This window comes from Arthrobacter sp. UYEF36 (assembly GCF_040547025.1).
GTDB lineage: Bacteria > Actinomycetota > Actinomycetes > Actinomycetales > Micrococcaceae > Arthrobacter.
The window spans coordinates 115,343-173,013 of record NZ_JBEPOX010000009.1; the positions used below are offsets into that span (position 1 = coordinate 115,343).

General features: G+C 68.3%; 45 protein-coding genes (2 of these 45 running past the window's edge). 31 read left to right on the forward strand and 14 right to left on the reverse strand.

The features are described from left to right. The 3 genes from sucB to ABIB29_RS14190 all read right to left on the reverse strand — a co-directional run. On the reverse strand, positions 1-113 hold the 5' portion of the coding sequence (gene sucB, locus ABIB29_RS14180) for a 2-oxoglutarate dehydrogenase, E2 component, dihydrolipoamide succinyltransferase (RefSeq protein WP_354173446.1). It extends 1,672 nt beyond the left edge of the window; the window shows 113 of its 1,785 coding nt (coding positions 1-113); it begins with the start codon at positions 111-113; its stop codon lies beyond the left edge, outside the window. 126 nt (positions 114-239) lie between these two features. After that, a complete protein-coding gene (lpdA, locus tag ABIB29_RS14185; protein ID WP_354173447.1) occupies positions 240-1,625 on the reverse strand; it encodes a dihydrolipoyl dehydrogenase in 1,386 nt (461 codons plus the stop codon). Positions 1,626-1,878: 253 nt separating this feature from the next. Further along, positions 1,879-3,405: a leucyl aminopeptidase gene (locus ABIB29_RS14190; protein WP_354173448.1), complete on the reverse strand. Its 1,527-nt coding sequence runs from the start codon at positions 3,403-3,405 to the stop codon at positions 1,879-1,881. A gap of 291 nt (positions 3,406-3,696) precedes the next feature. On the opposite strand from ABIB29_RS14190, the gene ABIB29_RS14195 reads away from it, so the two are divergent. The 4 genes from ABIB29_RS14195 (at position 3,697) to ABIB29_RS14210 (ending at position 9,063) form a co-directional block, all read left to right on the forward strand. Then, positions 3,697-4,635 carry a proteasome assembly chaperone family protein gene (locus ABIB29_RS14195; protein ID WP_354173449.1) on the forward strand — a complete coding sequence of 313 codons (939 nt, stop codon included), beginning with the start codon at positions 3,697-3,699 and terminating at the stop codon, positions 4,633-4,635. A gap of 35 nt (positions 4,636-4,670) precedes the next feature. Then, a complete protein-coding gene (locus tag ABIB29_RS14200) occupies positions 4,671-6,002 on the forward strand; it encodes an MFS transporter (RefSeq protein ID WP_354173450.1) in 1,332 nt (443 codons plus the stop codon). A 103-nt stretch (positions 6,003-6,105) separates the two neighbouring features. Then, the gene (locus ABIB29_RS14205; RefSeq protein WP_354173451.1) at positions 6,106-7,404 is read left to right on the forward strand and encodes a DUF4192 family protein; all 1,299 of its coding nucleotides are present in this window, start codon (positions 6,106-6,108) and stop codon (positions 7,402-7,404) included. 321 nt (positions 7,405-7,725) lie between these two features. Then, complete coding sequence (locus tag ABIB29_RS14210) at positions 7,726-9,063, forward strand: RNA polymerase sigma factor (protein ID WP_354173452.1); 1,338 nt, start codon at positions 7,726-7,728, stop codon at positions 9,061-9,063. Positions 9,064-9,253: 190 nt separating this feature from the next. On the opposite strand, the gene ABIB29_RS14215 is transcribed toward ABIB29_RS14210, so the two are convergent. Next, complete coding sequence (locus tag ABIB29_RS14215; RefSeq protein WP_354173453.1) at positions 9,254-9,475, reverse strand: DUF7455 domain-containing protein; 222 nt, start codon at positions 9,473-9,475, stop codon at positions 9,254-9,256. A gap of 238 nt (positions 9,476-9,713) precedes the next feature. On the opposite strand from ABIB29_RS14215, the gene ABIB29_RS14220 reads away from it, so the two are divergent. Together ABIB29_RS14220 and ABIB29_RS14225 are read left to right on the forward strand one after the other, a co-directional pair. Beyond that, on the forward strand, positions 9,714-11,822 hold the full coding sequence (locus ABIB29_RS14220; RefSeq protein ID WP_354173454.1) for a DNA gyrase/topoisomerase IV subunit B: 2,109 nt from the start codon (positions 9,714-9,716) through the stop codon (positions 11,820-11,822). Between the two features lie 169 nt (positions 11,823-11,991). Then, on the forward strand, positions 11,992-13,512 hold the full coding sequence (locus ABIB29_RS14225) for a M20/M25/M40 family metallo-hydrolase (protein ID WP_354173455.1): 1,521 nt from the start codon (positions 11,992-11,994) through the stop codon (positions 13,510-13,512). Between the two features lie 130 nt (positions 13,513-13,642). On the opposite strand, the gene ABIB29_RS14230 is transcribed toward ABIB29_RS14225, so the two are convergent. Together ABIB29_RS14230 and ABIB29_RS14235 are read right to left on the reverse strand one after the other, a co-directional pair. Next, a complete protein-coding gene (locus ABIB29_RS14230; protein WP_354173456.1) occupies positions 13,643-14,632 on the reverse strand; it encodes a M56 family metallopeptidase in 990 nt (329 codons plus the stop codon). 6 nt (positions 14,633-14,638) lie between these two features. Then, positions 14,639-15,025 (reverse strand): BlaI/MecI/CopY family transcriptional regulator, encoded by a 387-nt coding sequence (locus ABIB29_RS14235; RefSeq protein WP_069951345.1) that lies wholly within the window; start codon positions 15,023-15,025, stop codon positions 14,639-14,641. Between the two features lie 538 nt (positions 15,026-15,563). On the opposite strand from ABIB29_RS14235, the gene ABIB29_RS14240 reads away from it, so the two are divergent. The 4 genes from ABIB29_RS14240 to ABIB29_RS14255 are packed head-to-tail and all read left to right on the forward strand — an operon-like array spanning position 15,564 to position 22,841. After that, positions 15,564-17,165 (forward strand): cytochrome ubiquinol oxidase subunit I, encoded by a 1,602-nt coding sequence (locus ABIB29_RS14240; protein ID WP_354173457.1) that lies wholly within the window; start codon positions 15,564-15,566, stop codon positions 17,163-17,165. A 36-nt stretch (positions 17,166-17,201) separates the two neighbouring features. After that, the gene (gene cydB, locus ABIB29_RS14245) at positions 17,202-18,251 is read left to right on the forward strand and encodes a cytochrome d ubiquinol oxidase subunit II (protein ID WP_354173458.1); all 1,050 of its coding nucleotides are present in this window, start codon (positions 17,202-17,204) and stop codon (positions 18,249-18,251) included. A gap of 6 nt (positions 18,252-18,257) precedes the next feature. Beyond that, positions 18,258-21,827, forward strand: coding sequence for a thiol reductant ABC exporter subunit CydD (gene cydD, locus ABIB29_RS14250; RefSeq protein WP_354173459.1), 3,570 nt, complete (start codon positions 18,258-18,260; stop codon positions 21,825-21,827). 21 nt (positions 21,828-21,848) lie between these two features. Beyond that, the gene (locus ABIB29_RS14255) at positions 21,849-22,841 is read left to right on the forward strand and encodes a GNAT family N-acetyltransferase (RefSeq protein WP_354173460.1); all 993 of its coding nucleotides are present in this window, start codon (positions 21,849-21,851) and stop codon (positions 22,839-22,841) included. A 105-nt stretch (positions 22,842-22,946) separates the two neighbouring features. On the opposite strand, the gene ABIB29_RS14260 is transcribed toward ABIB29_RS14255, so the two are convergent. Continuing rightward, complete coding sequence (locus ABIB29_RS14260) at positions 22,947-23,465, reverse strand: DinB family protein (protein ID WP_354173461.1); 519 nt, start codon at positions 23,463-23,465, stop codon at positions 22,947-22,949. Between the two features lie 655 nt (positions 23,466-24,120). After that, positions 24,121-26,640: a DNA gyrase/topoisomerase IV subunit A gene (locus ABIB29_RS14265; protein WP_354173462.1), complete on the reverse strand. Its 2,520-nt coding sequence runs from the start codon at positions 26,638-26,640 to the stop codon at positions 24,121-24,123. A 67-nt stretch (positions 26,641-26,707) separates the two neighbouring features. Between ABIB29_RS14265 and ABIB29_RS14270 the strand changes: the two genes are divergently transcribed. From ABIB29_RS14270 to ABIB29_RS14280, 3 genes are all read left to right on the forward strand, one after another. Next, positions 26,708-29,392, forward strand: coding sequence for a bifunctional acetate--CoA ligase family protein/GNAT family N-acetyltransferase (locus ABIB29_RS14270; protein WP_354173463.1), 2,685 nt, complete (start codon positions 26,708-26,710; stop codon positions 29,390-29,392). Positions 29,393-29,482: 90 nt separating this feature from the next. Then, on the forward strand, positions 29,483-30,229 hold the full coding sequence (locus tag ABIB29_RS14275) for a DUF5998 family protein (RefSeq protein WP_354173464.1): 747 nt from the start codon (positions 29,483-29,485) through the stop codon (positions 30,227-30,229). Position 30,230: 1 nt separating this feature from the next. Beyond that, positions 30,231-31,457, forward strand: coding sequence for an alkaline phosphatase family protein (locus ABIB29_RS14280; protein WP_354173465.1), 1,227 nt, complete (start codon positions 30,231-30,233; stop codon positions 31,455-31,457). Positions 31,458-31,511: 54 nt separating this feature from the next. Here the strand turns inward: ABIB29_RS14280 and sepH are convergent, their stop codons facing one another. After that, positions 31,512-32,873 carry a septation protein SepH gene (gene sepH, locus ABIB29_RS14285; protein WP_354173466.1) on the reverse strand — a complete coding sequence of 454 codons (1,362 nt, stop codon included), beginning with the start codon at positions 32,871-32,873 and terminating at the stop codon, positions 31,512-31,514. A gap of 357 nt (positions 32,874-33,230) precedes the next feature. Here sepH and ABIB29_RS14290 point away from each other — a divergent pair, with 357 nt between their 5' ends. Then, entirely contained in the window at positions 33,231-33,530 is a 300-nt protein-coding gene (locus ABIB29_RS14290; RefSeq protein WP_354173467.1) for a DUF4193 domain-containing protein, read from the forward strand. Here ABIB29_RS14290 and ABIB29_RS14295 read toward each other — a convergent pair. After that, positions 33,527-34,012, reverse strand: coding sequence for a DUF3093 domain-containing protein (locus ABIB29_RS14295; RefSeq protein ID WP_354173468.1), 486 nt, complete (start codon positions 34,010-34,012; stop codon positions 33,527-33,529). The two genes, ABIB29_RS14290 and ABIB29_RS14295, sit on opposite strands and share 4 nt — an antisense overlap. Before the next feature lie 120 nt (positions 34,013-34,132). Between ABIB29_RS14295 and dut the strand changes: the two genes are divergently transcribed. The 4 genes from dut (at position 34,133) to ABIB29_RS14315 (ending at position 36,761) form a co-directional block, all read left to right on the forward strand. Next, positions 34,133-34,663 (forward strand): dUTP diphosphatase, encoded by a 531-nt coding sequence (dut, locus tag ABIB29_RS14300; RefSeq protein ID WP_502915618.1) that lies wholly within the window; start codon positions 34,133-34,135, stop codon positions 34,661-34,663. Between the two features lie 166 nt (positions 34,664-34,829). Further along, positions 34,830-35,558 (forward strand): DUF3710 domain-containing protein, encoded by a 729-nt coding sequence (locus ABIB29_RS14305; protein WP_354173469.1) that lies wholly within the window; start codon positions 34,830-34,832, stop codon positions 35,556-35,558. A gap of 34 nt (positions 35,559-35,592) precedes the next feature. Then, the gene (locus ABIB29_RS14310; protein WP_354173470.1) at positions 35,593-35,997 is read left to right on the forward strand and encodes a hypothetical protein; all 405 of its coding nucleotides are present in this window, start codon (positions 35,593-35,595) and stop codon (positions 35,995-35,997) included. Next, positions 35,994-36,761, forward strand: coding sequence for a DUF3159 domain-containing protein (locus ABIB29_RS14315; protein ID WP_354173471.1), 768 nt, complete (start codon positions 35,994-35,996; stop codon positions 36,759-36,761). The genes ABIB29_RS14310 and ABIB29_RS14315 overlap by 4 nt, the downstream gene beginning before the upstream one ends. A gap of 70 nt (positions 36,762-36,831) precedes the next feature. Here the strand turns inward: ABIB29_RS14315 and ABIB29_RS14320 are convergent, their stop codons facing one another. Continuing rightward, positions 36,832-37,572 (reverse strand): potassium channel family protein, encoded by a 741-nt coding sequence (locus ABIB29_RS14320; RefSeq protein ID WP_354173472.1) that lies wholly within the window; start codon positions 37,570-37,572, stop codon positions 36,832-36,834. Next, positions 37,573-38,244 (reverse strand): potassium channel family protein, encoded by a 672-nt coding sequence (locus ABIB29_RS14325; RefSeq protein WP_354173531.1) that lies wholly within the window; start codon positions 38,242-38,244, stop codon positions 37,573-37,575. 201 nt (positions 38,245-38,445) lie between these two features. Here ABIB29_RS14325 and ABIB29_RS14330 point away from each other — a divergent pair, with 201 nt between their 5' ends. The 13 genes from ABIB29_RS14330 (at position 38,446) to ABIB29_RS14390 (ending at position 54,540) form a co-directional block, all read left to right on the forward strand. Continuing rightward, on the forward strand, positions 38,446-40,422 hold the full coding sequence (locus ABIB29_RS14330; protein WP_354173473.1) for an APC family permease: 1,977 nt from the start codon (positions 38,446-38,448) through the stop codon (positions 40,420-40,422). Next, positions 40,419-41,765: a class I SAM-dependent RNA methyltransferase gene (locus ABIB29_RS14335; protein WP_354173474.1), complete on the forward strand. Its 1,347-nt coding sequence runs from the start codon at positions 40,419-40,421 to the stop codon at positions 41,763-41,765. Before ABIB29_RS14330 ends, ABIB29_RS14335 begins: the two co-directional genes overlap by 4 nt. Before the next feature lie 170 nt (positions 41,766-41,935). After that, complete coding sequence (locus tag ABIB29_RS14340) at positions 41,936-44,749, forward strand: aconitate hydratase (protein ID WP_354173475.1); 2,814 nt, start codon at positions 41,936-41,938, stop codon at positions 44,747-44,749. A gap of 161 nt (positions 44,750-44,910) precedes the next feature. Further along, entirely contained in the window at positions 44,911-46,884 is a 1,974-nt protein-coding gene (gene dxs, locus ABIB29_RS14345) for a 1-deoxy-D-xylulose-5-phosphate synthase (RefSeq protein ID WP_354173476.1), read from the forward strand. An 8-nt stretch (positions 46,885-46,892) separates the two neighbouring features. Next, a complete protein-coding gene (locus ABIB29_RS14350) occupies positions 46,893-47,438 on the forward strand; it encodes a DUF402 domain-containing protein (RefSeq protein ID WP_354173477.1) in 546 nt (181 codons plus the stop codon). Then, the gene (locus ABIB29_RS14355) at positions 47,435-47,992 is read left to right on the forward strand and encodes a hypothetical protein (RefSeq protein WP_354173478.1); all 558 of its coding nucleotides are present in this window, start codon (positions 47,435-47,437) and stop codon (positions 47,990-47,992) included. The genes ABIB29_RS14350 and ABIB29_RS14355 overlap by 4 nt, the downstream gene beginning before the upstream one ends. 68 nt (positions 47,993-48,060) lie before the next feature. Continuing rightward, positions 48,061-48,279, forward strand: a complete 219-nt coding sequence (locus ABIB29_RS14360; protein WP_354173479.1) for a helix-hairpin-helix domain-containing protein — start codon at positions 48,061-48,063, stop codon at positions 48,277-48,279. 123 nt (positions 48,280-48,402) lie between these two features. Then, positions 48,403-49,380: an aldo/keto reductase gene (locus ABIB29_RS14365; protein WP_354173480.1), complete on the forward strand. Its 978-nt coding sequence runs from the start codon at positions 48,403-48,405 to the stop codon at positions 49,378-49,380. A 72-nt stretch (positions 49,381-49,452) separates the two neighbouring features. Beyond that, positions 49,453-50,484, forward strand: coding sequence for a nucleoside hydrolase (locus tag ABIB29_RS14370; RefSeq protein WP_354173532.1), 1,032 nt, complete (start codon positions 49,453-49,455; stop codon positions 50,482-50,484). A gap of 62 nt (positions 50,485-50,546) precedes the next feature. Beyond that, positions 50,547-51,389, forward strand: coding sequence for an ECF transporter S component (locus ABIB29_RS14375; protein WP_354173481.1), 843 nt, complete (start codon positions 50,547-50,549; stop codon positions 51,387-51,389). A gap of 12 nt (positions 51,390-51,401) precedes the next feature. Continuing rightward, positions 51,402-52,166: an energy-coupling factor transporter transmembrane component T gene (locus ABIB29_RS14380; RefSeq protein WP_502915619.1), complete on the forward strand. Its 765-nt coding sequence runs from the start codon at positions 51,402-51,404 to the stop codon at positions 52,164-52,166. Next, the gene (locus ABIB29_RS14385) at positions 52,163-53,680 is read left to right on the forward strand and encodes an ABC transporter ATP-binding protein (RefSeq protein WP_354173482.1); all 1,518 of its coding nucleotides are present in this window, start codon (positions 52,163-52,165) and stop codon (positions 53,678-53,680) included. The genes ABIB29_RS14380 and ABIB29_RS14385 overlap by 4 nt, the downstream gene beginning before the upstream one ends. A 641-nt stretch (positions 53,681-54,321) precedes the next feature. Continuing rightward, positions 54,322-54,540, forward strand: a complete 219-nt coding sequence (locus ABIB29_RS14390) for a hypothetical protein (protein ID WP_354173483.1) — start codon at positions 54,322-54,324, stop codon at positions 54,538-54,540. A gap of 80 nt (positions 54,541-54,620) precedes the next feature. Here the strand turns inward: ABIB29_RS14390 and ABIB29_RS14395 are convergent, their stop codons facing one another. Next, the gene (locus ABIB29_RS14395) at positions 54,621-56,786 is read right to left on the reverse strand and encodes a 3-hydroxyacyl-CoA dehydrogenase NAD-binding domain-containing protein (protein ID WP_354173484.1); all 2,166 of its coding nucleotides are present in this window, start codon (positions 56,784-56,786) and stop codon (positions 54,621-54,623) included. Continuing rightward, on the reverse strand, positions 56,783-57,671 hold the 3' portion of the coding sequence (locus ABIB29_RS14400; protein WP_354173534.1) for a thiolase family protein. 353 nt of this gene lie beyond the right edge of the window; only the last 889 of its 1,242 coding nucleotides appear in the window; its start codon lies off the right edge, out of view; it ends in the stop codon at positions 56,783-56,785. The genes ABIB29_RS14395 and ABIB29_RS14400 overlap by 4 nt, the downstream gene beginning before the upstream one ends.

A 57,671-nucleotide genomic window follows, 5' to 3' on the forward strand; every position in this document is an offset into this window, starting at 1 on the left:
TCGAGCAGCGGCTCGTCCACTTCTACCCGGTCACCTACCTGCTTGAGCCAGCGGGTGACGGTTCCTTCGGTGACACTCTCACCGAGGGCGGGCAAGTTAACGGATTCAGACATGTCGTCCCCGTTCTCCTTATTGATCTTTAGTGCGGATGATTGCTGCCTTGGTCGAGCTTAGTGCACCCGGCATTTTGGGCCGGGTGCACTGGGCCCTGAGTTCTTGCGGTGGTGCGGGCGTAACTGCTAGCCGTGCAGGGGCTTGCCGGCCAGCGCCAGGTGGGCCTCGCCCAGGGACTCGTTCTGGGTCGGGTGGGCGTGGACCAGCTGGGCCACGTCCTCCGGGTAGGCTTCCCAGTTCACAATCAGCTGGGCCTCGCCGATCTGCTCGCCCATGCGGGCGCCGATCATGTGGACGCCGACGACGGGGCCGTCCTTCTGGCGGACCAGCTTGACCAGGCCGGACGTGCCCAGGATGGAGCTCTTGCCGTTGCCGGCGAGGTTGTATTCCTGGATCTGGATCTGGTCGTCACCGAACTTGGCCTTGGCAGCCTTCTCCGTGTAGCCCACCGTGGCGATTTCGGGCTCGGAGTAGGTGACCTTGGGGATGTTGACGTCATCGACGACGACGGGCTTCAGGCCGGCGATTTCTTCGGCGACGAAGATGCCCTGCTGGTAGCCGCGGTGGGCCAGCTGGACGCCCGGGACGATGTCGCCCACGGCGTAGACGTTCCCGACGCCGGTGTGCAGGCGTTCGTTGGTGATCACGAAGCCGCGGTCAATGGTCAGGCCGGCTTCCTCGTAGCCAAGGTTGGCCGTGACGGGGCCGCGTCCGACAGCGACGAGCATGAGGTCGGCTTCGAAGGTCTTCCCGTCCACGAGGGTGACCTTCACGCCGTCGGCGTTCTGCTCCACGCCCTGGAAGAAGGTGCCGGTGGAGAACTTGATGCCACGCTTCTTGAAGGCGCGCTCAAAGGCCTTGACGATCGTCGCGTCCTCGTTCGGGACCAATGAGGGCAGGCCCTCGATGATGGTGACGTCGACGCCGAAGGATTTCCAGACCGAAGCGAACTCGACGCCGATCACGCCGCCGCCCAGGACGATCGCGCTCTTGGGGATGAAATCCATGGTGAGGGCTTCGTCGGAGGTGATGACCTTGCCGCCGATTTCCAGGCCCGGCAGCGAGCGGGAGTAGGAACCGGTCGCGAGGACAATGTTCTTGCCCTTGTACGCGGTGCCGTTCACGACGACGGTGTCCGTGCCTTGGAGCTTGCCTTCGCCCTCAATGACGGTGATGCCCTTTTTGCCCTTGATGAGACCCTGCAGGCCCTTGAACTTGCCGGCAATGATGCCGTCTTTGTAGGCGTTGACAGCGGTGATGTCGATGCTGTCAAGGGTGACGTTGACGCCGTACTTTGCCGAGTCACGGGCGTGGTCGGCCAGTTCCGCCGAGTGCAGCAGGGCCTTGGTGGGGATACAGCCGTTGTGCAGGCAGGTGCCGCCGAGCTTGCCCTTTTCGATCAGGCCGACGGTGAGGCCGAGCTGAACGGCACGCAGGGCAGTTGCGTAGCCGCCGCTGCCGCCGCCGAGTACCAGGATGTCGAATTCTTGCGCAGTTGCCTGATCGGCCACTAAAACGCTCCCTCGCGTGAACGATGACACGAGAGTACGCATCATCTGGTCTTGGAACTTCCCTGCCGTGATTATGCCAGCAGGACAGTTCCCTTTCATTTGTGACTACCGGTGTTCACCTTAGCGAACCACTAATACATGCTCCACCTTGCCGTGGTGTTTGTGGAGCGCTTGTGTCCAGTGTCACGCGGCCTGGTGGCCGGGGCAGTGTGGTCCGGCCACCAGGCGGCGCGGACAGCTGGACGGATTGCGCCTAGGCGGTTTTGGCCAGGATGTCCTCGACGTAGGCCACCAGCGTGCGCACGGTGCAGCCCGTGCCCTGCTTGTGGTTGTAGCCGTAGGGGCTGCCGTTGTTGAACGACGGGCCGGCGATGTCGATGTGGGCCCAGGGGATCGGCTCGCCGTCCTTGCCCTTGCCGACGAATTCGCGCAGGAAGACGGCTGCCGTCATCATGCCGCCGTGGCGTTCGCCGATGTTGGCGATGTCCGCGACCTGCGAATCGAGGCTGGGGCGCAGCTCTTCGGGCAGCGGCATCGGCCAGACCAGCTCGCCGGCGCGGTCGGCGGCGGCCTTGAGCGGGCCGGTGACGGAGTCGGCGCCCATCACGCCGGCGGTGCGGTCGCCGAGGGCGATCAGTTGCGCACCGGTGAGGGTGGCGACGTCGATGATGGCGTCCGGGAACTCCTGGCTTGCGGCGACGATGCCGTCGGCCATGACCAGTCGGCCCTCGGCGTCGGTGTTGAGGACCTCGACGGTCTTGCCGCCGAACATGGTGAGCACGTCGGCAGGGCGCTGGGCGGCGCCGGAGGGCATGTTCTCGGCGATGCACAGCCAGGCGGTCGCCTTGACGGGCAGGCCGAGGCCGGCGATGGCCAGCACGCTGTTAAGTACGACGGCGGCGCCCGCCATGTCGGACTTCATGTCGCCCATGCCGAGGGCCGGCTTGATCGAAATTCCGCCGGTGTCGAAGGTGATGCCCTTGCCCACGAGGGCTATTTTGGCGGTGGCCCGGGCGGGGGAGTATTCGACCTTGACCAGGCGCGGCTGCCGGGTGGAGCCCTTGCCGACACCGAGGATGCCGCCGAAGCCTTCCTTTTCCAGGCGCTTCTCGTCCCACACGGTGACCTTGACGGGAAGGCCCTTGGACAGTTCCTTGGCCGCGTCCGCGAAGGATTCGGGGTAGAGGTGGCTCGGCGGCTGGTTGACCAGTGAACGGGTCGCGTTGACGGCTTTGCCGATCAGCCCGGCACGGTCCAGGACCGGCAACAGCGCCTTGTCGGCGGCAAAGTCCGTGACAATCACAACGTTCTGCACCGGATCCTTCAGGCCCTCTTTAGAGGAGCGGTATTCGGTGAAGGAGTAGGCGCCCATCGCGGCACCTTCGGCGACAGCGGCAACATCGCCGAGCGACGCCGTCGGGAGGGCCAGGGTGACCGTGCTGACGCCGGCCAGCTGGCGGACGGCCGAGCCGGCGGCGCGGCGGAGCGCCTCTTCGGTGAGCGGCTGCGCGGCGGAGATCTTGCCGACGCCGGCGAGCACGAGGATTTTCGCGCCGGAATCGCTCAGTCCCGGGAGGCGGTGGGCCTGGTCGGCTGCCCCGGTGATGCCAAGAACACTCAGTGATTCCGCCAGGGCTTCGGCTGCCTTGGCGGTCAGGGGGTTGCTGAGCAGGACGGGACCGTCCGTGCCCTGCCCGACGCCGATGACGAGGGCGTCGCTGGGGGACTTCTTGAGGTCCCCTGCGACGGCACTAAGTTTGATTTCAGTATTCTTGACCACGAGGACAGTCCTCAATTCTCTGAGTTTTTACGGCAGGAACTGCATGTTTGGCGCCCTGCCTTGGAACCTGGGCCGCTGCCGGTTGAGACGTAACCCACGTGTCTTCAAGCCGTCATAAGGCCAGCTCCGATCGTAGTCTCTCCGCGGCGCGGGTGTTCAATTGAATGAGAGCTGGAGCACACCCCGATCAGGAATGCGCCGGTACCCCGCCGTGTTGTAACCGATATCAGCGCCGCCGCCCCGCAGGGCCCGTCCGGCTGCCCCCACTGACTACGACGAAAGGAACATGCCGTGCTTGAACGGATTTCCGGCTCCCTGCTGGACCCCGAATCGCTTTACCTGCGTGATGACGCGCTGTTCCACAGCCCCGAATTGCGCGGGCTGAATCTCGTCATGGGCTTCACCGGGTTCGCCGACGCAGGACATGTCGTCCGGCAGATCACCGCGGAACTGCTGGACACCCTGGATTCCGAGATGGTGGCCGAATTCGACGCCGACCAGCTGATCGACTACCGCACCCGCCGCCCGCAGATCAGCTTCGTCGAGGACCACCTGCAGGACTACCAGGCGCCGCGCCTGGCGCTCTACCGCCTGGTCGACGGGCTCGGCAGCCCGTTCCTGCTCCTGGCCGGGTTCGAACCGGACCTGCAATGGGAGCGGTTCGCGCGTGCCGTAGTGGGCATCGTCGAGGAGCTGGACGTCAACCTCGTCACCTGGATCCATTCCATTCCCATGCCGGTGCCGCACACCCGGCCCGTCGGGGTGACGGTGCACGGCAACCGCCCGGACCTCATCGAGGGCATCTCGGTGTGGAAGCCCACCGTCGAGGTGCCAGCCGCCGTCGGCCACGTCCTGGAACTGCGCCTGACGGAGGCCAGCCGCAACGTGGCCGGCTACGTGATGCATGTGCCGCACTACCTTGCCGAAGCCGAGTACCCGACGGCCGCCGTCGCCGGACTTGAATACCTCGGCGCGGCCACCTCGCTGATGCTGCCCGCCGACCGGCTCCGCGAAGCGGGCCGCGACGTCGGGCGCCAGATTGCCGAGCAGATTGAGGCCTCGGCGGACGTGCAGCAGGTGGTCTCCCGGCTCGAGACCCGCTACGACGAGAACGCCGAAGGAACCGTGCGCCGGTCCCTGCTCGCCGACGAGAACGACCAGCTGCCCAACGCCGATGATCTCGGGGCCGCCGTCGAGGCCTACCTGGCCCGTAAAGAACCCGGCGAATAAATACTATTTCTCTCTCCGCTGGGCATAATGGGGGAGTGACTGCACCCCGCGCCTGGCTGATCTGGATTGTCGGGGTCTTCGCGTACCTGGTGGCGGTCAGCCAGCGCACCTCGTTCGGCGTGGTGGGACTGGAGGCCACGGAACGCTTCCACGCCAGCGCGGCCGAAATCTCCTTTTTCACCGTGCTTCAACTCCTCGTCTACGCCGCCCTGCAGATTCCGGTCGGCATCCTGGTGGACCGCTTCGGCTCCCGGGCCATGATCGCCGGCGGCGCCGTCCTGATGGGTCTGGGGCAGCTCCAGCTGGCCTTCGCCGACAACATCCCCGGAGGTGTGCTGGGCCGGGTCCTGGTGGGCGCCGGGGACGCGATGACGTTCATCTCCGTGATCCGGCTGATCCCGATCTGGTTCGCCCCCGTCCGCGTCCCGCTGCTCACCCAGCTGACCGGAATGTCCGGCCAGCTCGGCCAGCTCTTCAGCGTGGTGCCGTTCGCCATGATCCTGCACCTCGCTGGCTGGACCCCCGCGTTCCTGACACTCACGGCCATGTCCGTCCTCGCCGTGGTGCTCGTGCTGGTCCTGCTCCAGGACCTGCCGCCCGGACATCCTGCACCGGAACCGTCCCAGGGGCTGCGCGCCACCGGCGTCTCCATCTCCCATGCCTGGCGGCAGCCCGGCACCAGGCTGGGGCTATGGAGCCACTTCACGGTCCAGTTCAGCGGAACAGTCTTTGCGATGACCTGGGGCTATCCTTTCCTGATCTCCGCCCAGGGCCTGGAAACGCCGGCCGTTTCGGCGCTGATGACCCTTTACGTGGCCACGGCCATCGCCGCCGGGCCGCTGATGGGCAGCTTCGTTGCCCGTCACCCGCTGCGGCGGTCCACCATGGTGCTGCTGATTTCCGCCGCCACCGCTGCGGCGTGGGCGGCGGTGCTGCTCATCCCGGGACGCTCCCCGCTGTGGCTGCTGGCCGGCTTGGTGGTGGTGCTCGCCATCGGCGGCCCGGGGTCCATGATCGGCTTCGACTTTGCCCGCACCTTCAACCCGGCCCACCGGATCGGCACCGCCACCGGCATTGTGAACGTGGGCGGCTTCATCGCCTCCCTCATCGCCATCTACCTGATCGGCCTGGTCCTTGACCTGCTGTATGCCTCCGGGTTCTCCCAGGGCGAGCTGTACGGGCTCGACCCGTTCCGGATCGCCCTGAGCGTGCAGTTCCTGCTGCTGGCCGGCGGGACGGGAGCCATCCTTGTCAGCCGCCGGAAGGTGCGCAGGCAGATGGCGGCCCAGGGCGTTCAGGTGCCGCCGCTGCTGGCGGCCCTCGTCGAACAGCGCCGGCGCAGTGTTGAGCGACGCCGCACGCCCTGAGTGCGGGACGTGGGCATGGTGTCCCGCCGTGGTTCACTCCTGGTTATCCACATAGGACACGCCGGCACTAACAAGGGGCTGCGGGGACCGCGAAGCTGGCTTCATGACAGCTCCCGATCACCTGAGAATCACCGGCCCGGAGGACATCCTGGGGTTCATCCCGCACTCCCTGGGCTACTGGCCGGCCCGCAGCCTGGTGGCCATGACCATGCAGGGCAAACGGCTCGGGGCCACGCTGCGGGTCGACCTCCCCGGCGACGGCGGCAGCCCTGACTGGTCCGGTTATCCCGGGCCGGCGGCCTTTGCCCGTTCCGTGGCCTCCTACCTGGAGGCCGACGCCGAAGCGGACGGCTCGCTGCTGGCCTTCTTCACCGAAACCGACGGGGACGGCACGCCGTGGGCGGAACTTCTGGCGTCGCTGGAGAACGCGCTGGCCGACGCCGGCATGCCCGTCCGGGACGCCTGGCTGGTCGGCGCCGACTACTGGCGCAACGCCTACTGTCTGGACCCGTCGTGCTGTGCGCCGCCCGGGCGCCCTGTGGAGGAGATCAGGAACAGCAGGCTCAATGCCGAGATGGTCTACCGCGGCAGCACCGTGGGAGCGGCTCCCGGCGCTGCCCTGCTCACGCCGCCGGCGGGTGAGCCGGATCCCGCCGTGCTGGAGGCGCAGCGGGACTGGGCGCAATTGTTCTCCGCGTGTGTGCGGGACAGACTCCAGTTCGGTCAGGTCCTGGACGTGTGGGGCCGGGTTTTGCAGGCCCACGCACCGACGCTGTCAACGTCGCTCATCGGCTACCTGCGCGCGTCCCTGTGCGTTCCGTCCTGGCGGGACGCGGTGCTGGTGATGGCGGCTGCCGGGCAGGAGGCCGCCGAGCGCGGAGCCGAGGACTTCGGTGTGTTCGACGGCGGGACACCGGAGCCCGGACGGTACGGTTCCCTTGCTGCCTCCGATCCATCTTTACGGCCACTCGCTCCGCTGCCGCCGCTGGAAGGCTTCCCTCCCCGCGGCCGGGGTGCCAGACGAGAGGGCGGCGGGCGGAAGGGAAGGAGCCGAGGTGCCGGTCATCTGCCGCCGGAGGTGCCCGGCTACGGCGAGGTCCTGCTGGGGCTGGCACCCCCGCTGCCGGACTGGACCCTGATGGCACGCCTGGACCGGGTGCTGGAACAGCTGGGCACAGCCGGCGGTGAGGCCGGGGCCGCTGCGCTGACGGGGCGGGGCTGGATCGAGTGGTGCCGCGGAAAAGGGTCCTTCGCAGATGCGCTGTTCCGCCGCGCGGACCAGGAACACCCCGGCTACCGGCTGGCGGAACTGCTGGCGGAACTTGTCCGCCGCGGGACGCTCTGCGGCTGGGCGGCCAGGAGGGAGGCGGCCTGGCAGCGGTTCGAGCCAGACGTCGCCTGACACCAAGCCGGCGCCGGGCGGTACGGGCACCGCCGCTGAGGGAAGGCGCGCCGCGGCGCCGCGGCCGGTATCGCCGGCCCGCGCCCCGCGTCGGTCCCGATTGAGAAAACCGTGAGACAATGGTTGCCGAGACCCGGTTGGGTCCGTGTATTAAGTGCTTGTAGTGGACCGTGGAAACAGGGAACATTACGGTCACCCCAGGAGTTCTACTTAGTGGCTCTGCTGGTCGTGATTGCACCTGATGTGAAACACGGACTTGACAGGGTCATAGTGGTGTTGCCCGTATGGTGATTCCACAGACCGCCGCTAGAAAGGTTTTCTGTGACCCCGTCTTCCGCGAAGAAGGAACCCGCCGACCAGGCCGTATTGTCCCCCGAGGAGAAGAAGGCGGCGACGAGCGCCAAGCGCGCCGCCACGCGTGCAGCCAACAAGGCTGTCAAAGACGCAGCCTTGGCCGAAGGTGACACCACCGCATCGGCAGTCGCCAAGCCTGAACCCAAAAAGCGCGGGCCCAAGCCCGGCGCTAAAGCCGCGGCGCAAGCCGCCGGCAAAGCCGCCAACGGTGACGATGACACCGATGAGGAAGTCGAGGTTGACCTCGACGACGTCGTCGTGGAGGCCGTTGAGATCGGTGAGGACGGGGAGGAAATCCCCGCCAAGGCCGCCGCAGCTGCCACCGGCTCCGGCTTTGTCTACTCCGACGCCGACGACGACGACGCCCCCGTGCAGCAGGTCATGTCCGCCGGCGCCACCGCTGACCCGGTCAAGGACTACCTGAAGCAGATCGGCAAGGTCGCCCTGCTGAACGCCGAGCAGGAAGTCGACCTCGCCCTGCGCATTGAGGCTGGCCTCTTTGCCGAGGAAAAGATCAATGCTGACGACGGATCCATGGATCCGAAGCTCAAGCGTGAGCTCGAATTCGTCATCCACGACGGCAAGCGTGCGAAGAACCACCTGCTGGAGGCCAACCTCCGCCTCGTGGTCTCGCTGGCCAAGCGCTACACCGGCCGCGGCATGCTGTTCCTGGACCTGATCCAGGAAGGCAATCTGGGCTTGATCCGTGCGGTCGAGAAGTTCGATTACACCAAGGGCTTCAAGTTCTCCACCTACGCCACCTGGTGGATCCGCCAGGCGATCACCCGTGCCATGGCCGACCAGGCCCGCACCATCCGCATCCCGGTGCACATGGTGGAAGTCATCAACAAGCTGGCCCGCGTGCAGCGCCAGATGCTGCAGGACCTGGGCCGCGAACCCACCCCGGAAGAGCTGGCCCTCGAACTGGACATGACGCCCGAAAAGGTCGTCGAAGTCCAGAAGTACGGCCGCGAGCCGATTTCCCTGCACACGCCCCTGGGCGAGGACGGCGACTCCGAATTCGGTGACCTCATTGAGGACTCCGAGGCCGTGGTCCCGGCCGACGCGGTGAGCTTCACCCTGCTGCAGGAACAGCTGCACTCGGTGCTGGACACCCTCTCCGAACGCGAAGCCGGCGTGGTCGCCATGCGCTTCGGCCTGACCGACGGACAGCCGAAGACTTTAGACGAAATCGGCAAGGTCTACGGAGTCACGCGGGAGCGGATCCGCCAGATCGAATCCAAGACCATGTCCAAGCTGCGGCACCCGTCGCGGTCCCAGGTCCTCCGGGACTACCTGGACTAGGCACCCACCAGACAACGCGGGGTCACATCCCGCCCATCCTCCCCGGAGGATTGGGCCGGAAGTGACCCCGCGTTGTTCGTTGAGGGGCGCCGCTGGGTGCGGGAAGTGACGCCGCGATATTCGTTAACGCGGAAAGAGCCCCTCCGAATCCGGAGGGGCTCTTTCTCATGTGGTTTGGTGGACCCGGTCTCTAGTCGACAGGGACCGGCGGCTTCTCGTGAAGGCGCCCCGTCTCGTCGTGCCAGTCAGAGCTGAGCGGCCTGAGCGTCGGTTCTACGGCGCGGGCGTGGTGGCCGCAGAAAAGAAGCTCACCCCCGGAGGCGCCGAGAACAACCCGGACATACGCCTGTGCTCCGCAACGATCGCACCGGTCGACGGTGGTGAGTGTGCGGTCCGCAACTGCTGTTGTCATGTTCGGCCTCCTTGGTAGATCGGTATACCTATATAACCAGCATTCGCAGCGAAACCATGGCACGGATGGCCCACTTTCGCTGTACGCGTATCACGTCTCGGTAACGGGTTCCGGCGCGCGCGGCGGCCGGGGAGTGGCAGCACACCGGACAGCGGCACTCCGACTACCCTAGGAAGAGCGCCAAAAAAGCTTGCCGGTTCACTGGCAGCAGTCCCGTTCCTGAAGGAGTTTCCGCCCCGTGGCACCAAGTTCTGATTACACCGCCCGGCATCTCTCCGTGCTGGAAGGCCTCGAGGCCGTCCGCAAGCGCCCGGGCATGTACATCGGTTCCACCGACTCCCGCGGACTCATGCACTGCCTCTGGGAGATCATCGACAACTCCGTCGACGAAGCCCTCGCCGGCTTTGGCCACGACATCAAAATCATCCTGCACGCGGACAACTCGGTGGAAATCCACGACGACGGCCGCGGCGTCCCGGTGGACATCGAACCTAAAACCGGGCTGAGCGGCGTCGAAGTTGTGTTCACCAAACTGCACGCCGGCGGCAAGTTCGGCGGCGGTTCCTATACGGCCTCCGGCGGCCTGCACGGCGTGGGCGCGTCGGTCGTGAACGCCCTGTCCTCCCGGCTGGACGTGGAAGTGGACCGCGGCGGCAAAACCTACAAGATGTCCTTCCGCCGCGGCGAGCCCGGCCGCTTCAAGGACACCGGCACACGGCCGGACCCGGCCTCGGTCTTCTCGCCCTTCGTCGACGGTTCCGTCCTGGACGTCGTGGGCAAGGCCAAGCGCGGCATCACCGGCACGCGGATCCGCTACTGGGCGGACCGGCAGATCTTCACCCCGGACGCCAAGTTCTCCTACGACGAACTCGCCGCCCGCGCCCGCCAGACCTCCTTCCTGGTCCCCGGCTTGAAACTCACCGTCCGGGACGAGCGCAAGCTCCAAGGCACGCCGGGCGAGTCCGGCACGCACGAGGAGGTCTTCCACCACGACGGCGGCATCTCCGAATTCGTGGAGTATCTCGCCGCCGACCCCGCCGTCACGGACGTCTGGCGGCTCCATGGCGCCGGCAAGTTCAAGGAGACCGTTCCGGTCCTGGACGACAAGGGCCACAGCCAACTGACCGAGGTCGAACGGGACTGCGAGGTCGACGTCGCCCTCCGCTGGGGGATCGGCTACGACAGCACGGTGCGCACCTTCGTCAACATCATCTCCACGCCCAAGGGCGGAACGCACCAGACCGGCTTCGAACAGGCGCTCCTCAAAACCTTCCGCAAGGCGGTGGAGACCAATGCCCGGAAGCTGAAGGCCGGCAACGACAAGATCGAGAAGGACGACATCTTCGCCGGACTCACCGCGGTCCTCACCGTCCGGCTCGCCGAGCCGCAGTTCGAGGGCCAGACCAAGGAAATCCTGGGCACCTCGGCTGTGCGGGCCATCGTGGCGAAGGTGGTGGAACAGGAGATCAACGCGAAGCTGACCTCGTCCCACCGCAACGACAAGGCCCAGTCGGCGCTGCTGCTGGAAAAGGTCGTCAGCGAGATGAAGTCGCGCATCTCCGCCCGCGTCCACAAGGAAACCCAGCGCCGCAAGAACGCCCTCGAGACGTCCTCCATGCCAACCAAGCTTGCGGACTGCCGCACGGACGACGTCGCACGCTCCGAGCTGTTCATCGTCGAAGGCGACTCGGCGCTCGGCACCGCCAAGCTGGCGCGCTCCTCCGATTTCCAGGCGTTGCTGCCCATCCGCGGCAAGATCCTCAACGTCCAGAAGGCCTCGGTGGGCGACATGCTCTCCAACGCCGAGTGCGCGGCGCTCATCCAGGTGGTGGGCGCGGGCTCCGGCCGGAGCTTCGACATCAGCGCCGCCCGGTACGGCAAGGTCATCCTGATGACCGACGCCGACGTCGACGGCGCCCACATCCGTACGCTCCTGCTCACGCTGTTCTTCCGCTATATGCGGCCGATGATCGAGCAGGGCAGGGTCTTCGCGGCCGTCCCGCCGCTGCACCGGGTGGAGGTCATCAACGCCGGCCAGAAGGCCAACGAGATGATCTACACCTACTCGGAGGCGGAACTGCACGTTCTGCTGGAGAGGCTCGCGAAGGAAAGCAAGCGGTACAAGGAGCCAATCCAGCGCTACAAGGGCCTGGGTGAGATGGACGCGGAGCAGTTGGCAGAGACCACGATGGACCCGCGGCACCGCACCCTGCGCAAGGTCGGCATCGAGAACGCCAAGCAGGCGGAGGAGACCTTTGACCTGCTGATGGGATCCGACGTCGCGCCGCGCAAGGACTTCATCATCGCCGGAGCGGCGAGCCTGGACCGGGAGCGCATCGACGCCTGAGATCCGTCCCTCACCGGTGCTGGGGCGGTCATTGTCCTAGCCGTTGCCGGATCACGACAGTGCCCAACTGCCCTCTAACCCAGTTTGCCTCCTTCCGATAGTGTCGTCTCACGGCCCCGGGCAATGACGCCCGGGGCCGGATTCCGCAGCATAAATCCAGGAGATCCCTATGAGGCAAACTCGGAATATCCAGCGCGCGGCCATCGCCGCCACGATCGGCCTGGCGGTCAGCTTCGCGCCGCCGGCCACTGCAGCAACCGGAACCGACTCGGAGGCCCTGCGCACCGCAGTGTCCGCGCCGAACATCATGACCCATCTCAACGCCCTCCAGGCCATCGCCGACGCCAACGGCGGCAACCGCGCAGCTGACAGCACGGGCTACGAGGCCTCGCTCCTGTACATCAAGGGCAAACTGGATGCAGCCGGCTACACCCCGGTGCTCCAGCCGTTCAGCTACGACCGCTACGACTTCACGTCGGCGTCACTCGAGCGCGTAGCACCGGATCCGGAGACGTATACCTATGGAACCGGCTTCCTGGACATGTCCTACTCCGGTGCGGGCGACGTCACCGCCCCGCTGACCGCCGTCGACCTCAACCTCGCCGGTGACCATGCCTCGACCAGCGGCTGCGAAGCGGCCGACTTCGCCGGCTTCACGCCGGGAAACATCGCCTTGATCCAGCGCGGCACCTGCACCTTCCGGATCAAGGCGGACAACGCCGCCGCGGCCGGGGCCTCGGGGGCAATCATCTTCAACCAGGGCAACGTCGTCCCGGGCGATGACCGCCTCGGCCTCTTCGGCGGCACACTGGACCTGCCCCAGGCCTCCATCCCGGTGGTCAGCACCAGCTACGCGACCGGCGCCGAACTCGCCGCGCTCAGCGGCGTGGTGATGCACCTGGCTGTCGAGGCAGGTGTGACCACGATCGAATCCTTCAACATCCTGGCGGATACCGGCGGACGTGCCGATCGCACCGTGGTGGTGGGCGCGCACCTGGACTCCGTGGCGGAGGGCCCCGGCATCAACGACAACGGCTCGGGATCGGCTGCGATCCTGGAGACCGCGCTCCAACTGAAAGCCTTGGGCATTGAACCGACCAACCGGATCCGCTTCGCGTTCTGGGGAGGGGAAGAGGACGGACTGATCGGGTCCGGGCACTATGTCTCCCAGTTGACGACCCGCCAGGTCAAGGAACATGCCGTCAACCTCAACTTCGACATGGTCGGTTCGCCGAACTTCGTCCGCTACGTCTATGACGGCGACGGCTCGGCGTTCGGCGAGAAGGGTCCCAACGGCTCCGCGCTGGTGGAGAAGGTGTTCCTGGACTACTTCAAGTCCCAGAACCTGCCCGTTGCGCCGACCGCCTTTGACGGACGGTCCGACTACTTCGGTTTTATCAGCACCGGCATCCCGGCGGGCGGATTGTTCACCGGCGCAGAGGATTTGAAGACCCCAGAAGAGGCGGCCATCTTCGGCGGCGAAGCAGGTGCCCCGCTGGACCCCTGCTACCACGCGGCCTGCGACACCATCGCCAACGTCAACGTTGATGTGCTGGAAGAAATGGCGGACGCGATCGCCCACACAACGCTCACCTTCGGCATGACCACCTCAGCGGTCAACGGCTCGGCAAAGGGTAATGGGTCCGGAAATGTGGACCTCGAATACAAGGCCAACAAGCTGCTTAAGTAGGCGCGGGTCACAAACCGCGCAACGGGTGCCGGGCCGCTCAGCCTTCGGGCGGGGCGGCCCGGCCTCCGCGCGGGCATCGCCCAGCGCGGGTTGCCGCGGCAGGGGTCGCCGAGGAAGGGCCGGGGAGGGCTCAGCCCAGCAGGCCGGGAACAATCAGCAGTGCCGTCGGAACCGCCAGCAGCAGCAGGCAAGCCGCCAGAACAGCCGCGCGCAGGGGTTCCGGGAGGGGAGGCTGCGGCGAGAGCAGGCGGCTGACGCGGGACGCCGTCGTCCTGGCCGAACCGGCGCCGCCAGTGGCACCCAACTGGCCGGGCTCGCCGTCGGACAGGTCCGGATCCCCGAAGGCCATCCGGGCGCCGGCGGCGCCGGGGGAGCCGCTGGCCACAATCGCGATCGCCTTGATCAGGGTGGCCTTGCTCTCGGTCTTCAACGCCACATCGTCGGCGAGCATCTCGATCAGCGAGCTGACAGCTTCCTGCGCCAGCCGCGTGGTGGGAAGCCAGGGCAGCGCCTGCCGCCAGGCCGCAAAAGCCCAGAGCAGCAAATGGTGGTGCTGGTCCAAATGTGCGTTCTCGTGGTTCAGGACCGCGCGGAGTTCGGCGGGTTCCAGGGCCGCCATGAGTCCGTCGGAGAGCACGGTGACCGAGCGGGCGCCCCCGGGCAGGCAGTATGCGACGGGGGAGTCGACGTTGATCACCATGGTCCGCGGACCATCAGCGGACGGGGACGCGAGCAGTGCCAGCAGTTCGCGGTGCCGACGCCGCTGGCGCTGGATCTTGTAGTACGTCAGCAGCAGGGTGAAGACCAGATGGGCGCTCAGCAGCGCCGCGGCCGAGAGCGCAAAGATGTGCCAGAAGCCCAGTGCCGTGGTGGGCGCGTTGTTGAAGACCATCCCGGCCAGTGCCTTGAGGCCGGCCAGCAGGTTGTCCCCGATCGGTTCCAGTCCGTAGACCAGCATGGCGCCGATCATGGACAGCCCGCCGGCGAGGGCAATTGCCTGCCACAGCAGCATCGCCGTGAAGGGCGATCGTGCCGGCCACTGGGCGCGGGACAGCACGACAGGCACCGGCCAGGCCAGCGCTATCGCCAGGACCGCCAAAAACCATGAGGTCCAGAACATCGGGCGCTAGCTGAGTCCCAGGAGCTTGCGCAGCGTTTCTGCCTCGGTGTCGGTGACGGAACCAATAAAGCGGGCCAGTACGGCCTCGCGGTCCGGTGCGGAGCCCAGAACCTCGTGCATCAGCTCAGCGGTGTGGTCCTCGCGGCTGGAAACTGCCTGGTAGCGGTGCGGGCGGGTGCCGCGTTCACGCTCCACCAGGCCCTTGCGCTCCAGACGGGAGAGTACGGTCAGCACCGTCGTGACGGCCAGGTCCTTGCCCTCATGTCCAGCGGTACCGTTTTCGGGGCGCGTGCTCTGGGCGAGCAGGTCCCGCAGGGTGTTCGCTGTCGCAGCCTCATGGCCTGCCCAGAGCAGGTCCATCACTGCCCGTTCCAGTTCACCGAGACTTGCCATTGCGTACGTCCTTCGTGAGGGCCGCTCCGGCGAATCGACTCGGCCGGGCGGTAGTGGATACTTCAGTCTTAAATTTAGCGTGTTTTGCGGATAGTTTCTACATGAGGTAGAAGTGTCCGGCCCGGGCGTGTCGCGCAGGGTGCCTGGTCGTTGCGGAGAGGTCGTTCCGGATCGGGCCAGAGGCCCTCGATTGCTTCCGGCCGGCCGGGTGCGGCAACCCGGCCCGCGGGGCTGGGAGCTGGCGTCTTCTTCCGGTCAATCAGAGCCTCGGCTCCGTGCTCATCAGAATGGCGGCGCAGGTACTGCGCGTGGGGCCCTGAAACGGTCCCTGGTCGACGCGCTGCGGAAAGATCCGGTCACGATGTCGGGTTGTTGAAGTTCGGGCCTCCTCTCCATGAGCCACCGGCGGCGCCTCCATTGCGGGGCCGTTCCGCGCCGTGGGACTCTGGATGCAGTGAACCACCAAAGTGTTCTACACTCTGTAGAAGAATCTTTCTACGTGATGTAGAAGTTGCTCCTAGCAAAGTTAGGGACTGCCTTGGACGCCCTGGAAATCGCACGCTGGCAATTCGGAATCACCACCGTCTACCACTTTATGATGGTGCCGCTCACGATTGGCCTGGGCCTCGTCGTTGCCGTGATCCAGACGATGTGGCACCGGACCGGCAAGCCGGAGTACCTCCGGATGACCAAGTTCTGGGGCAAGCTCTTCCTGATCAACTTCATCATGGGAGTCGCCACCGGCATCGTGCAGGAATTCCAGTTCGGCATGGCATGGAGCGAATACAGCCGCTTTGTGGGCGACGTGTTCGGCGCCCCGCTGGCCATGGAGGCCCTGCTGGCGTTCTTCGTGGAGTCGACGTTCCTGGGTCTCTGGATTTTCGGCTGGAAGCAGCTCAAACCCGCCGTCCACCTGGCCTGCCTCTGGATCGCCGTGATCGGTTCGGTCTTCTCCGCCTACTTCATCATCGTCGCAAACAGCTGGATGCAGCACCCGGTGGGCGTTGAAATGATCAACGGACGCCCGGTGATGACCGATGCCTGGGCGGTCTTCACCAACAACACCGCCCTCGTCGCAGTGCCGCACACTATCTTCGGCGCCCTGGCCGTCGCCGGCGCCTTCCTGCTCGGCATCGCCTGGTACCACTTGTGGCGCCGCCGGCACGACGGGATCGACACCATCGGCCCGGACGGCAAGGTCATTCCCGGCGAGGCCGCAATCCCCGGCCGGGACCGCACCGACCACGCCGTCTGGATCCGGTCCCTGCGGATCGGCGCCGTCGTCGCCATGATCTCTTTCGCCGGCACCGCCGTCACCGGGGACCTGCAGGGCAAACTGATGTTCGAACAGCAACCCATGAAGATGGCCGCCGCCGAAGCGGCCTGCCACGACGGCACCGGCTTTTCCATTCTGAGCATCGGCAACCTCGGCTCCAAGAACTGCGATGACATCGTCGCGCTCATCGAGGTTCCCGGAATCCTGTCCTTCCTCGCCAAGGGCGATTTCACCACCGAGGTCAAGGGCGTGAACAGCCTGATCGACCAGTACAAAGCCGACTACGGCACCAACCTGCCGGACAACCCCATCTACGGGGAACGGGCCGGGCAGGAAATCCAGTACGTCCCGGTCATGGAGGTCACCTACTGGGGCTTCCGGATGATGATCGGCTTCGGCGGACTGGCTGCCCTGGCCGCGCTGGTTGCCCTCTGGCTGACCCGCAGTGGGACGGTACCCGCGTCCCGCGGCCTCATGCGGCTGGCCGTGTTCGGGATCCTGGCGCCGTTCGGAGCCAATGCCGCCGGCTGGATCTTCACCGAGATGGGCCGCCAGCCGTTCGTCGTCGCCCCCAACCCGGACCCCAGCGGGATCGACCAGGTCTTTATGTTCACTGCCGCCGCCGTCTCACCCGGCGTCTCGGCCGGTGAGCTCCTGACCTCACTGGTGGTGCTCACGGCGGTTTACGCGGTGCTGCTGGTGGTCGAGGTCAAGCTGCTGGTCAAGTACATCCGTGGCGGGGTGGTCGCGGCCATGCCGGAACTCGCGCACGCCCCCGTGGACGAGAACGAGGATGCCACCCCCAAGGGCGGTGGCCCCGGCAAGCCCGGGGACGCCGACGACGTCCTGGCCTTCGCCTACTAAGCCTTCGGTCCCCAAGAAACGCAGAGGATACTCAGCATGGAACTGCTTCCCACCATCTGGTTCATCGCCATCGCGGTGCTGTGGACGGGCTATCTCTTTCTCGAGGGCTTTGACCTCGGCGTCGGGATGCTGATGAAGGGCTTCGCCCGGAACAACACCGAACGCCGCGTGCTGCTCAACACGATCGGGCCCGTCTGGGACGGCAACGAGGTCTGGCTCCTGACCGCAGGAGGTGCCACCTTCGCGGCCTTCCCGCTCTGGTACGCGTCCCTGTTCTCAGCGCTCTACCTGCCGCTGCTGCTGGTCCTCGTCGCCCTCATCTTCCGCGCCGTGGCCTTCGAATACCGCGGCAAGGTGGACAACCCCCGGTGGCGGGCCCGCTGGGACTGGGCCATCTCCCTCGGCTCCCTCGTGGCGGCCTTCGGCATTGGCGCGGCCCTGGGACTGACCACCACCGGACTCCCGATCAACGCCAACGGCGACCGCGAAGGCGGACCGTTCGCGTGGTTCAGCGCCTATGCGGTGCTGGGCGGCCTCGCCGTCGTCGGCTTCTCACTGCTGCACGGCCTGGCCTTCCTGGCCCTCAAGACCGACGGCGACGTCCGGCACCGCGCCCGCCAGTGGTTCGTCCGGCTACTGCCCGTCCTGCTGCTGCCGATCGCGGGCTGGGCGATCAGCCTTCAGCTGCTCAGCGGCGAGGTGTGGACCGTCCTGGCGGTCCTCGCCGCCGTCGTCGCCGCCGCCATGGCGTGGAACTTCGCCCGGACCGGTGCCGAAGGCCGCGCGTTCCTGTCCCTGGGCACGTTCCTGCTCCTCGGCAGCGCCTCGATCTTCGGTGCCGCCTTCCCGGTCGTGCTGCCGTCCACACTGAACCCGGACTTCAACCTGACCATCGCCAACGCGTCCTCCTCCGACTACACCCTGGGGCTCATGAGCATCGTCGCCCTCATCGGGCTGCCCCTGGTGCTTGCCTACCAGGCATGGACCTACTGGGTGTTCCGGCGCCGGGTGAGCGACGCGCATATCCCCGAGGCCCACAGCTTCCTCCCCGCCATCGCCGCCAAAGCCCTGGCCCCCAAGGACTAGCACCTGATGAGACCGCAGTTCCCCACAGGCCCCGCCAACCGCGCCGCCCTCTACCTGCTCGGCCTGCTCGCGGCCCTGAAGGCACTGTCCCTCGTGCTGATCGCCCAGGCGGTCGCATCCATGCTGGCGGGGCTGATAGCCGGCGACCCGGCCTGGGGCGGGCAGCTGTACTGGGGGGTTGCGGGTGTGGCGCTGCGGTCCCTGACGGTCTGGGCGCAGGCGGTCGCGTCGCGCCGGGCGGCGCTGGGAGTGAAGGAGGAGCTGCGCTCGCAGCTGCTCGAGCGGGCGCTGCGCAACGGCACCCGGTCCGCCGGCCCTTCCGATGGGGGCCTCGCCATCCTGGCGACCCGGGGTCTGGACGCCCTGGACAGCTACTACACCCAGTTCCTGCCGGCGCTGGTGAACTGCGCCGCGATCCCGTTGCTGCTGGGCGCGCGCATCCTGTACGCCGACTGGATCAGCGCCGCCGTGATCGTGCTGACGGTCCCGCTGGTCCCGCTGTTTATGATCCTGATCGGCCGCTACACCGATGACCGCGTCCGGGACGCCCAGTCGGCCCTGGCGCGGCTGTCCGGCCACATGCTGGAGCTTGCCAAGGGCCTGCCCGTGCTCGTGGGACTGGGCCGCGCCACCGCCCAGCGCAAGGCCTTGGAGGATCTCTCCGAGGAGTACCGCCACCGGACCATGGGAACCCTGCGGACCGCCTTCCTCTCCGCCCTCGCACTGGAACTCATCGCGACCATTTCCGTGGCCGTGGTCGCGGTCTTCATCGGCGTCCGGCTGGTGCACGGCGACATGGCGCTGGAAGCAGGGCTGCTGGCCCTGATTCTCGCCCCCGACTGCTACCTGCCGCTGCGCGAACTGGGCACCGCCCACCACGCGAGCGACGACGGCCGAGCCGCGCTCGCCGAAACCACCACCGTCCTCGAGGCACCCGAGCCCGTACCCCTGCGGCCCGCCGCGCCCGCCGCGGCCGCCTCCGGGGCGGACGCCGGGGCCGACGGTCCGCCGGCCCTGGGCGTGGCCGGACTGACCGTCCGCTACGGCGGCAGGACGGATGCCGCCGTCGGGCCGCTGAGCTTCACGGCAGCCTCTGGCCGCATCACCGCCCTCGATGGCCCCAGCGGCGCCGGCAAGAGCACCGTCCTCGGGGTGCTGGCCGGCACCATCGGGACCGGCGGCGGGACGGACCAGGAAACCACCGTCACCGGACGGCTCAAAGGATTTACGACGGCGGACCTCGCCTGGGTGCCGCAGCACCCCGTGATGGTCGCCCCCACCGTGCTGGACGAGATCCGGCTGTATCTCGGATCCGACCTGCAAACTGCGGCGGACGGCAACACCGGTGATCGGGGCCAGGCTGCGAGCCAGGCAACGGCCTTGCGCTGCCTGGCAGCCTGCGCCGCGGAGCACCTTGCAGCGAAGCATCCCGCCGAACTCAGCCCGGGGGAGCTGCGCCGCGTCGCACTCGCCCGCGGCCTGGCACGGATCGAAGCCGGAGCCCGCGTGCTGCTGCTCGATGAACCCACCGCCCACCTGGACCGGGACTCCGCCACCGCCGTGAGCCGTGCCATCGCCGCGCTCCGCGGCAGGGTCACCATCCTGCTGGTGGCCCACGACCGGCTGACCCGGGAACTCGCCGACGAACTCGTGCCCGTGGCACCCGGGGCCCCGCCGGCGCCCGGTGCCGACGCATCCGCCGTTCCAGCATCCGCCCTGGAAGCGTCAGCTACCCAGGCATCCACCGCGGGGGCCCCCGGCGACGAAACCGCGCTGTTTGAACCCCGGCCGACCGACGTCGCGCCCCCCGGGCCCCGGGCCGCGGAACTCGAGCAGCCCAACAACGTGGAGCACAGGCCACGGACCGGGGCCGCCGGACACGCCCCGCGCGGGTCAACGGCAACCCGGCTCCGCCGGCTGCTCGCACCCGTGGGAGCCAAGTTCGCCGCGGCCGGCGCCGTCGGGACCCTGGCCGCGCTCTTCGCCGTCGCCCTCTCCGGGCTCTCCGGCTGGCTGATCATCCGCGCCAGCGAGCAGCCGCCCATCCTGTACCTGCTCACCGCGATCGTTGGCGTGCGCTTCTTCGGCATCGGCCGGGCCGCGCTGCGCTATCTGGAACGCCTCCTGCTGCACGACGCCGTCTTTGCCGCCCTGACCCGGCTCCGTGGCCGGCTCTGGGAGTCACTGAGCCGGCGGGCCCTCTCGCTGCGCCGGCTGCTGCAGGGCGGCAACGTCCTGGGCACCGTGGTGGACGACGTCGACACGGTCCGGGAGCTGCTGCCCCGGGTGGTCCTGCCTCCGCTCACCGCCGTGGCTGTCGCGGCCGCGGCGGTCACCGGCATCGCGCTGCTCCTGCCGGCTGCGCTCCCCGCCGTGATCGCCGCCGCCGTGCTGAGCCTTGTGGCGGCCCCCGCCCTCGCGCTGGCAGCGGACCGGATGTCCGCCGGCACCGAGCAGCGGCTGCGCTCCGGTGTCCTCCGCGAGGTGGCGGCAGCCCTCGACGCCCGCGCCGAACTCCACGCCAACAGCGTCTCCGCGCCGGTGCTCGCGGCCATTACCCGCGCCGACCGCTCCGCGACCGCCGCCTCCCAGCGTTCGGCCTGGGCCGAAGGACTCGGCCAGGGGCTGACGGTGCTGGCCTGCGGGACGGCTGCCCTGGCCAGTGCCGCGCTGGCCGCTCCGCTGGCCCTCAGCGGAGCGGTTGAGGCCTCCATTGTTGCCGTAGTGGTGCTGCTGCAGCTCGCGCTCGTGGAGCCGTACGCGGCCATCACGACGGCGGTCCGGCAATACCCGGCGCTGCGGGCCGTGCTGGATCGCATCGGCGAAGCGGGCGTCCTGGACGACGGCGACGCCGCCGGCGCGTCCTCCGGTCTGGTGCCCGTCGCCGGCAGGCCCGGCGGCAGGCCCGGCATCGAGCTGCAGGACCTGGCAGCCGCCTGGCCGGGCGTGCCGCCGGTCTTCACCGGGCTCAGCGCCACAGCCGAACCGGGGCGCTGGCTCTCCGTCACCGGGACCTCGGGCTCCGGAAAATCCACCCTCCTGGCCGTCGTCCTGGGGTTCCTGCCGGCGGCCAGCGGCCAGATCCTGCTGAGCGGGCGTGCTGCGTGGTGCCCGCAGGAGGCGCACCTCTTCGATTCGACGATCCGCGGCAACCTGCTGCTGGGGCTTCCGGAGAGCCAGCGCGGGGGAGAGCCGGAGCCGCGCCTGCAGGGTGCCCTGGCCGCGGTGGGCCTCGGACCGCTGGTCGGGCGGCTGGAGCACGGCCTGGACACCCGGATCGGACCCGGCGGAGCCTTCCTCAGCGGCGGCGAACGCCAGCGCCTTGCCGTCGCCCGCACGCTCCTGACCGGCGCGGACGTGATCCTGCTCGATGAACCCACCGCCCACCTGGATGCGGAGTCCGGCCGGGCGATGCTGGCCGAGCTCCGGCACGGCCTGCGGGACCGCACGGTGGTGCTGGTGACCCACAACCCGGAGGACATCGCCGCGGAGGACGCCCGGCTGGACCTGGACCGTGCGGCGGACAGGAACGCTGCGCGGTCCCCGGAGCCAACGCCGTCGCTGGCGCGGGGGTAGGCCGGACGTTAGCCTGTTGCCATGGACGGACATGCCGATCCCCTGGCCAGCCTGGACCCCCGCCTTCAGTGGCGGGCCGCCGGGCCCGCGGACCTGGATGACTGGGCGGCGCTGACCGCCCGGACCGCCGCCGTCGAACAGCCCGTCTGGTTCGAACGCCGCGCCGACCTGGCACAGGTCCTCGAATCGCAGAAGAACCCGGCCGCCGCGAATACGGTTCTCGGCTTCGACGCGCAGGGCACAGCCAGGGCCTACGGCCGGATCACCAAGAACCCGGACGGTGAGAAGGCGATCGGGTATGGCTGCGTCGATCCCGTGTGGCAGGGAAACGGGATCGGCACCGGGCTGCTGGGCTGGATGGAGGCAAGGACCCGGCAGCGTTTTGCCGCGGACGCGGTGAACGGTTCCACCCCCAGGCTGCGGCTCCATATGGAACAGCAGCACACCCACCAGGCCTCCCTCTTCGGGGAGGCCGGCTACCGGATCGTCCGCTACTACAACGAGATGCACCGGCCCTTGGCGGGCGGCTTTCCCGAGGCGGCGCCGGGTGAGGGGCTGGAAATCGTGGGCTTCGGGCCCGAACTGCATGAGTCCGTGCGGCTGGCGCACAACGAGGCGTTCCGGGACCACTGGGGCAGCGAGCCCCGGGACGAGGAGGCCTGGGGCTTTGTGGTGAACGATCCGCTGGCCCGGCCGGACCTGAGCGCCGTCGTTGTGGAGCAGTCCACCGGGAAGGTGGCCGGCTACCAGCTCGCCAGCCATGACGCTGTCAGCGCTGAGTCGCGGGGCTACAGGGAGGGCTACACGGACCTGCTGGGGGTTCGGCGCGAGTTCCGCGGCCGCGGAGTGGCGCTGGCGCTCCTGGCCGATGCGATGCGCCGCTTCGCCGCGGCCGGGATGGACAAGGCCTCGCTCGACGTCGACTCGGAGAACCCCACCGGGGCCCTGGCCCTCTACGCCAAGATGGGCTACGTCGCCGTCAACACCAGCATGGCCTGGGACAAGGAACTGTAGCTACCCGTCCACACGCTACCCATCCACGCGCTACCCGTCCACGCGCTACCCGTCCACGCGCTACCCGTCCACGCGCTACCCGTCCACGCGCTACCCGTCCACGCGCTACCCGTCCACGTCGTGGAGGTGATGGACGACGTCGTGCAGGAAGTACTGCGAGAACGTCAGCACGGTGAACTCCGAACCGTTGCTGCGGATTCCCGTGCGGCCCCACTGATCCTCCGGGACCCGTCCGAAGGACGCGGCGATCTGCTCGCCCTCCGCGGTGAGTTCCGCGCTGACCCCGGCCGGGTCGGCGTTGGCGTAGTCCTTCTCGACCGCGGTCACGTCCTGGTCCCAGTCATCGAACCGGGCGTCCTCCTCGCGGAGCATCAGGTCCAGCCGGTAGTCGAACAGGCTGAAGACGTCCCGGACGTGGCAGGCGTACTCCAGCACGGACCACGTGTCCGCGTTCGGGCGTTCGGCGGCGTCGGGACGCCGCAGGGCGGCGCGCCAGCGCGGGAGCATGCTGGCCACGATCCCCGGCACCGTCGCGGGCGTCGCCGCCGAGGCATCGAAACCGCACTCGGGGCAGGTCCGCTGAAGGACCCAGGTCCAATCCTTAATATCCGGGATGATAGGCATGCGAGCAGTCTAGGCGCATTCCGGGGGAGCTGAAGGGCGAGGCCGACAAAAGCCGGCCCACGCGGGCGGGACGTCCAGACCGACGCCTTGTGACCCCTTGTGGTCCAATCAAGTCGGGGGTTAGGCTTCCGGCACGTGGAACGTGGCGGCTTCAGCCTTCAGCTCCAGACATGGGCCAAGCATCTATAGAGGGGCGCACCCTCGAGTGGGGCGTGCTATCAGCACGCCGAGTTCGCCGCAATTCAGGACCAAACCCGTGTCCGTTTGCTCGAAAATCTCTTACCCAACACTCTGGTCTGCAGGGCACGCCCTCACGGCAATACAAATAAGGTCATCGGCGCGGGGAGCTAAGTCGCCCACAGGAGTCTATTTCTGCAGCCCATGCCGCCGGTGGCACCTCACTTCGAAGTCGAAAGTCGAAGATTCCCGAATGGGCCCGACACCGTTGCTTCGCTTAGTTCCGTGCCTGCCGGTGAGTCCACGTCGGATATTCACCACATATGGCCGCTATGGCCGGCCTCGTAGCGGCCATATGTGGTGAATGGGTGAGCTGCAGCGGCCATTTGTGGTGAATAGGTGAGCGGCGATCGTGGTCTGTCACCCTGTCACCCTGTCACCCGGTCGGCGGAAAAGCGTGTTCCCGGCCGCAGCGGGCCTAGGCCTCAGCCTCAGCCTCCGGCGGCCAGGACATGCTCGGACCAATCGCGTCGATGGCCTGGGAGAGCGGGATGCCGGACCCGTCGCGGCGGCCGTGCTCGCCGGGAAGGGACCGGGCCACCCCGGCCTGGGAGGACGCCTTTGCGGGGCCGTGGCCGGCCCACGCGAGCAGCAGGGTGTCTTCGCCCTTGAGGAAACGGTGTGCCCGGACCCCGGCGGTGGCGCGGCCCTTGGCCGGGTACTCGGCCAGGGCGGTGACTTTGGCGGCGCCCGGAGCGGTGCCCGGAAGCGCCCCTTCCGTGCCGGCGATGGTCACCACGACGGCGTCGGCGTCAGCCGGGTTGGCCGCGCCGAAGAACATTACCTGGTCCCCGGCGGCCAGCTTGATGCCGGCCATGCCGCCGGCAGTCCGGCCCTGCGGACGGACACCGGAGGCAGGAAAGCGCAGCAGCTGCGACTGCCGCGTCACGAAGACCAGGTCGACGTCGTCAGACCCCGCGGGGGCGACACCCACCACGGCGTCCTTGTCCTTGAGCGCAATCACTTCCCAGTCCTCCCGGTTCAGCGGGTAGTCGGGCTGGACGCGCTTGACCACACCCTGGGCCGTGCCGATCGCCAGCACCTCATCCAGCGGCGCGAACGCCACCAGCGATTCGCTCTTGAGCAGCGTGATGAAGTCCTTGGCCGGCACGCCGCCGGCCATGTTCGGGGTGCCCGAGGTCGGCGGCAGCATGGGCATGTCCATCACCTGGAGCCGGAGCATACGGCCCTGCGAGGTGACGGCGGCAATCTCGCCCCGGGCTGACGTTTTCACCACGGAGGTGAATACATCGTGCCGGGTCCGCGGGCCGGACTCGGCGAGGCTGTCCTGGTTGGCGGTGCGCGCGATCTGGCCGGAGGCGGTCAGGATCGCCCAGCAGGGATCATCCGCGATCTCCAGGGCCAGGGGGGCGGACTTGCCCTTGGCTCCGGGCGCAGCGGCGAGGGCGGCGACGGTGGGGGAGACGGCCTCGGATTCGAGCAGCACCGTCCGGCGCGGGGTGCCGTATTTCTCGGAGATCTCGGCCAGTTCGGCCGAGACAAGGGCGCGGAGCCGCTCGCTCGAGCCGAGGATGGCTTCGAGTTCGGCGATCTCCCGGCGCAGTTCGTCCTGCTCCTTCTCAAGTTCGATCCGTGAGTATTTGGTCAGCTGCCGGAGCCGCAGCTCCAGGATGTAGTTGGCCTGGATCTCGGTGAGGTCGTAGATGGACATCAGCCGGGTCCGGGCCGCGGCCACCTCGTCCGAGGACCGGATGATCTGGATGACCTCGTCGATGTCCACGATCGCGATCAACAGGCCCTCGACCAGGTGCAGGCGGTCCTTCTTCTTGCCGAGCCGGAAGGCGGTGCGCCGGCGCACGACGTTGATGCGGTGCTCCACATAGACGGACAGCAGCTGCAGCAGCCCGAGGGTCTGCGGCTGCCCGTCGACCAGCGTGACGTTGTTGATGCCGAAGGAATCCTCCATCGGCGAGTAGCGGTACAGCTGCTGCAGCACGGCGTTCGGGTTGAAGCCGTTCTTCAGCTCGATCACGAGGCGCAGGCCGTGCTTGCGGTCCGTGAGGTCCACGATGTCGCTGATGCCGGCGAGCTTCTTGCCGTTGACGGCGTCCTTGATCTTCTCGATCACCTTTTCCGGACCCACCATGTACGGCAGTTCCGTGACCACCAGTCCCGTGCGGCGGGCCGAGAGCTGTTCGACCTCCACCTTGGCGCGGGTCTTGAACGAGCCGCGGCCGGTGGCGTAGGCGTCGCGGATGCCGTCCAGGCCTACGATCCGGCCGCCGGTGGGCAGGTCCGGGCCGGGGACGAACCTCATGATGTCCTCGAGCGTGGCATCCGGGTGCTCGATCAGGTGCCGGGCCGCGGCGATCACTTCCACCAGGTTATGCGGGGCCATGTTGGTGGCCATGCCGACGGCGATGCCGGTCGCGCCGTTGACCAACAGGTTCGGGAAGGCCGCCGGCAGCACGTCCGGCTGGGTCAGCTGGTTGTCGTAGTTGGGGACAAAGTCGACGACGTCCTCGTCGAGGTGGTCCGTCAGGGTCAGGGCCGCGGCCGCGAGGCGGGCCTCGGTGTACCGCGGGGCGGCGGGGCCGTCGTCGAGCGAGCCGAAGTTTCCGTGGCCGTCGATGAGCGGCAGCCGCAGCGAGAAGTCCTGCGCCATCCGCACCATGGCGTCGTAGATCGCCGTGTCACCGTGCGGGTGCAGCTTCCCCATGACCTCGCCCACCACGCGGGCGCTCTTGACATGGCCACGGTCCGGGCGCAGGCCCATCTCGCTCATCATGTACAGGATGCGCCGCTGCACGGGCTTCAGTCCGTCGCGGGCGTCCGGGAGAGCCCGCGAGTAGATCACCGAATAGGCGTACTCGAGGAACGAACCTTCCATTTCGGAGGTGACGTCGATATCGACGATGTTTTCTACGAAATCCTGGCTGGCTTCCCCTGCCGGGGACGGGGTTTGGCGGCGGGCCATGAGGCTGGTGGGTCCTTCTGAGCGTTGCAGAACGAAAGCTGCGAAAGTTTATGACTAGGCTAAGCCTATGGTGGATCAGCCCGTGGACGGCGTATATCCGGAATATTGGGAAGCTGATGTTGTGCTGCGCGACGGCGGGACAGCCCATCTTCGCCCGATCCACGCGTCCGACGCCGATGCGGTGCAGGCCTTCCACGTGGGGCAGTCGCAGAAGTCCATTTACATGCGGTTCTTCGCGTTTAAGTCCAAACTCTCCGCCAAGGAGCTCAAACGGTTCACCGAGGTGGACTACAAGGACCGCGTGGCCCTCGTGATCACCATCGGCGGGGAAATCATGGGCATCGGCCGCTACGACCGGCTCGATGACCCCGAGGAAGCCGAAGTCGCGTTCAACATTTCCGACGCGCACCAGGGCCGCGGCATCGGGTCCATCCTGCTCGAGCACCTCGCCGCCGCCGCCCGCGAAAACGGGATCCGGAAATTCAGCGCCGAGGTGCTCCCGGAAAACCGCAAGATGCTTATGGTGTTCTCCGACGCCGGCTACGACGTCAAGCGCCACTTCGACGACGGTGTGGTCAGCCTCGAATTCAACATCGACCCCACGGACAAGTCCCGGGCCGTGATGGAATCGCGGGAACACCGCGCCGAGGCCCGCAGCATCCAGGAACTGCTCGCGCCGTCCTCCGTGGCCGTCATCGGGGCCAGCCGCAAATGGGGCACCGTGGGCTACCAGCTGCTGGAGCACATCATCGAAGGCGGGTTCACAGGCCCGGTCTACGCGATCAACCCGGAGGCCTTCGAGCTCGCCGGCATGCTCTCCTTCGCCCGGCTCTCCGAGGTGCCCGGGCCGGTCAAACTCGCGATCATCGCGGTCCCGTACGCCGAGGTCCCCAAGGTCGTGGAGGAATGCGGCGCCGCCGGGGTCAAGGGCATCGTCGTGGCCACCGCCGGGTACGCGGACGACGGCGAACGCGGCCTCGCCCGGCAACGCGAACTCGTCCGGCAGGCCCGCGCCAACGGCATGCGTGTGATCGGCCCGGCCTCGCTGGGCATTATGAACACCAACCCTGCCGTGTCCCTCAACGCCTCGATGGCGCCCTCGCTGGGCCGCCGCGGCGGCCTGGGCCTGTTCAGCCAGTCGGCGGCGATCGGCGTCTCCCTCTACGCGGCCTCCAGCCGGCGCCGCGTCGGGATCTCCACCTTCCTCTCGGCCGGGAACCGCGCCGACGTCTCCGGCAACGACATGATGCAGTTCTGGGAGGACGACGCCGACACGACCGCCGTCGGACTCTACCTGGAATCGATCGGCAACCCGCGCAAGTTTTCCCGCCTGGCCCGGCGCCTGGCCCGGACCAAACCGGTGATCGTGGCGAAGTCCGACGCGATGGGGCTGCCCCCCGGCCACGCCGTCCGCACCACCCAGGCCCCGCCGGAGGCGCTCGACGCGATGATGCGCCAGGCCGGGGTGATCCGCGTCGAGACCATCGAACAGCTCATGGACGTCGCCCAGATCGTCTCCAGCCAGCCCCTGCCGAAGGGGCCGGGGATCGCCGTCTTCAGCAACTCCCGGGCGCTCGGCAAGGTCGTCGCGGACAGCGCGGCGGCTCATGGACTCGGTGTGGAGCGGATTGTCACCGACGTCGACCTGGACGCCGGGATGTCCCTGGCGCTGCCCGCGCTGCGGCACAGCCTGCAGGAGGTCCTCACCGCGGACACTGTCCACGCCGTGGTGGCTGCGCTGCTGCCGGCCCATGGCCTCACCGTGGAAAAGATCGCCGGAGTCCTCGCCGAATGTTCGGTGGCGGCCGGCAAACCCGTGGTGGCGGCGTTCAGCGGGTTGCTGGACCCGTCCATCTACGTGGAAGGAATGGTGGGCGACGAGGCCGGATCGACGGTTGTTCCCTGCTACTCGAACCCTGGCGCGGCAGTGGCCGCGCTGGGGTCCGTGGTCCGCTACGCCCAGTGGCTGGACCGGGACCAGGGCCTGTTCGTGGAACCCGAGGGCTGCGACCCGGATGGCACCCACGACGAGCTGGAACGGCTGCTGGACAAGGTGGGCGGAGAGCAGCTGGTCCGGCTGGACGCAGAAACCGCCGCAAGCCTGCTGGCCCGCTATGGCATCAGGGTGGTTCCGTCCGTCGGCTTTGAAACCGCCGAACAGGCCATTTCCGCCGCGGACCGTCTTGGCTGGCCGGTGGCGTTGAAGACCACCGACCCGGCCCTGCGGCACCGCCTGGACCTTGGCGGGGTGCGCCTGGACATCCAGGACGCGGATTCGCTGCGGCGGAATCTGCAGGAGATGCGCAAGTCGCTGGAACGCTACGGCTCGCCGTCGCTGGAAGTGCAGACCATGGCGCCGGTGGGGCAGGCCTGCACCTTCCGCGCCATCGAGGACCCGCTGCTGGGCCCGGTGGTCTCCTTCGGGCTGGCCGGTGATGCCGTGAACCTGCTGGACGACTGGGCACACCGGGTCCCGCCGCTGTCCGGCTCGGACCTGCATGACTTCATCCGGGCCCCCCGGGCCTCGCGGAAGCTCTTCGGCTATCAGGGACTGCCGCCCGTGGACGCCCGGGCCCTGGAGGACCTTGCCGCCCGGCTGACCAGGCTCAAGGACAACCATCCGGAAATCGCCCTCGTCGACTTCAACCCTGTGCTCGCCGGGCCGGAGGGGGCCTCGATCCTCGCGGCCGACGTCCGGATCGCCAACGCCGCCCAGCGGACCGACAGCGCCCGCCGGGCGATGCGCAGCTGACATCTCACGCAAGCGGCGGGGAGTCGGCGGGATAGCCGCCCGGCCGGGAGCGGTTAGCATGTCCCCAGCCGATCTGTGAAAATGGAGACCATGAGCTTTCAGTCTCCGACACCCAAGCCCCAGGCGACCGTCTCCGGACGCCCGGGCGGCGCGAACCACCACGGCCTGCATGACCACAGCGCGCAGGGTCAAAGCCTGGAAGGTGCCCTCCAGCAGGCCGGTTTCTACCCCCGGCTCGTGGCCGACGTCGTGGCCGACGCCCTCGACGGGCGCGACTGCGTGGCCCACCTGGTGCATCTTGAGACACACTTCGAGCGCGCCGAGGTCCGCCGCCACATCACTGTGCTGGTCCTGACCCAGGACATGCTGGTCATCACCCATGTGGACGACCAGCAGCTGGACGAGGCGGGGGAGCAGACCGTCGCTCAGGTCTCCACGGAGTCCGTGCCCGTGACGCAGATCCGCTCCGTCGTGCTCAGCTATGTGTACGCGCAGCCCCAGGACTACAAGTCCTCGGATCCGGTCCGCGAGCTGACCCTGTCCATCGCCTGGTCCGGCGGCCAGCGTCTCGACATGGGACCGGCCAGTTGCGGCGACCCGCAGTGCGAGGCCGATCATGGCTACAGCGGCACCATCACGCAGGAAGATATCGTGATCCGGATCAGCGCCGAAGCCGACGGCCTGCAGGCTGTCCAGGACGCCAAGCTGTTCGCCCGTGCCCTTCGTGCCGTCAACACCGGATCCACCGCCCCGGTGCCGCATACCGGCCCCGGCCTGCCGCCGCGCCCGCGGATGGGCGTCTTCGGAAGCCGCGCCAGCCGCGGCCACCAGCGCTGAGATGACGTCGGTCCGCGTGCCCGAACCGTTGTCCTCCGCCCCGGCGCTCCCGCAGAGCCTGCCCGCAGCCCCGGCTTTCGGAGACCGTTCCATCGCCGAGGTCCTCACGAGCGCCGCGGCCAGCGTGGGCGTTCCCGGCTTCGAGAACCGCCTCAAGCTGCCCGCGGCCAAGCGCATCTGCGTCGTGCTCGCCGACGGGCTGGGCCGCAACCTGCTCAAGCAGAAGTCGGCGCACACACCGTTCCTGCGCGCCGTGATGCAGTCCGGCCAGGGGCAGGTGCCGGTCTCGCTGGACTCGGCCTTTCCGTCCACCACCGCAGCGTCCCTGGCCAGCTTCGGCACCGGACTCGCGGCCGGGCAGCACGGCATGGTGGGCTACGACGTGCTGGACCCGGACCAGGACCGGGTCGTCAACATGCTGGGCGGCTGGGACGCCGGTGTCGATCCGGAGCAATGGCAGCCGTTCCCCACCGTTTTCCAGCGGGCCGCCGAGCACGTGGAGGTCACCACCGTCAGCCTCCCGCAGTTCAGCGACTCCGCCATGACCCGGGCCGCGCTCCGGGGCGGCCGCTACGCCACGGCCACCACCTCGCACGCCAGGACCGCGGCCGCCGCCGAGGCGATGGCCGGAGCCGGACGGTCGCTGATGTACTTCTACGTCAACGAACTGGACAAGGCCGGGCACCGCCACGGATGCCAGTCACCGCAGTGGGAGCACCAGCTCGAGGAACTCGATGCCACGGTAAAACGGCTGAGCGCCACGCTGCCGGCAGGCACCACGATCCTGCTCACGGCGGACCACGGCATGCTGGACGTGCCGGAGTCCCAGCGGATCGACTACGCGGCCGACCCTGCCCTCGTCGCCGGGGTCCGCCACACCGCGGGCGAGCCGCGGATGGTCCACCTCTACCTGGAGGAGTCGGAAGGCGAGTCCGGCCGGGTGCGGCTGCTGGAGGCCTGGCGGGCGCGTTTCGGCGACCGGATCTGGGCGTTCACCCGGGAGCAGGCCATCGCCGCGGGGCTGTTCGGTGAAGTCCGGGCAGAAGTCGGCCCGCGGATCGGCGACGTGATGATCGCCGCCAGGGACGCCCTTGCCTTCTATGACACCCGCCGTGTCCGGCCAACGGCCCTTGAAGTCGTGGGCCAGCACGGTTCGCTGACGAAAGCCGAACGCGAAGTCCCGTTGTTGTGTTTCCAGGCCGATGGAAAAAGGGCACCCCGCGCCTGACTGCGCGTGAAGTGCCCTTAAGCGCGTTGCCGCTCCTGGAATCCGCGGCGAGGGTTAGTCCCCGCGGGCTCCGAAGACGATCTCATCCCAGCTCGGAATGCTGGAGCGCTTCGGCTTCGCCGGCTGGCGTTCCGGCTGCTCCGCATCGCGGTCCTCGTCCCGGGCAGCGGCGGGGGTCTCACGCTGCTGGCGCCGCGGGGTTCCGCCGCCCAGCAGCTCGTCCAGCCCCGGGCTGGACGGAGGGCCCTGCCGGCCCGCGGGCCGCAGGGCCGAGGCCGCGATGGTGATTTCCCGGGTATCGGTACTGACTCCGTCATGCAGTTTCAGCGTGTCGTCCGGGACCTCCTCCTGGCGGGGAGCCAGGGTGAGCCTTGACATGATGGAGGGCCTGCCGTCGCGGCGTCGTTCCCAGGGGTCGGCGGCCGGGCGGGATTCCGGGTCCACAGCATCCGGGTGCTCCGGCTCGCTTGACCCGGACCCGGGACCGGCGGGTTCCAGCTCGGCCGGCGCCTCTGCAGGGACCTCGGAAGGGCGCGGATGGGCCGCGGGAACACCGTTGGTCAGCAGCGTGGCGAGGGCGTCGTCGGCGTCTTCGTCCACTCCGAGGCGCTGCCCGCGGCGGGAGCGCAGCATGTCGAGCAGACCGTCGGATTCCTGTTCCTGCTGCAACTGGAGCTGCTGGACCACCTGGAGCTGGGCGGTCGCCGTACGGGCGGCAGCGTCGGCGTCGGTTTCAAAATCAAAGGGCCGGTCGGAGACGGCGGTGAGCCGGCGGGCCGGGAGGGGCCCGTCAAGGGGCTCTAACTCGCTGAGCTGCTGGGCCCAGCGGTTGGCGTTCTGCAGGGACTTCCGCGCCGGGCTGAAGGTCCACATGGCAGGCGGTTCCTCGCCGATGCCGGCCGGGCCGCCGGCTGCCGCCTCGAAGCGGGCCACTACATTCCAGCTGCCGTCCGGGCGCCGCCAGGAGTCCCACTCCAATGTGGCGACATCAATGCCGTGCGCGCTGAGCCGGTGGGCCACCATCTCGCCGAGCGAGGCGGGCTGGTCCCCGAACACCGAGCGGTACACGTCGTGGCCGGGGGCCGGGGCGGCGACCTCCACCTTGCGGGCCTGCTGGGCGACGTGCTCGCGTTCGGCGAGCACCGGACCCTCGTAGCGCTGGACTTTCGCGAGCGGAATTCCGGAGAGCTCCGCCACCTCGGCCGCCGTCGAGCCGCTGCGGATCCGCGCCTGGATATCGCGTGGAGACATGGCAATGGGCGCGGCGACCGCGCCGGAGGCGGCCTTGGCCGACGTCCGGCTGGCTGCCACCCGAAGTGCTTCATCGATTGGCAGCTGGAACATCTCGCCGCCGGTGCCGCTCAACAGGAGATGCTTCCCGTCGTCGTGGACGCCTACAAGCCGTAGATCCTGCATACAAATCCTCCACCCTGGCATTACTAACAATCGAAACTCTGCCACCGATGCGGGCGAATTCCGGTGAGGACGAAGGGCGCGCCGTCATTTTCCGCGAATTTCCGCCACTTTCCGGCCCCTCAACGGCTCGCGTGCCGGCCCGGTCCCGGCCGCGGCAGCCCGGGGTCCCTGCCGCGGACCAGAGGACTCTGGCTTTCACTGGGCGCTTAAGCAAAAATGACCCGACATCGGGCACAAAAACCGCGTGTCCGGCGTTGACACCGGAGAACCGCACCCGGGGGCCCAGGGCTACAGCCTGTGGGGACCATCCGGGCCCGGCGACCCATCCGAACGACTGCGGAGTGTGAGCAACAAACCATGGCGACTGACTACGATGCGCCGCGCAAGACCGAGGAGGACCTCAGCGAGGACTCCCTAGAGGCGTTGAAAGCGCGGCGTACGGAAAAGCCTTCCGCAGTGGTCGATGAAGACGAATCGGACCTTGCGGAAGGCTACGAGCTTCCCGGCGCGGACCTGTCCGGGGAGGAACTGCTGGTCCGGGTCCTGCCGGCCCAGGCCGACGAATTCACCTGTGCCTCCTGCTTCCTCGTCCGCCACCGTTCGCAGATTGCCCGCGAAAAGGATGGCTTTAAGTACTGCAAGGACTGCGAGGGCTAGGAGTTCAGGGCGGCGAGCAACTCGTCCGGGCGCCGCGTGGACGTGAGCCAGTAGGGGGTCCGGTCGGAGGGATCGGTGATCTCGATGCGGACCACCGGGTCGATCCAGCCGCGGATGCACAGGAACGCCAGGCCGTTGAGGCGGGTGCCGCGTTCCGCGGTCGCTTCCTGGCCCCGGAAGGCGGACGCGGTGCCGACGAAGCGGCGTTCGATCGTGGCGCGGCCGACGCGCAGCGTGGAGCCGGTGACCGTGATGGCGGGGGTCGAGAGGACCAGCAGGACGGCGATGATCGTGAACAGGACAACGGCCGCGGTGAGGCCGGCGGCCAGGCTGATGGGGGCGAACACCAGGATCCCGGCGCCTGACAGTCCCGCCGACACCAGCCAGATCCAGAAGTTCGGCCAGAGCTTCTCGCTGTACAGAACGGTGTCGTCGCTGGGGGTGCTGTTGGGGGCAGGCACGGCTGCACTGGATTCGGGCATAAGCCCAGCTTTCCACTTTTCCCGGGCTATTTCACCTTGACGGCAGAAGCGGGTGCGGGGGTCCGCGCCCGCCGGCCGCGGCTAGGCTGATCTTCCCGGCGGGCGTTAGAGTGAGGGACTGTGACTGAAGAAACGACTGCGGTGGACGCCGCCGAAGCGGCACAGCCGGAAGCACAGCCAGCGGCAGAGTACGGTACCCCCACCCTGACGGTGCAGCTGAAGATGCTCGACGATGGCCTGGAACCGCCGTCGTATGCGCACCCGGGCGACGCCGGAGCGGATCTGCGCTCCCGCGAGGACGTGGTGCTGGAACCGGGGGAGCGCCGCTTGGTTCCCACCGGTGTGGCCATTGCCCTCCCGGACGGCTTTGTGGCCCTGATCCACCCGCGGTCCGGGCTCGCGACCAAGCACGGACTGACCGTGGTGAACGCACCCGGCACCGTCGATGCCGGCTACCGCGGAGAAATTGCGGTGACGCTGCTGAATACGGACCGCCACCACGCGATCGAACTCAAGCGCGGCGATAGAATTGCACAAATGGTTATTCAGCGCGTGGAGTACGCCCGGTTCCTTCCAGTCCAGGAACTGAACGGCTCGGTTCGCGGCGGTGGAGGCTTCGGTTCCACCGGCGGCTTCGGCGCGCCGGTCTGACCGTACGCCGGCCAGACCGCAGTATTGCAGTGACTTATGAGCAGGACCCATAAGCAGGACGTACCAGCCGGCCGCTGTTTCTGCATGAGTGCAGAATCAGGCAGCAGGCGCCCTGCGGACCCGGCGCAACGCGGCGGCAGGGAATCACAACAAAGGAGACAAACCCATGGTTTTTGGGCGTGGCAGGAAAGCCAAGCAGGAACAGCTGACAGACTCCGGGGAAACCCGGGAGGAGATCACTGACGCCACCGCCGATGACTCTGTTGGGACGTCCGCCGCCTCCGTCCGCGGCGCCACGGGTCCTTTCGACGTCTCCGAAATCGAGGACCAGGAGGGCTATGTGGACCTCGGGGCTCTCCTGATTGCTCCCGCCGAAGGCCTGCAACTGCGTCTTGAGGTCGAGGAAGCCACCCAGCGGGTCGTCGCCGTCACCATGGACCTGAACGGCTCCAGCCTCCAGCTCCAGGCCTTCGCGGCTCCCCGCTCCGAAGGGCTGTGGGACGAAATCCGTGAGCAGATCGGCCAGTCGGTGGGCAGCCAGGGCGGCCAGATCGAGGAGGTCCAGGGCGGTTTCGGCACCGAACTGCTCGCCAAGCTCCCGGCCAGTGGGACCGACGGAAGCCACGGCTACCGCGTTGCCCGCTTCATCGGCGTCGACGGTCCGCGCTGGTTCCTCCGCGGTGTCCTCGGCGGCGAGGCCGCTGTGGATCGCGACGCGGCCGCCGGCCTTGAGGGGCTGTTCCGGCAGATCGTGGTGGTGCGCGGGGAGAACCCCATGCCGCCGCGGGACCTGCTGCAGCTCCGACTGCCGAAGGACAACGCCGTGCCCGCACCGCAGTCCGCCCCGGACCTCGGGCAGCCGGAACGTGGACCGGAGACTACCCAGATTGGCTAATGCCCCCCGCCAGGATCCGTCCTCCTCTGTCTCCGTGAGGGGGTTGCCGGATCGTGGCCGCGTGTTGTGCCACGGCTACATCGAGTCGGTCACCTACGCACCGGCCAGCCAGGTGGCCGCTTTCACCGCGGTCATCGTCGACCACGATGCACCCAAAACCCGCGGTGCCAAAGCGGTCCCCGCCGGATCCGCCGCACCGGCCGCCGGGCCCGCCGCTGCTGCCACCGGATCCGTCGCCCCGCCGGCCGGGGCCGCCGGCCGGCAGCGGTCCGCCGTTCCGAAGGACCGGCTCAGGGTCGTCTGGCTCGGACGGCGCCGCATCCCGGGCATCGACGCCGGCACGGAACTCCGCCTGCAGGGCATGGTCACCGTGCGCGACGGACTGCCGACCATGTTCAATCCCCGCTACGAGATCGTGTCCCGCCAGGAGGAACAATGACCGTGCCCGAGAAGCCCGAGCCCGCTGTTCCGCCCGCCGCAGCCCTGCCCGGCGCAGCCAAGCAGGGACGTGACCAGGAGCCCGCCGCAGTCCAGCCAACCGTGGCGCAGCTCGCCGAAGGCTACGCGGCCAAGGCCGGGCTGCACCGGTCCGGCAGCGGCAATATCGACGTGCTCAAGAGCGCCGGCGGTATCCAGGGCATTGCCGAAAGCATCCTCCCGGGCCTGGTTTTCCTGGTCACCTTCACGATCACGCGTGAACTGCCCCTGGCGCTGATCTGCGCACTGGCCGTGGCCGCGGCCTTCACCGTCGTCCGCCTGGTCCAGCGCAAACCGCTGACGCAGGCACTGGCGGGCATTGCCGGCGTCGGGGTCTCCGCGTGGCTGGCCAACAGCACCGGCAAGGCCGAGGACTTCTACGTCCCGGGATTCTTCACCAACTTCGCCTACATCGTGGCGATGTCGATCTCGATTGCGGTGCGCTGGCCCTTTGCCGGGCTGATCTTCGGGTTTATCCGCAACGAAGGCCTGGACTGGCGGAAAGACCCGGCCCGGGTCAAGGCCTACCAGATCGGCACCTGGGTGATCATCGCGGTGCTCGCCCTGCGGTTGCTGGTCCAGGTTCCGCTGTACTTCATGGGCGAGCCCGGCTTCGCTGCCCTCGCCACGACGCGGCTGCTGATGGGTGCGCCGCTGTACATCCTGGGCATCTGGGTCGCCTGGCTGCTGACCCGTCCCGCCCCCAAGCCCACCCCCACGGCCTAGCCAGTGGTTGCGCTACCAGGTCCAGTCGTTCCGGCCTTCCGGAACCACCCGGACTGACAGCGCAACCGGGTTAACCGTCGAAGCCGTCGTCCTCCGGCAGTGGGTTCCCGTGGCCGGCCCGGTCCGGGGTGAGCTGCTCGTCATCGCCCTGCGACTCCGGCGAGAGCAAGGCGCGCAAGTCATCCTCGGCCGCGATCGTGGTCACGAAGAACAGCTCGTCGCCGCCGTCGATCACATCATCGCGGCTCGGTGTGATCGGCGCCTGGTCCCGCAGGATCGCGACCAGGGTTGAGTCCTCGGGCCAGTCGATGTCACCCACGGTCAGGCCGATCACATGCGAGTCGTGCGGGACCGTAAACTCCACCAGCGATGACACTCCGGTCTGCAGGGTCAGCAGGCGGACGAGGTCGCCGATCTCCACAGCCTCCTCAACGAGCGCGGTCATCAACTGCGGGGTGTTGACCGCGACGTCGACGCCCCAGGAGTCGTCGAACATCCAGTCATTCTTGGGGTTGTTGACCCGGCCCACTGTCCGTCCGACGCCGAATTCTGTCTTCGCCAGCAGCGAGACCACCAGGTTGACCTTGTCGTCGCCGGTCGCGGAGACCACGACGTCGGCGTCCTCCAGTTTCGCGTCCTGGAGGGTGCTCAGCTCGCAGGCATCGCCAACCAGCCAGTGGGCGCCGCGCAGGCCGCTGCGCCCGATCACTTCCGGCTTCAGGTCGATCAGCAGGATCTCGTGTTTGTGGGCCAGCAGTTCGCGCGCGATCGAGGAACCGACGCTTCCCGCCCCGACAATGACGACTTTCACTCAGGACTCCTTGGCGGGGGACTTGGCAAGAATATGGGCGACTTCGGTGCTGCGGTCCACACCCAGCATGGCGTGCACGGTGTCGCCGTCCTGGTACAGGGTGCCGGCCACGGGCAGCATGCCCTCGCCGAACCGGGTCAGGTAGGCGACGCGGACACCGGCGGCCTTCTCTATCGAGGTGACCGGGTGGCCGATCCAGTCCGGGTTCAGATCCACCTCGGCGAGTACCAGCCGGCCGGAGGGGTCCCGGAAGTCGCCGGCAAGGTGCTGTTCGGGCAGGATCCGGCGGAGCACCTGGTCCGCGCTCCAGCGCACGGCGGCGACCGTGGGGATGCCCAGGCGCTGGTAGATCTCGGCGCGGCCCGGGTCGTAGATCCTGGCCACAACGTGCGGAACATGGAAGGTTTCGCGGGCCACCCGGGTGGCCAGGATGTTGGAATTGTCGCCGCTGGAGACCGCAGCGAAGGCGTAGGCATCCGCGACGCCGGCCTGCTTAAGGGTCTCCCGGTCAAAACCGACGCCGGTGACCTTGCGGCCGGTGAAACCCGTGCGGAGCCGCCGGAAGGCACGGTCGTCCTGGTCGATGATGGCCACGGAATGGCCCGCGTCCTCGAGTGTGTGCGCGAGGGTTGCCCCCACGCGGCCACAACCCATAATCACGAAGTGCGCCAACCGTGCCTCCTGTTGTTCCTGTACTGCTGCTGCGTAAAACTCTACCGGCCACCACGGCCCGGGCAGCCAGCCCGGCGGGGGCCGCAGCGACCCGCCCGGCACCAGGCCCGGAAGCAGGCCATGCTGCCAGCCGGGAGCCGCCCCGACGGCGGGGATCACCGCCGTCATGACATCGCGTCCGAATCGGACTAGCTTTGTGTGGTGCCGACAATTTTCAATGCCGTGAAGCGGGTGCTGGTAGGCAGGCCGTTCCGGAACGACAACCTGGCTCACACCCTGCTTCCCAAGCGGATCGCCCTGCCCGTGTTCGCCTCCGACGCGCTGTCCTCTGTGGCGTACGCGCCGGATGAAATCCTCCTGACGCTGGCGCTGGCCGGCGTCAGTGCCGTGGCGTTCTCGCCCTGGGTCGGTCTGGCCGTCATGGTGGTGCTGCTGACCGTCGTCGCTTCCTACCGCCAGAACGTCCACGCCTACCCCTCCGGCGGCGGCGACTACCAGATCGCCAACGAGAACCTCGGCAAATATGCCGGGCTCACCGTCGCCTCCGCGCTGCTGGTCGACTACGTCCTGACCGTCGCCGTGTCGATGTCCTCCGCCGCCACGTACCTGACCACCGCCGTGCCCTCACTGCACGGCCAGCAGGCCACCATCGCGACAATCGGCGTCGTGATCCTGGCCCTGGTGAACCTGCGCGGCATCAAGGAAGCCGGCAATTTGTTCGCCCTGCCGACCTATATCTTCATGGCCTCCATCCTCGGCATGACCGCCATCGGCGTCTTCCAGGCCTCCACCGGCCAGCTGGGCGAGGCGCCCTCGGCAGCCTTCACGATTGTTCCCGCACCCGGCTTCGACGAGGGACTCGTCGGACTCGCCGGCGCGTTCCTGCTGCTCCGGGCCTTCTCCTCCGGCGCCGCAGCGCTGACCGGCGTCGAGGCCATCAGCAACGGCGTGCCGAACTTCCAGAAGCCCAAAAGCAAAAACGCCGCCACCACCCTGCTGCTGCTCGGAGTGATCGCCTCCGCCATGCTGGCCGGCACCATCTACCTGGCCAACGCCACCAAGGTGCACATCGTGCTGGACCCGGCCACGGAGTTCCTGCTCAACGGCCAGCCCCTGCCGGAGGGCTACATCCAGAGCCCGGCGATCAGCCAGATTGCCCAGACCATCTTCGGCGCAGCGTCCATCCCCTTTTTCATCGTGGTCGCCGCCACCGGCGTGATCCTCGTCTTCGCGTCCAACACGGCGTTCAACGGCTTCCCGGTGCTCGGCTCGATCCTGGCCCAGGACGGTTACCTGCCCCGCCAGCTGCGCACGCGCGGAGACCGGCTGGCGTTCAGCAACGGCGTCCTGGCGCTGGCCGCCGGCGCGCTAGTGCTGATTATCGCGTTCAACGCGGACGTCACCAAGCTCATCCAGCTCTACATCGTGGGCGTCTTCATTTCCTTCACCATGAGCCAGCTCGGCATGGTCCGGCACTGGGGGCGCGAGCTCAAGCTCGCCAAGGATCCGGCCGTGAAGCTGCGGATGGTCAAGTCCCGCACCATCAACATGATCGGCTTCGGCATGACGGCCCTGGTCCTGCTGATCGTGCTGATCACCAAGTTCGAACAGGGCGCGTGGATTGCGCTGCTGGCCATGTTCGTGCTGTTCCTGATCATGTGGAGCATCAGGGCGCACTATGACAACGTTGCCAAGGAACTCGCCGTGGATGAGGACTCCTCACCGCGGGCCCTGCCCACCCGGGTGCACGCCGTGCTGCTCGTCTCGCACGTCCGCAAGCCGGTGCTGCGGGCCCTGGCCTACGCCCGCGCGTCGCGGCCCTCCAGGCTGGACGCCATTACCGTGGACATCAGCACCGAGGAGACCGAACAAACAATCGCGGACTGGGAGAAGCTGGAAATCCCGGTACCGTTGACGGTGCTGGCCAGTCCGTTCCGCGAAACGGTGACGCCCATCATGGAGTACATCACGAACATGCGGCGGGATTCCCCGCGCGACCTGATCGTCGTCTACATCCCCGAGTACGTCGTGGGTAAATGGTGGGAGCAACTGGTGCACAACCAGACCGCACTGCGCATCAAAACCCGGCTGCACTTCGAGCCGGGCGTCATGGTGGCCAGTGTGCCGTGGCAGCTGAAATCATCCGAAGAAGCCAAGAGACTGCAGGACATCCAATGAGCTCCGACACCCAGACGCAACCCCACACCGAACTGACCGTCGACGTCGGGCCGGTCGCCCACGGCGGGCACTGCGTGGCCCGGCACGAGGGCCGCGTGGTGTTCGTCCGCCACGGCATCCCCGGCGAGAAGGTCCGGGTCCGCCTCACGGAGGACGGTCCCGACGCCAAGTTCTGGCGCGGGGACGTCGTGGAAGTCCTGGAGCCTTCCCCCGACCGGGTGGAGCACGTCTGGGACCTGGCCGATTCCGTGCGCTCCTGGTCGCACCGGCACCCGCCGGTGGGAGGCGCCGAACTCGGCCACATCTCCCTCGGACGCCAGCGCAGCCTCAAGGCCGAGGTACTCGCCGAACAGCTGAGGCGGCTGGCCGGCGTCGAGGACCCGGTAACGGTGGAAACCGTGGGGGACTCCGGAACGCCGGCGACGGCGGGCCTCGCCTGGCGTACCCGCGCCGGCTTCGCCGTGACCCCGGCCGGCAAGCTCGGCATGCACGCGCACCGCTCGGACACAGTCCTCCCGGTCCGGGAGATGCCCCTGGCCTCGGACGCCATCAACGCACTCCGGCTCTGGGACATCGACCTGCAGGGCATCGAGCGCGTTGAAGTCGCCGCCCCGGCCAACGGCTCCCGCCCGCTCGTCCTCCTGGTGCCTGCCGCGGGAACCAGGGCCAAGCGGCTCAGTGCGGTCCTCGCCCAGCTGCCCGAGGACGTCTCGGTGGCCAGCTTCGATCCGATCAAGGGTGAAGTGCTGCGGCTGCGCGGACGCACCTACGTCCAGGAGACCGCGTCCGGCCACGACTACCGCGTCACCGGCGACGGTTTCTGGCAGATCCACCGGGACGGCCCGGACACCCTTGTGGGCGCCGTGACCGGATTCCTGCACGACGGCGGATTCCTGGAACCGGGCGCCGCGGTGGCGGACCTCTACGCCGGGGCGGGGCTCTTCACCGCGCCGCTCGCGGATGCCGTGGGAGTCACCGGGTCCGTGCTGTCCGTGGAAGGATCGCCCGGCACCAGCCGGGACGCCCGCAAAAACCTCCATGACGCAACCCAAGTGGAGATTGTCCAGGGCCGGGTGGAACGGGTGCTGCGCGAGAAAGCGCGCACGTTCGACGCTGTCCTGCTGGACCCGCCCCGGGCCGGTGCCGGCAAGGCCGTCGTGAACCAGCTGGTCGGGGCCGGCCCCCGGGCCGTTGCCTATGTGTCCTGCGATCCGGCGTCCTTTGCCCGCGATGTGGGCTACTTCCAGCAGTCCGGCTGGGAACTGGCGGGACTGCGTGCCTTTGACCTGTATCCGCACACCCACCACATGGAGACTGTGGCGCTACTGACTCCCCGGGGCTGAGGCCACTAGGATGGGCGGAGTAGTCCGACGTCGCGCTCCGTAATCACGGCTGACCTCCTGCACCCTGTATTGGTCCTTGTGCGAACAAGGCCGGTTCTAGTTAGGACAACCTAACTAGCAAGGGGTCTGCGGCGCGACAAAGATGAAACTGTTGCGAGAGGAGTCCTGCGATGAGCATTGTGGACAGCTTCGGTTCAAAAGGCAAACTTAATGTAGCCGGTACCGAATACGAAATTTTCCGGTTGAACTCCGTTGAAGGTGCAGAAAACCTTCCGTTCAGCCTCAAGGTATTGCTTGAAAACCTGTTGAGGACCGAGGACGGCGCCAACATTACGGCCGATCACGTCCGAGCACTGGCCGGCTGGGACCCCAGCGCCGAGCCCGACACTGAAATCCAGTTCACGCCGGCGCGCGTGATCATGCAGGACTTCACTGGCGTGCCCTGCGTTGTGGACCTTGCCACCATGCGTGAAGCAGTCAAGGAGCTCGGCGGTGACCCCAAGCGGGTCAACCCGCTGGCACCTGCCGAAATGGTGATCGACCACTCCGTGCAGATCGACGCCTTCGGCAACTCCGGCGCACTGGAGCGCAATATGGAGATCGAGTACCAGCGCAACGGCGAGCGGTACCAGTTCCTGCGGTGGGGCCAGACGGCGTTCGACGACTTCAAGGTCGTCCCGCCGGGAACCGGCATCGTGCACCAGGTCAACATCGAGTACCTGGCCCGCACGGTCATGACCCGCGAAATTGACGGCGTCGTCCGGGCCTACCCGGACACCTGCGTGGGCACCGACTCCCACACCACCATGGTCAACGGCCTGGGTGTGCTGGGCTGGGGCGTCGGCGGCATCGAAGCCGAGGCGGCCATGCTCGGCCAGCCCGTCTCCATGCTGATCCCGCGCGTCGTCGGCTTCAAGCTGACCGGGTCCATCCCGGCCGGCGCGACCGCCACCGACGTCGTCCTGACCATCACCGAGCAGCTGCGCAAGCACGGTGTGGTCGGCAAGTTCGTGGAGTTCTACGGCGAAGGCGTCGCGGCTGTGCCGCTGGCCAACCGCGCCACCATCGGCAACATGAGCCCGGAGTTCGGCTCCACGGCCGCCATGTTCCCGATCGACGACGTCACCCTCGACTACCTGCGCCTCACCGGCCGCTCGGACGAGAACGTTGCCCTGGTGGAGTCCTACGCGAAGGAACAGGGCCTCTGGCACGATCCTTCCAAGGAGATCAAGTTCTCCGAGTACCTCGAGCTGGACCTGTCGACGGTTGTTCCGTCGATCTCCGGCCCGAAGCGCCCGCAGGACCGCATCATCCTCACGGAGTCCAAGGACCAGTTCCGCCAGGACCTGCGGAACTACGTGAAGGAAGAGCTGGCCGGCGGAAGCCTGGACGAGGCAATCGACGAAAGCTTCCCTGCTTCCGATGCGCCGTCGTTCACCGCGTCGGGGACGCACCTGACCGACGAGGCTCCGCACGCGCACGGCCCGGCGTCCAACGGCCGCCCGTCCAACAAGGTCAGCGTCAAGACCGCAGACGGCCGCGAGTTCGAACTGGACCACGGCGCCGTCTCGATCGCCTCGATCACGTCCTGCACCAACACGTCCAACCCGTCCGTGATGCTGGCCGCCGCACTGCTGGCCCGCAACGCCGTCGACAAGGGCCTGACCTCGAAGCCGTGGGTCAAGACCTCCGTGGCTCCCGGTTCCAAGGTTGTCACCGACTACTACAACAAGTCGGGCCTGACCCCGTACCTGGAGAAGCTCGGCTTCTACATCGTCGGTTACGGCTGCGCGACCTGCATCGGCAACTCCGGCCCGCTCGACGCCGAAATCTCCGAGGCCATCCAGGCCAACGACCTTTCCGTCACAGCGGTGCTCTCCGGTAACCGCAACTTCGAAGGCCGGATCAACCCGGACGTGAAGATGAACTACCTGGCCTCGCCGCCGCTGGTCATCGCTTACGCCCTGGCCGGAACCATGGACTTCGATTTCGAGAACGACGCCCTGGGACAGGACGAGGCCGGCAACGACGTCTTCCTGAAGGACATCTGGCCGAACCCGGTCGAGGTCCAGCAGGTCATCGACTCCTCGATCGACAAGGAAATGTTCGCCCGCGGCTACGAGGGCGTCTTCGAAGGCGACGACCGCTGGAAGGCACTTTCCACCCCGGCCGGCGACACCTTCGCCTGGGATCCGAAGTCCACGTACGTCCGGAAGCCCCCGTACTTCGAGGGCATGAAGGCCACGCCGGAGCCCGTCACGGACATCACCGGTGCCCGCGTGCTGCTGAAGCTTGGCGATTCCGTCACCACGGACCACATCTCACCGGCAGGGTCGTTTAAGTCGGACACCCCGGCCGGGCAGTACCTGCTTGCCAACGGTGTGGAGCGCAAGGACTTCAACTCCTACGGCTCGCGCCGTGGCAACCACGAGGTCATGATCCGCGGAACGTTCGCGAACATCCGGATCAAGAACCAGATCCTGGACGGCGTCGAGGGTGGCTTCACCCGCGACTTCACCCAGGCCGACGGCCCGCAGTCCTACGTCTACGATGCAGCTCAGAACTACCAGGCCGCCGGCATCCCGCTGGTCGTCCTGGCCGGCAAGGAGTACGGCTCCGGCTCATCCCGTGACTGGGCAGCCAAGGGCACCGCACTCCTGGGCGTCAAGGCTGTCGTGGCCGAAAGCTACGAGCGCATCCACCGCTCCAACCTGATCGGCATGGGCGTCCTGCCCCTGCAGTACCCGGCCGGACAGAACGCTGCCAGCCTCGGGCTGACCGGCACGGAAACCTTCGCGGTTGAGGGCGTCACCGCCCTCAACGAGGGCACCACGCCGAAGACGCTCAAGGTCACCGCCACCGCCGAAGACGGCACCGTCACGTCCTTCGATGCCGTCCTGCGCATCGATACCCCGGGCGAGGCTGACTACTACCGCAACGGCGGCATCCTGCAGTACGTGCTGCGCCAGATCTCCGCCAACTAGCGCAGAGGCCCTCCCGCAGGGGAGGAACAGCTGCCAGGTGCGAAAGCCCCGGCCGGTCCCTGACCGGCCGGGGCCTTTTCGTGCCCAGCGCGTTCCGGCACGAGTGCTACCCCGGAGGCGTTAGAGTTAAAAGGCATGTCTACCACCCGAAGGAGGGGCCGTTGGGAATCTTGGAGACCATCCGGAATCCGCAGGACCTGAGCAAGTTGTCAGAGGCGCAGCTGGATCAGCTGGCAGCCGACGTCAGGGAATTCCTGATTGGCAACGTCTCCCAGACGGGCGGGCACCTGGGCCCGAACCTCGGCGTCGTCGAACTCACCATCGCGGTCCACCGGATCTTCGATTCCCCCCGCGACAGCATCGTCTTCGACACCGGCCACCAGTCCTACGTGCACAAACTCCTCACCGGACGACAGGACTTCAGCACCCTGCGCCAGCAGGGCGGACTGTCCGGCTACCCGGACCGCGCCGAATCAGTGCACGACATCGTCGAAAGCTCGCATGCCTCGTCCTCGCTCTCCTGGGCGGACGGGATCTCCCGCGCCCGGCAGCTGACCGGCGACGGCGACCGCTACGTCATAGCCGTCGTGGGTGACGGCGCCCTGACCGGCGGCATGGCCTGGGAAGCGCTCAACAACATCGCCGCGGACAAGAAGCGCCGCGTCGTGATCGTCGTGAACGACAACGGCCGCTCCTACGCCCCGACCGTGGGCGGCTTCGCGGACTACCTCGCCTCGCTGCGCCCCACCATCGATTCCTTCCGCGCCGCCCCGGCCTACGAGGGCACCCTGGACTGGTGGCGGAGAAAGCTGCAGAACGGTGGCCCCGCTGGTCAGTTCACTTACCGCAGCCTGCACGCCATGAAGAAGGGCGTCAAGGACTGGTGGGCGCCGCAGGGCATGTTCGAGGACCTCGGGATGAAGTACATCGGACCCGTGGATGGCCACAATCTCCAGGCCATGGAGCACGCACTGGCCACCGCCCGGAACTACGCCGGTCCCGTGATCGTGCACGCCATGACCGAGAAGGGCCACGGCTACGCACCCGCCCGCGCCCATGAAGCGGACCAGTTCCACGCCGTCGGCATTATCGACCCGGAGACAGGCGAGCCCACCGAGGCCGGCGGCGCCAAGTCCTGGACGTCCGTCTTCGCCGACGAGATCGCCGAGATCGCGGATGAGCGCAAGGACATCGTCGGCATCACCGGTGCCATGCTGATCCCCGTCGGGCTGCACAAGTTCGCCGCACGGCACCCGGAGCGGGTGTTCGACGTCGGCATCGCCGAACAGCACGCCCTCACCTCCGCCGCCGGCATGGCCTTCGGCGGGCTGCACCCCGTCGTCGCGGTTTACGCAACATTCCTGAACCGTGCCTTCGACCAGCTCCTGATGGACGTCGCCCTGCACAAGGCCGGCGTCACCATCGTCCTGGACCGGGCTGGCGTCACCGGGCCCGACGGCCCCAGCCACCACGGCATGTGGGACATGGCCATGGTCCAGATCGTTCCCGGGCTGCACCTCGCCGCACCCCGCGACGCCAGCCGGCTGCGGGAGGAACTCCGGGAGGCCGTCGCCATCGAGGACGCCCCCACCGTGATCCGCTACTCCAAGGGCACCGTGGGCGCCGAAGTGGAAGCCATCGAGCGGCTCAGCGACGGCGTGGACGTACTGGCCCGCCGCCCGGCCGGCTCCAGCGACAACGACGTGCTGATCGTCAGCGTCGGTGCGATGTCCGAACTCGCCCTGGACGTCTCCAACCGCCTCGGCGCACAGGGCATCAGCTCCACGGTCGTGGATCCCCGCTGGCTGCTCCCGGTCCGGAAATCGATTATCGCCCTCGCCTCCCACCACCGCCTCGTCATCTGCATCGAGGACGGGGTCCGTGCCGGCGGCGTCGGGTCGCGGATCCGCCAGGAAATGCGGGCCGCAGGGGTGGACACGGCGCTGAACGAGGTCGGCCTCCCGGTGGAGTTCCTCGTCCACGGATCCCGCAGCCAGGTGCTCGAACGGGTCGGTTTGACCGCCCAGCAGATCACGCATGACGTCGTGGCGCAGGTCCTGGGGACCAAGGTGCCCTTCGCCAGGCCGCTCCCGGGCCAGGAACACCCCAGCACGGGCAGCCTGCCGATCCTGTGAGGATCCCTGTGAGGACTCCTAATGGACTGGCGCCGGGCGACCTCGTGGTGTCCCGGAACCGGAAATGGAACGGCAAGGCCCACTGGGTGGTGCCCGGTACTTACCTCGGCGAGGATGACCACGGCTGGTGGATCTTCCAGGGAACCAACGAGTTCTGCTCCCGCCCGGGCGCGGCGTTCTACGCCGAATCCGATGCCGTGCTGCTGGTCCCGCGCTCCGGGGAGTACGTGGCCACGTTCTACGACGAGGCCCATCCCGCCGGCGTCCAGGTCTACGTGGACCTGGCGACCGGCCACGGCTGGAACACCATCCGGCCGGGTGTCACCGAGTTCCACCTGATCGACATGGACCTGGACGTGATCCGGACCGTGGACCGCGGAGTGTACGTGGACGATGAGGACGAGTTTGCCGGGCACCGGATCGAGATGGACTACCCCGCAGACGTGGTGGACCGGATCAGTGCCGCGTCGGATCAGCTTTACCAGGCCGTCAAGGCACAACAGCCACCGTTCGACGGTACCGACCGTGAATGGTTCAGGAGAGGACGGGCATGAGCGGGATTATCCGGGTTTACAAACGCAACGACGAAGGGGTCCTCGAATTCAGGGAGGCCTGGTTTGACGAGGATTACAGCCAGTTCGTGATGAACCACGGCATCGTCGGGCACCAGAGCAAAACCGACGAGACCGACGTCGCCGACGCCGCTGCCGCGGAAGGCCTGATGGATGCGTTCGCCGTGCAGTGCGCCGAAGACGGCTTCGCCGAGATCCCCGAGGACGAGCAGTTCTGGGTGGTGGCGCAGTACGCGCTGAAGACCAAGGACGGCACGGACCGCGACCGCTATCTCGAGGAAAAAGCCAAGGACGCCCTGATCAGCCACCTGGCCTGGCGCGGGCTCGGCATTGTGGACCGCTCCGAATTCTCCGACGCCAAGCTCAACATCTTCATCCTCACCCCGGACATCAACAAGGCCGTCAACGCGATCAAGGTCTGCATCCGCGGCGAGGACCTGGACTTCACCAAACTGAGCATCGGCGCCGCAGCCTTCGGCGAGACGTCCTTCAAGCTGAAGCACTCCCCGAAGCAGGCCAACAGCTTCACCCTGTAGTTCAAGGGCCAGTTCCACCTGCACGATTCACATCAGTTTTGGGGGACACCGACTGGAAGGGATTCCACATGGCGCCACAATCCGTTGAACCGGGCCGGACCCCGCTGCCGCGGGGGATCGCGGCTCCCGCCCGCCGGGCCCTCGCCCACGCCGGGGTGGAGACCCTGGAACAGGTGATGGCGCTTGGCCGCCTGGCCCTCAGCCGGATGCACGGCATCTGCCCGCGGACCCTGGCGCAGCTCGAGGATGCCCTGGACGAACGAGGGCTGGAACTGCCCGCCGGTTAGCCGGCGTCGGGCCCGCCGGTTAGCCGGCGTCGGGCCCGCCGGTTAGCCGGCGTCGGGCCCGCCGCACGGACCGGCCCCCGGACCTGCCGGGGAGCCGCCGCGGGCCGTTATAGGCTGAACCCCATGACTGAATACCGCCGCGTAGGAAATTCCGGACTGACCGTCTCCGTCGTAGGGCTTGGCTGCAACAATCTGGGCCGGTCCCATACGGCGACCGAGTCGCAGGAGGGGACCGACGCCGTCGTGCATGCGGCCCTGGACGCCGGAATCACCTTCTTCGACGTCGCCGACAGCTACGGCAAGGAGCCGGGCCTGAGCGAGACGATGCTGGGCAAGGCCTTGCGGGGCCGCCGCGACGACTCCGTCGTCGCCACGAAGTTCGGCCTGGACATGCGCGGGACCAACGGCATCGACTTTGGCGCCCGCGGCTCCCGCCGCTACATCATCAAAGCCGCGGAGGCCTCGCTGCGCCGGCTCGGGACGGACTGGATCGACCTCTACCAGTTCCACACCCCCGACCCGCTGACCCCGATCGAGGAGACCCTCGCCGCCCTCGACGATCTCGTCACCAGCGGCAAGGTCCGCTACATCGGCCACTCCAACCGCGCCGGCTGGCAGATCGCCGAGGCCGAATTCGTGGCCCGTGCCCGCGGGGGAGCACGCTTCATCTCCAGCCAGAACCACTACAACCTGCTGGACCGCCGCGCCGAGCTCGAGGTCACGCCCGCCGCCGAGGCCTACGGACTGGGGGTGCTGCCGTACTTCCCGCTGGCCAACGGCCTGCTCACCGGCAAGTACGGCAAGGGCACCGCGCCCGAGGGATCGCGCCTGAGCCACACCCGCACCAACCTGGTCCACGACGCCGACTGGGACCAACTGGCTGCCTTCAGCGCCTTCGCCGCCGAGCGCGGCCTGGACGAGATCCAGGTGGCGTTCTCCTGGCTCGCGGCCCAGCCCTCGGTCAGCAGCGTCATCGCCGGGGCCACCCGGCCCGAACAGGTCCGGCAGAACGCCGCCGCCGTGGCATGGATTCCCAGCGCCGCGGAACGCGCCGAACTCGACGACATCTTCCCGCGCACGCCCAAGGTCGCACTGTTCTAGATGGACCCGCTGTCACCGGGGGCGGCCGCCGGGTCCCGGGCCGGGGTGCCCGCGCCGGCGCAGAACATCCTGATGGACGTCGACACCGGCATTGACGACGCCCTGGCCCTCGTCTACCTGCTGTCCCGGCCGGAAGTCCACCTGCAGGCCATCACCTGCACGGCCGGCAACGTTGGTGCCCGCCAGGTCGCGCTGAACAACCTGGCGCTGCTTCAGCTGTGCGGGCGTCCGGGCGTTGAGGTGGCCATCGGCGCCGAAGTGCCGCTGGAAATCCCGCTGGTCACCACCGAGGAGACCCACGGTCCGCAGGGCATCGGCCACGCTGAGCTCCCGGCGCCCGCGCAGCAGATCTCGCCGCGCCACGCCGTCGATGTCTGGGTGGAGGAAGTCCGGGCGCACCCGGGGGAGATTACCGGGCTGGTCACCGGCCCGCTGACCAACTTTGCCCTCGCCCTGCGCCGCGAACCTGAGCTGCCCTTGCTGCTCAAGGGCCTCGTCATCATGGGCGGGAGCTTTTATTACCAGGGCAACACGACCCCGACGGCGGAATGGAACGTCTCGGTGGACCCGCACGCGGCCCAGGAAGTTTTCGCCGCGTACCGCGGCCTGCCGGAGGACAAACTGCCGGTGGTGTGCGCGCTGGAGACGACGGAGCGGATCGAGATGCTTCCGGACCACCTCCGGCGCCTGGGCGAGACCGCCGGGGCCGGGCCGGAACTGGTCCTCCCGGAGCAGCCCGAGGGGCTCCGCAGCACCTCAGCCAGCCCGCTCGTGGCCTGCCTGTCCGACGCGATCCGGTTCTACATGGAGTTCCACCGGCTCTACGATCAGGGCTACGTGGCGCACATGCATGACGCGTTCGCGGCCTGCGCCGCCGTCGGACGCACCCCGTTCACCACCCGCCTGGCCACCGTCGACGTCGAAACCCGCTCGCCCCTGCTGATCGGCACCACGGTGGCGGACTTCCGCGGGCTGTGGGGCCTGCCGCCCAACGCGCGGATCGTCTCCGCCAACAACCCGGAGCAATGCTTCGAGGAGCTGATTTCCTCCGTGGGCGCGCTGGCGCGGCGGGGCCTGTCCGCCGGGCCGCCCGCCGCTGGTTAGGATGGTAGCTGCGCCGAGGTGACATAGGCGGATGTTGCAGCCCCCACCGAAGGACCATCCCCATGTCACAGCAGTCCCTGACCCTCCCTGCCCCCGGAACCGGCCCCGGTGCCGGGTCCGCGAAGGCACGGCGCAACCGCCGCCTGCTCGAGCTCGCCGGTGCCGCCGCGATCGCGGCCACCTATGTTTTCCTTGTCCTCACCCAGCCGGCGGACATCGCCAACGGACCGGCCAGCTTCTCCGCGCTCATGGCCCTCGGCGGATTCCTGCTCGGTGCGGTCCTGCTCATTGCCGCGGCCCTTCCGGTTCTCCCCACCTCCACCCTGGTGCTGATGCCGGTGGCCCTGGTCCTGAACGTGGTCCTGGGCCAGCTCATGGGCACCACCGGGCTGCCGTTCTACTTCGACGCCATTGGCACCGTGCTGATCGCTGTCCTGGCCGGCCCGGCGGCCGGAGCCGCCACGGGCGCCCTGAGCAGCATCGTCTGGTCCTTCTTCAACCCCACGGTGCTGCCCTTCGCGGCGGGGGCGGCGCTGATCGGTTTCCTTGCCGGGCTGGCTGCCCGCAGCGGGCTGTTCCGCCGTTTCTACCTGGCACCCGTGGCCGGCTTCGTCACCGGCATCCTCGCCGGCGTCGTCTCCGCCCCGATCGCCGCCTTCGTTTTTGGCGGCACCGCGGGCCTCGGCACCGGGGCGCTTGTCAGCGCCTTCCGCGCCATGGGCGATACCCTGCTGGCAGCCATCACCAAGCAGGCGCTGATCTCGGACCCGATGGACAAGGCCATCGTCTTTGCCATCGCCGCCCTGCTGGTCTACGCGCTGCCGCGCCGCACCACCTTCCAGTTCCCCTTCGTGCGGCGCTTCCGGGTGCTTGCCGGGAAGGGGCCGGGAACGCCCGAAACCTGAAGCGGACACCCCATGCGTATGCCCTTCACCCTCCATCCGCTGACCTCGCTGACGGCGGCCGGCTGCACCGCGGTGATCACGACGGCGGCAGGCACCTGGCCGCTGTCACTCGCGGTAGCCCTCGCGGCTGTCCTGCTGGCACTGCGGGCGGGCGCCGGACGGCGGGTGCTGGTGACGGCCGCCGCGGTGCTGCTTCCCCTGGTCCTGTCCCTGCTGATGCTGCACGGGCTGTTCTTCCCGGAGGGCCGCACCGTCCTGGCGGCCTGGGGGCCCGCAAGGGTCACGGTAGAAGGAATGGCCTTCGCCTGGGAGGCTGGCACCCGCACGGGTGCCTGCGTGCTGGTGCTGCTGCTCTTCTCCTTCACCGTCAGCGCCCCCGACCTCGTCGCGGCGCTGGCCGCGCGGGGGCTGCCGCCGCAGTTCGGCTTCGTGCTGGCCTCCTCGCTCACCCTGCTGCCGGCCGTGGCGGGCCGGCTGGAACGCATCAGGGCAGCGCAGGAGGCGCGCGGCCTGGTGCTCCGCGGCGGGGCGCTGTCGAGGCTTGCAGCCGTACGGCTCCAGATGGTCCCCCTGGTGCTGGGCCTCATCGAGGATTCCGGCAGCCGTGCCCAGGCCCTCGAAGCCCGCGGCTTCGGCGGTCCGGGTCCCCGGACCGACTACCGCGAGGTCGCTGACCCGCCCGCCCAGCGCCGGCTGCGGGCCGCCCTGCTGCTGCTCACCGCGGCAGCGGTGGCACTCCGGCTCGGGGCCTCCTGGCCGGCGGCGGGGTCCGCATGACCCTCACTGATCCCACCACCACTATCGCTGCTGCCGCCGTGCTGACCGCCCGGATCGGCAGCTTCAGCTTCCACGGCGAGACAACCCCGGCGCTGCGCGACATCGCGTTCAGCGCCCGTCCGGGCACCCTGACTGCGGTCCTCGGCGGTTCCGGCAGCGGCAAGACCACCCTGGGCAAGCTGCTGGCCGGCTGGCACCGGCCCGGACAGTCCGGCACGCTCACTGGTTCGCTCACGCTGGCCGGGGAACCGCTTGAGTTCCTGGGCCGCGAGGATGACCCCCGGATCAATCCTTCCGCCTGGTCCAACCGGGTGGGCTACGTCCCCCAGGACGCGGCCGCCATGCTCTCCACGGTGCGCTCCACCGTGGCCGAGGAACTCGCCTTCGGCCTGGAAAACCGCGGCACCCCGCGGCACCAAATGCTCCGCGCCGTGGCGGGGACGGCGGAGCTGACCGGGCTCACAGCGTTCCTCGGCCGGGATCCCGCCACCCTGTCCGGCGGGGAGTTGCGCCGGCTGGCCATGGCCTGCGCCGTCATCCAGGACCCCGGGGTCCTGATCCTTGACGAACCACTGGCCTCCCTGGACGCGGCGGGAATCATCCAGGTCCGGGACCTGATCAACCGGCTCACCGGCACCGGGACCGCCGTCGTGGTGCTGGGCCAGTCGGCCGACGGCCTCGCACGCTCCGCCCGGCACTGGATCATCCTCGACGGCGGCACCGCCACCGCCAGCGGCCGGCCCCGGGACCTGATCCGGTCAGCGGAACTGGCCCGGACCGGGACCGTGCTGCACGCGGTCACCCACACGGTGCCCGCCGTCCGGGCCGCCGCGCCGGAGCCGGAGGCCGCGCCGGTGCTGGAGCTGGAACGCCTCGGGTTCGGCTATCCCGGGACGGGGGATGCAGCCGGGGAGCAGCTGCTGCGAAATCTGCGACTCGCGGTGCGGCCGGGGGAGATCGTGGCGATTACCGGCCCGAACGGGGCCGGCAAATCCACGCTGCTGCGCCACCTCAATGGACTGCTGCGACCGCACACCGGTGAAGTTCGCGTCCGGGGACAGAGCATCGACGGGACACCGACCGGCCGAATCGCTGCCTCGGTCGGACTGCTCTTCCAGCATCCCCGGGACCAGCTGTTCGAGCGGACGGTGCTGCGGGAGGTCAGCTTCGGCCTCCGGCGGCTGCACGGCAGGGACGCCGGCGCCCTGGCGCACGAGGCACTGGAGGCCGTCGGGCTTTCCGGGGACGCCCAAATCCACCCGGCAGAGCTGCCGGCTTCGAAACAGCGGCTGCTGGCCCTCGCCACGGTCCTGGCCCGGAGGCCGGCCGTCCTGGCCCTGGACGAGCCCACGGTCGGTCTGGACCGGCACGGCCTCGACCGGCTGGAGCACGCCATTGCCGCCGCGGCGGGCCGGGGCGCCGCCGTCGTGATGGTCACCCACGAGGCCTCCCACGCCCGGGCCACGGCGCACCGCATCCTGGAGCTCGACGGCGGGAGGTTGCGGGAAGTCTGACGGTCAGGGGGGGCTTGTGACCCTACCGGGCTGCCCGGCCGGTAACCAGGCATGGGGCCATGGGAACCCCGGCATACACCACCACCAATGCCATTGATCCGGCGTTGTGTTCTCCCACCTCCTGCTCCGGGGGCGGCGCTTGGCACGCCGTTTCCTGTCGGCGTATCTGGTGATCCTTCCGCCACTCCTCTACCTCCCTGACCTCCTGGCCGGCCCGGCCCCCGCCGGGATGCCCGAACGGGAGGTGCTGTTCTCTCCCGCCAGCGCCGCCGTTGTGCTTGCGGTCGCCGCCACAGTGCTCATGTGGCTGCCGCCGGCCAATGCGTATATTGCCCGCGGCGGTGCGCGCACGCTGGAAGTGGACGGCTCAGAGGCCGCGTCCGGCCGCGTGCCGTCAGTCGTGACGGCCGCGGCCTGGATCCTGGTTGTCTCCGGTGCTGTCGCCGCGCTGGAGGCGGCGCTCGGCCTGCTCCTGCTGACAGAGAGTGTAGGCTCTGACGCCAACACGATTCCGGCCCTGGTGCTCTTTCTGACTCTTGCCGTGGTGGCTGTGGTGAACCTCGCCTGCGCCAGGGGGGGGCCGGCGTGGAAAGCGGTCCGTCCGGCCCGTCCTCACGGTCATCTCCCTGGCGGGACTCGTTGTGGTCGTGCTGGCCACGGTCGCCGCATTTTCGTCCGCATCCGCCGGCAGCCGCCCGGCCGCGGGCGGCCTGCCGGCGGCGATCTTCCTGACGATCTTCTCCCAGGGGCTGCCGGTCCTCGGTGGCCTGGCCGCTGCGGGACTCATTTGGCTGCCCTCCGCCCGGCGGCACTTCCGCCGCAGCGCGGCGGTTCCACCGGCCGGCACCACCGGATCCTGACACGGCAGCGCCCCCGCCCGCACTCGTCAGGAGTGCGGGCGGGGGCGCTGGTGGCAGGCTCAGACCCGGTTGGGGCCCGGTTATGCCGCCGGTTCGGACGCCACGCCGGGCGCCAGGAACTTCTTGCCGTTGACCCGCTCGGAGGCTCCGACCCGGTCCAGGTACGGGGTGATGCCGCCCAGGAACATCGGCCAGCCTGCCCCGAGGATCATGCAGAGGTCGATGTCCTCCGGCCCGGCGACCACGCCTTCGTCCAGCATCAGCCCGATTTCCTGGGCCAGGGCATCCTGCGTGCGGCGCAGCACCTCCGCCGAAGTGGACGGGCTGGTGCCGAAGGACATCAGCGCGAGGGTCTCCGCCGGGATGGCCGGCTGGCCGGCGCTGACTGAGGCCGGATCCCAGATGGACTTCACCCCGTTGTCGATGAGCGCCTGCAGGTTTTCCGACACCTGGAAACGGTCCCCGAACGCGGCGTGCAGGGATTCCTGGACGTGCTGCGCGACCGGCAGTCCCACCATGGCGCCAAGGACGAACGGCGTCATCGGCAGTCCCATCGGGCGCAGCGCGTTGTCCGCCACCTCAGCCGGGGTGCCTTCATCGAACGCCGCCGTGACTTCGCCCATGAGGCGGAGCAGGATGCGGTTGACCACAAACGCGGGAGCGTCCTTGACGAGCACGGCGGACTTCTTGAGGCCCTTGGCGAGCTCGAACGCGGTGGCCAGCACGGCGTCGTCGGTCTTGGGGGCGCGGACGATTTCCAGCAGCGGCATCACGGCCACGGGGTTGAAGAAGTGGAAGCCCACCAGGCGCTCCGGATGCTCCAGGTCCTCGGCCATGGCGGTGACGGACAGCGAGGAGGTGTTGGTGGCGAGGATGCATTCGGCGGAAACGATCGCCTCGACTTCCTTGAAGACCTGCTTCTTGACGTTGAGCTCCTCGAACACCGCCTCGATGACGAAGTCGGCGTCGGCGAAGGCTTCCTTGGACACCGATCCGGTGACGAGCGCCCGGGTCCGGTTGGCGGCGTCCGGGCTGATCCGGCCCTTCTGCAGCAGTTTGTCCACCTCGGCGTGCACGTAGCCGACGCCCTTGTCCACCCGGGCCTGGTCGATATCCGTCATCACCACGGGCACCTTGAGCTGGCGGGCGAAGAGCATGGCGAGCTGGCTGGCCATCAGTCCGGCTCCCACGACGCCGATCTTGGTCACCGGTCGGGCGAGCTTGCGGTCCGGGGCGCCGGCGGGGCGCTTGGACCGGCGCTGCACGAGGTCAAGGAAGGCGTAGACGGTGGAGCGGAACTCGTCGGTCTGCATCAGGTCCGCGAGCGTCTCGCATTCCAGCTCCGCGGACTGGGCCTGGGTCAGCGTGCGGTTGGCTTCCATCACCTCGAGGACCTTGGCCGGCGCCGGGGAGCCGTTGGAGGTTTTGGCCTCTACGAACGACCGGCCCGCGGCGATGGCACCGGCCCAGCGGGCCGCGACCTCCGGCTCCGCGGGGTTGACGGCGTTGGCGCGTTCCGGGCTCACGGCACCCGCGATGACCTGCGCGGCCCAGGCGACGGACTGCTCGACAAAGTCGGCCGGCTCGAACATGGCATCCGCCATGCCCAGCTTGAACGCCTGCGGCCCGGTCAGCGTCCGGTTGTTGCTCAGCGGGTTCTCGATCATCACCTTGACGGCGTTTTCCGGTCCGATCAGCCGCGGCAGGATGTACACCCCGCCCCAGCCGGGGATGAGCCCGATGAACGCCTCGGGCAGTGCCAGCGCGCCGGCGCCGGTGGACACGGTGCGGTAGGTGGACTGCAGGGCGATCTCCAGCCCGCCGCCGAGGGCGAGGCCGTTGATGAAGGCGAAGCTGGGGACACCCAGGTTTGCCAGCGTGGCGTAGACGTCGTGGCCGAGCTGGGCCATCCAGAGGCCGTGTTCGCGGCCGCTGATGGACTTGACCGTGGACAGGTCCGCGCCGGCGACCAGGAAGTAGGGCTTGCCGGTGACGCCGACGCCCACAATCTCGCCGCGGGTGGCGCGCTCCTTGAGTCTTTCCAGCACGATGCCGAGCTCGATCAGGGTCTCCGGGCCCAGGGTGGTGGGCTTGGAGTGGTCCAGGCCGTTGTCCAGCGTGACCAGGGCGAAGGTGCCGGGGCTCTTGCCGTCGACCGCCGGCAGTTCGATGTCCTGGACGTAGGAGTGGGTGACCGTCTCATTCGGGAAGAGGTCGGCAAGCTTGCGGAAATCGGCGGCGCTCATACTGCGGCTCCAGTCTCGGTGGTGGTGGATTCGGTGCCGTAGTCGGCGTGGTGCGGGTTTTCCCAGATCACGGTGGCGCCCATGCCCAGGCCGATGCACATCGTGGTCATGCCGAAGCGGACCTTGGGGTCCTCCTCAAACTGGCGCGCCAGCTGGTTCATCAGCCGAACGCCGGAGGATGCGAGGGGGTGCCCGACGGCGATCGCCCCGCCGTAGCGGTTGACCCGGGGGTCGTCGTCGGCGATGCCGAAGTGGTCCAGGAAGCTGAGCACCTGGACGGCGAAGGCCTCGTTGATTTCGAACAGGCCGATGTCCGCGATGCCCAACCCGGCATTCTTGAGGGCCTTTTCCGTGGCCGGGACCGGGCCGATGCCCATAACTTCCGGTTCGACGCCGGCGAAGGCGTAGCTGACCAGGCGCATCTTGACCGGCAGGCCCAGTTCCTCGGCGGCGTCGGCGGAGGCCAGCAGGGCAGCGGTGGCGCCGTCGTTGAGTCCGGCGGCGTTGCCGGCGGTGACCCGGCCGTGGGCGCGGAACGGGGTCTTGAGCGTCGCGAGGTCGTCCACCGAGGTGCCCGGCCGCGGCGGCTCGTCCACCGTGTTCACGGTCCAGCCCTGGCCGGGTTTCATCGTGGCGACGGGCACCAGGTCCGGCTGGATCTGCTCCCGGGCGTAGGCGGCCGCGAGCTTGTCCTGTGAGGCGACGGCGTAGGCGTCGGTGCGGTCCTTGGTGATGGCGGGGAAGCGGTCGTGCAGGTTCTCGGCCGTGTTGCCCATGTTCAGGGCCGCCGGGTCCACGATCCGTTCGGACATAAAACGCGGGTTGGGGTCCGCGCCTGCGCCCATCGGGTGGTTGCCCATGTGTTCCACGCCACCGGCAATCACG

What these genes read in the sequence shown, in the direction of transcription:
- ABIB29_RS14205 (WP_354173451.1), top strand. Translation starts at nt 6,106, where the DNA reads ATGACAGCTCCCGATCACCTGAGAATCACCGGCCCGGAGGACATCCTG.
- ABIB29_RS14215 (WP_354173453.1), bottom strand. Translation starts at nt 9,475, where the DNA reads ATGACAACAGCAGTTGCGGACCGCACACTCACCACCGTCGACCGGTGC.
- ABIB29_RS14225 (WP_354173455.1), top strand. Translation starts at nt 11,992, where the DNA reads ATGAGGCAAACTCGGAATATCCAGCGCGCGGCCATCGCCGCCACGATC.
- ABIB29_RS14230 (WP_354173456.1), bottom strand. Translation starts at nt 14,632, where the DNA reads ATGTTCTGGACCTCATGGTTTTTGGCGGTCCTGGCGATAGCGCTGGCC.
- ABIB29_RS14235 (WP_069951345.1), bottom strand. Translation starts at nt 15,025, where the DNA reads ATGGCAAGTCTCGGTGAACTGGAACGGGCAGTGATGGACCTGCTCTGG.
- cydB (WP_354173458.1), top strand. Translation starts at nt 17,202, where the DNA reads ATGGAACTGCTTCCCACCATCTGGTTCATCGCCATCGCGGTGCTGTGG.
- cydD (WP_354173459.1), top strand. Translation starts at nt 18,258, where the DNA reads ATGAGACCGCAGTTCCCCACAGGCCCCGCCAACCGCGCCGCCCTCTAC.
- ABIB29_RS14255 (WP_354173460.1), top strand. Translation starts at nt 21,849, where the DNA reads ATGGACGGACATGCCGATCCCCTGGCCAGCCTGGACCCCCGCCTTCAG.
- ABIB29_RS14260 (WP_354173461.1), bottom strand. Translation starts at nt 23,465, where the DNA reads ATGCCTATCATCCCGGATATTAAGGATTGGACCTGGGTCCTTCAGCGG.
- ABIB29_RS14265 (WP_354173462.1), bottom strand. Translation starts at nt 26,640, where the DNA reads ATGGCCCGCCGCCAAACCCCGTCCCCGGCAGGGGAAGCCAGCCAGGAT.
- ABIB29_RS14270 (WP_354173463.1), top strand. Translation starts at nt 26,708, where the DNA reads ATGGTGGATCAGCCCGTGGACGGCGTATATCCGGAATATTGGGAAGCT.
- ABIB29_RS14275 (WP_354173464.1), top strand. Translation starts at nt 29,483, where the DNA reads ATGAGCTTTCAGTCTCCGACACCCAAGCCCCAGGCGACCGTCTCCGGA.
- ABIB29_RS14280 (WP_354173465.1), top strand. Translation starts at nt 30,231, where the DNA reads ATGACGTCGGTCCGCGTGCCCGAACCGTTGTCCTCCGCCCCGGCGCTC.
- sepH (WP_354173466.1), bottom strand. Translation starts at nt 32,873, where the DNA reads ATGCAGGATCTACGGCTTGTAGGCGTCCACGACGACGGGAAGCATCTC.
- ABIB29_RS14290 (WP_354173467.1), top strand. Translation starts at nt 33,231, where the DNA reads ATGGCGACTGACTACGATGCGCCGCGCAAGACCGAGGAGGACCTCAGC.
- ABIB29_RS14295 (WP_354173468.1), bottom strand. Translation starts at nt 34,012, where the DNA reads ATGCCCGAATCCAGTGCAGCCGTGCCTGCCCCCAACAGCACCCCCAGC.
- ABIB29_RS14305 (WP_354173469.1), top strand. Translation starts at nt 34,830, where the DNA reads ATGGTTTTTGGGCGTGGCAGGAAAGCCAAGCAGGAACAGCTGACAGAC.
- ABIB29_RS14315 (WP_354173471.1), top strand. Translation starts at nt 35,994, where the DNA reads ATGACCGTGCCCGAGAAGCCCGAGCCCGCTGTTCCGCCCGCCGCAGCC.
- ABIB29_RS14335 (WP_354173474.1), top strand. Translation starts at nt 40,419, where the DNA reads ATGAGCTCCGACACCCAGACGCAACCCCACACCGAACTGACCGTCGAC.
- ABIB29_RS14340 (WP_354173475.1), top strand. Translation starts at nt 41,936, where the DNA reads ATGAGCATTGTGGACAGCTTCGGTTCAAAAGGCAAACTTAATGTAGCC.
- ABIB29_RS14355 (WP_354173478.1), top strand. Translation starts at nt 47,435, where the DNA reads ATGAGCGGGATTATCCGGGTTTACAAACGCAACGACGAAGGGGTCCTC.
- ABIB29_RS14360 (WP_354173479.1), top strand. Translation starts at nt 48,061, where the DNA reads ATGGCGCCACAATCCGTTGAACCGGGCCGGACCCCGCTGCCGCGGGGG.
- ABIB29_RS14365 (WP_354173480.1), top strand. Translation starts at nt 48,403, where the DNA reads ATGACTGAATACCGCCGCGTAGGAAATTCCGGACTGACCGTCTCCGTC.
- ABIB29_RS14370 (WP_354173532.1), top strand. Translation starts at nt 49,453, where the DNA reads ATGGACGTCGACACCGGCATTGACGACGCCCTGGCCCTCGTCTACCTG.
- ABIB29_RS14375 (WP_354173481.1), top strand. Translation starts at nt 50,547, where the DNA reads ATGTCACAGCAGTCCCTGACCCTCCCTGCCCCCGGAACCGGCCCCGGT.
- ABIB29_RS14380 (WP_502915619.1), top strand. Translation starts at nt 51,402, where the DNA reads ATGCGTATGCCCTTCACCCTCCATCCGCTGACCTCGCTGACGGCGGCC.
- ABIB29_RS14385 (WP_354173482.1), top strand. Translation starts at nt 52,163, where the DNA reads ATGACCCTCACTGATCCCACCACCACTATCGCTGCTGCCGCCGTGCTG.
- ABIB29_RS14395 (WP_354173484.1), bottom strand. Translation starts at nt 56,786, where the DNA reads ATGAGCGCCGCCGATTTCCGCAAGCTTGCCGACCTCTTCCCGAATGAG.